The following is a 57,671-nucleotide window of genomic DNA, read 5'->3' as shown; positions in this document are numbered from 1 at the left end:
AACTCTGATACAACATTTAGCTCTTTTTGAAGATCTTCTATAACCTTTTCAATATCACTAACATCATAAAAAATTAAATCAGAAAAAATATTTTTATCTCTTACTCTATCTCTTACTTTGATTTGATCAAAATTAGATAAAGATGAAAAAATAACCTCAATATTTCCCTCATTTTCTTCGTTAAGTCTATCTAAAACATTAAGAACCTTTTTCTTCATATCTCTACTAAATTCTGTTGTAGCACCACTATAAAAGGCTTTAATCGTACTAATTATTTTTTCGATTTCTGCGCAGACAGAATTTACATCACAGTTATTTGAATATTTATTTTGTCCAATAACTACTTTGCCATTATCATCATCAAAATAAACAAAGTCGATTCCTCCATCTCTTGAACCATCTGTAATATTCTGAGATGTTAATTTATTCCAGTTTTCTCTATAATCAATACTGTTGTAACAAAACAATGAACAAATTAAATAATCAAACGCTCTTTCTTCAGAAATCTCGTCTCCCTTTGAATCTGCTATTTCTATTATTTTACTAATTTCTGATTCAATATAACTCAAATTGATCACCCTTCTTTTAACCTTTATCTCACAAAAAATGATTGCGCTTTCTAAATTATATATGATCTTAAAATGATTGTCACTATTATTTTTATAAATTAAATAGAATTTTATTCATTATTATGGATTTATTTGGTTATAATCCTGTTATATCAACTATCTTTCCCTTTTACAGAAATCTTATTCGTGAAGTTATTCTAGAAGATATCTGGAATCGAAGTTATTTAGATTAATATTTCATCAAGATGAACAAAGACCACTTGCATTTCACTGCAAGTGGTCTTCTCTTTCGTTGCACTTTTTTCTGCTCTCTCCCCTAATTCGTCCCGATACTCATGGTTTCTGGCAAGGTGCTGCCGCCGTCGATGACGATTTGGCTTCCTGTGAGATAGCTGGCTTCATCGCTTCCTAGGAAGGCGAAGAGTTCGCCGACTTCGAGTGGGTCTGCCAAGCGTTTCATTGGTACGCCTACTGCGATGTCTTGGATGGCACTTTCTGGGTTGTCTGGGTTGGATTCAATCGCCATCTTTTCAACCATTGGCGTTCTTGCATAGCCCAGTTGTGAGCAATTCACGCGGATATGACGGTCTGCGTATTCGACGGCCAAGCATTTCGTTAAGCCAACGAGCGCTGCTTTTGTCATGGCGTAGGCTACTTCTCCGGCATCGGCTACAATATCCCCTGTTACAGAAGACGCAATAACGATGCTACCACCGCCTTGTTCGAGCATATAAGGGATGACGGCTTGACAGCTATTCCATACGCCTTTGATATTCACATCGATATGGAAGTCGCGCATTTCATCGCTCATTTCTTCAAATGGAGCTAAGCGGCAAACCCCAGCGTTGCAACAAGCCACATTCACTTCCCCGAAGGCGTCTTTTGCCTTCTTGGCTGCTTCTTTCATATGGTCTTTATTGGAGACATCTCCGACATAAGTAACGATTTGGGCTCCGTAAGTTTCTCTTAATTCTTTGGCCGTTTCTTCGACTTCTGGTAATAAGTCGACAAGGCACATCTTAGCGCCGTATTTGGCATAAACCGTTGCGATTCCCTTTCCAAGTCCAACGGCTGCTCCAGTGATGAGTGCTACTTTTCCTTCTAATTTTTTCATGGTTTTCTCTCCTTTACGTGAACTTTTCTGCACCTCCAGTGTACCTTTTTGAAACCGTTTTATCAATCTTATTTTCTATGTTTTCGAGTTTTTATCCTAACCTTTTTTGTTTTCTAGAAATGACCTCCTTTTATTTTGCATTTCACTTCTTTTTTCAATACGATAGTGTCAAAGATATTTAGGAGGTCTTAAGATGGCAAAGTCTAAAATCCATACGCTACAAATTGACTCCAGTCTAAAAGAACAAGCAGAAGCCCTATTTTCTAGCCTGGGTATGACTCTAGAAGAAGCAGTCACTCTCTTTTTAGAAGCATCCATCCTACATGGAGGATTCCCTTTTCCAGTTGACCAGACTCGTTATAATCACGAAACCGAACTGGCCCTTCAAGAAGCACTCGACATTCTTTCTGGAAAGCTTCAACACTCCACTACTTCTGTCGATGAATTAATTGAAGACTAACTAGCAGTATCCAGTCACTCCTCGGAGTGGCTTTTTTTTGCACAAAAAATCGCCTTCCAGAAGGCGCGCCTTCCGTCCAGCGATGGTTTTCGTTTCAATGGTTATTCTTGCCCTTTGACTTCAGGCGTTGCGACATCCTCACCAAACCACTTCTGGCTAATTTGTTGGAAGATGCCCTCTTGATAGAGTTCCTTGAAAGCTTGATTTAGCGCTTCGAGGAGCTTCTTATCGGCAGGCCGTACCCCTACCGCGAAAGATTCACTCTCGAATCCTGAAGGGATGGTGTCGTACTCGTCGGCAATGCCTTCTGTTGTGAGGTAGTAATCCGCGTATACACGGTCGATAAGCAAGGCGTCGATACGGTCATTCTTCAAGTCGATAATGGCCTCGTTCACACTTTGGTATTGGTCGGCGTCCCCGCCTTTGACACGGTTCTTCAACACTTCTGGATGTTCTTCAAAATCCAACATCCCTGAAGAGCCGTTTTGTGCGCCAAGGACTTTGCCCGTCATATCTTCTACGGAGTGAATGCCACTCGTTTTCTTCACGACTAAGATTTGCGTATTTTGCATATAGGGAATCGTGAAGGCGACTTTCTCGCGGCGTTCATCTGTAGCGGAATACCCATTCCAGATGGCATCAATCGTGCCGTTTTGGAGTTCCGTTTCCTTCATGTCCCAGTCAATCGGTTGGAAGTGAACCGTGATGCCCAGTTTCTTCGACACGTACTGGGCGAGTTCGATATCAAAGCCTGCATAGTTACCATTCTTCTCCTCAAAGCCCATCGGAACAAAGGTATTATCGAAGCCGACCGTGATGCTCTTTTGTTGTTGGTATTTATCCCAGTTATCGACTGTTGGATTGCTGGCCAGTTGCGTGCAGCCTGCAAGAGTCATGACCGTCACCCCTACAAGCGTCAAAAGCCCTAGGATTCCTTTTCGTTTCTTCATAGCGGCCTCCTATTTCGGTTCAAACGTCAAGAGTTCGTCCGCGATATTCTCGGCAAAAGTTAAATCGTGGGTCACGACGATTTGCGTCATTCCGAGTTCTTTGTTTTGGAGGATTAACTTCTCTACTTCTAGGCGAAGAGCTGGGTCGAGCGCTGACGTTGGTTCGTCGTAGCCGATGATTTCAGGGTCAATCATCATCGCGCGTGCCAAAGCCACCCGTTGTTTTTGTCCGCCTGAGAGTGAATACGGGAACGCGTCCTCGTGTCCAGAAAGGCCAAGGCGTTCTAATAGTACGCGTGCCTTCGCATTTGCTTCCTCTTGGGGCATGCCATTCATCTTCACAGGTGAAATCGTTAAGTTTTCTAACACGGATAAATGTGGGAATAATTGGAAGTCTTGGAATACGAATCCAAGGAGTTGGCGCTTCGAAAGTTCATCAAGCGCTAAAGGTTCGCCGTTATAGAACACTTCTCCAGAGTCGATTTTTTCAAGCCCTGCTAACATCCGAAGCAAGGTCGTTTTCCCGCCTCCTGAAGGTCCGACGATGGCCAAGATTTTTCCTTCGTGGATGGTTAAGTTGAAATCGGACAAGATTTGTTTATCGCCGAATCGTTTACTAATATTGCGTAATTCTAACATCTGCTTGTCCTCCTATTTATAATAACTAAATTTCTTTTCAATGCGTTTCGCCACAAGCGTCACAATTCCGATAACGATAAGGTAAATCGCTCCTGCTAGAAACATCGGAACGAGGCTCGCGTCGCGGTTAGCTGCGGTACGGCTGGCTAGAATCAGGTCTGAGATTCCAAGCGCGTATACAAGAGACGTATCTTTGACAAGACTCATGATTTCATTGAAGACACTTGGCAAGACAATCTTCGTCACTTGTGGAAGAACGATATAGCGAATTGTTGCTCCCGGCGTGAATTTCAACACTTTCGCTGCCTCATACTGCCCTTTTGGAATCGTATCGATCCCTCCGCGGAAAATCTCCGCAAAGTACGCTGCATAGTTGAGCGTGAAGGCAATGAGCGCTGCCGGTAGTCGGTCTAGTCGAATGCCGACACTTGGCAAGACGTAATAAATAAAAATGAGTTGTAATAACAGAGGCGTCCCTCGCATCACCCAGATGTAGATATGGATGAACCAGTTGAGTGGCTTCCATTTCAGTTGCATCGCAAAGGCAATGAGAATGCCCAGCGGAATCGAGAAGATGAGCACGAGTGCAAACACTTCTAATGTCGTCACTGCTCCGTGTAATAAGCTTGGTAAAATTTCCATTAAATAAGACAATGATACGTCCTCCGACCTCTAAGAATAGCTACTAGTATATCATATTTCATCCCTAAATCAGAAATGATATTCCTAGTAATAAAAGAAGGAATCAAGCAGTGATGCACTTGATTCCTTTATTTGTTATATGAATGGTGATTCTATTAGAAAGATACGACTTGTTCAACAGAAGTTACAATTTGAGAAACGAGCGCTTCTTCACTCACTCCTGTCACTTCTTTGACAACTTCCGCAAGAGGTTTTTGTGCAAGTAATGATTGCAACTCAACTGATTGTTGGTCGCTATCATCTTTATAATCAAAGACATACGCAACAGTCTTCAATAGGTTGTCATATGAAAGTCCACGTTCACGTAATTCACGGATAGGACGGATGAAGCGTTCGTCGTATCCTAATTTACGAATTGGTGTTCTTGCCACACGAGTAACATCATCCACGATAAATGGATTTTCGAAACGACTGATAATAACTTTATGGTAGTCTTTTAAGGCTTGTTCGTCAAAGCCCCATTTAGCGATAAGAAGACTTCTGATTTCTGCAAGAACGGCTTCTACATTTTCTTTTACAGTTGGATTTTGAAGAGCTTCAAGGATTGTCTTAGAACCGTAGTGTGCGCCTGTATATGCTGAAGTCGCATGTCCTGAGTTCACTGAGAATAATTTTCTTTCGATGAATGGTTCAAGATCTTCTTCGTAATGCACTCCTTCTAATTGAAGAGATGGGTTTTTCATACGGCTTGTTTCAACCACCCATTCATTGAAAGGTTCCACCACCACAAAGAGTGGGTCTTCATGCGTTTGCGCTGGAACGATACGGTCTACAGCTGCATTCGGGAAGCCGACAAATTCTTCCGCATAGGCAAGGCCTTCTTCACTTAAGTATTTTTTGACTTCTTCGTATAAGAATTGAGAACCGCCAATCATGTTTTCGCACGCTAGAACATCAACTGGAGTTGTATTTCCACTAACACGGCGTTGTTCAATTCCTTTTGCGATAAGTTCCGCAATGAATGGTAAGATATTTGGTCCGATGGCTGTTGTCACTAAGTCTGCCTTAGCAACGGCTTCTACGACTGCTTCTGGATTCTTAGCATTATTAATTCCACGCACGTTCGATACGGCAATATGGCGTTGTCCTTCTTCAGCAATCTCGATTTCGTAAGCACCACGTTCATTTAAGGCGTCAATGATTCTTTCGTTGACGTCAACGAATGTGATTGAAAAGTGATTTTCAAATAACAATTCTCCGATAAATCCACGGCCAATATTTCCTGCGCCAAAATGTACTGCATTTTTCATATTTGATGACTCCTTACTCTACATTATTTAATAAGCGAATAACTTCTTCAACCGATTGTGCATCCGCTAATTTCACAACATTATCCACGTCTGCACAGAAGATTGAGATTTTTTGGATGATTTCTAAGTGTTCGTCTCCAAGTCCAGCAATTCCGAATAATACGGTCACGACTTTTGGATCTTCTTGCGTTCCGAAGTTCACTCCTCGAGGAACTTGAACAATCGCAACTCCTGAAGAATTCACTTCTTTTTTAGCTGCATCTGTTCCATGTGGAATTGCAATGAAGTTTCCCATATAAACAGATAAGTCTGCATCTCTTTGAACCATTGCGTCCACATAGGCTTCATTGACATGGCCTGCTTCAACAAGCAAGCGTCCACAGTAACGAATGGCTTCTTCTTTGTTCTCAAAAGCTTGATTCAATTTAATTAGTTTTTCCTGAAATTCCATGGTTAATTCTCCAATTTCTTAATTTTTTCGTTGAATATGGTATTCAATAAGTGATAGATGATTTCTTGATTCCCCGTACGATAGATTTCAGTATAGAGATTATTTTCAAGAATGGACTGGCTAATCGCTGTCATCAAGTTTCTCACTTCTTCACTCTCATCCAATTTCGTTAACATCACTAGAATTCGTTTAACCTGTTCCCTGCCGTGCGTCATGGATTTGGCTTCAACAGCTTGTTCTAAGTCGATAACGACAAAGTGACTTTCTAAAACTGTATGCGACTGTGTATGCAGCAGTGCCAGGTTCGTATTAGGAATCGCAAGTGGACTCTCTTCAAAGCGTCTCAGTAACTTATCCGCCAAATAGTCCGCTCCATTCACTAGCTGTAAGTTCTGGATGAGTTGGAAGACGGTCTTCTCAAAGGTCTCTGTATTCTGAACGTACATCAAGCGGAAATTCTTTAACAGCTGACTCGAAGATTGTAGGTACGCCTGTAAATCAAACGCAATTGTTTCAACAGGACGTTCCGTTCGGCGAACTGTGATATTTTCTTGGACGCGTTGTAAGCACTCTTGTAATTCCAGGATTTCCTTAGCAGAAGGAAAGGCAGAAATGGTATCAAACTGATAGCCTACCACTGGCTTTGTCGACAATGTGTAATCAAAAGCTTGAAGCTCAATCCCCTCGAGCTCACTACTGGAGACCACCTTGATTTGTCCCACGAACGGTGCAATACTTTGCATTTTTGTAATCAGTAAGTTCGTCATGAGTGGTCGTTCATCCGTCACAAGTAATACGCGAATCGGATAGATATCCGGACTTCTTCTTAGACTCGAAGCAAAATGCAACGTAATGAGAGAATGTTCATACTCACTGTTCAGATAACTTGGGAAGATATCGCGAACAACGAGGCTGACGATATCATTCAGATACTCATTTTTCTTGGTGACTAGAGACGCCACATGATAAGACGAACCTTCTGGGTATAAAACCGGTACGGCTAAGGCTAGCTTTAGATGATGAAAGAGAAACGTAAAGAGAGCTTTATCTCGAATAAAATCAATCTTCGTAAAACGCGAAACGCTATCGATTAATTGGCTGACGCTGTAGTAGAATTCACTATCAAAGCGTTCGCGATAAAGAGGAACTTCCTGTCTCTTTAGTACCGTTTCATCGATGATTTTGGCAAACGACACGATCTCTTGTATATTATAAAAACGTGATGACGCTTCATCGCTAAGCTCCTTAAAGAGCGTTTTCGAAATGGTGAGAGCGTCTTTGGAGATGCCACTAATCGTTTTGGGGCTTAACCGATTATCCGCTAATGCTAATAAAAAAGTTAAGAACTCCTTGATTTTTGGATCTAATGTTCCAAGAGCGGTACTTTGCCCTTCTAAGGCCTTTTTGCATACGGCAACTGTATTCTTTTCTAAATGACTAAATCCTTCCCATTGCCCGTTCGCCAATTCCTGTATAGAAATAGCATTAGACAGGACGATTGCTAACACTCTCCTCTTTTGCCAATCATCTCCTTGAATCATATATCCTTTTTGGCGGTTGAGTGTCAGATTGAAATGTGCTAATCGCTTCTCAATCAGTGCAATGTCCTGAATAATCGTTACATTTGAAACGAAGAGGTGCTCTTGGAGCACCTCATTCGTAATAGGGCTCTCTTCACTAAGTAAGAGATAGGTGAGGTGTAATAACCGATCTGTCGGGGTGCTGCTCATCGTGATCGTATCACTCTCTAAGCGTTGCAAGTCTCCTTCTAGATAGTATTTTTTCCCCTCTTTAATTAGTTGGATGCCTAAAGGTTCCAAGCTAATGGTTAAATCAGAGATGGTCCGATAAACCGTTCTTGTTGAAACCTTTAAGAGTTCCATCATTTCTTTTACGGAAAGCTTTCCGAGTTCCAGAAAGGCTTTAATCAATTGTTCTTCTCGATTTGTAAATAACATATCTTCATTATACTCTTTTATCGAGAAAACCTTTAATTATTTGTGCATGCGAGCAATTAATTTATCATATTCTGGTGTTGTTACAACACTGTCGACTACTAATAATTGCGCATTTGGTGCAGCTTCTTGTACTTGTGATTGTTGTGCAATCGTTGTAACAACCAAGATATTTTTAGCATTATGTTCTGCTAATTGATCAAGTGGAACTGTCACAACTGGAATCTTCACATCATTTGAACGGAAGATAGATTGTAATGTTTCACGACCCATTGTTGCAGATCCTTCCGCTTTGTCATAAGCAAAGACAACTTCGTCGACAAAGTTTAAATCAACTGCTGCATCTTCTTGCGCTGGTGCAACTGTTTCAGCTGAGTGAACGGTTCCGTTTGTTAATTGTGCTACGATTTCATCGTATTTTGGTGATGTTAAGAAGTTATCAACGGCTACGTGAATAGCTCTTGGTGTACGTTGTGCAGCGCGGTCTGCTAATTCTTCTTGAGTGACAATTAATGTGTAATCTGTATCTTCAAGTGTTGAGATAGCTTGGTTTGTAACAGGAATATTTTCAAAACCTGCTTTTTGAATTTTGTTACGAAGAAGTGAAGCACCCATTGCTGAGCTTCCCATTCCAGCGTCACATGCAAAGATAATACGTTTTACTGAATCAGTAGAGATTGTTGAAAATTCAGGTGAAGCAGCAGCGGCTTGTCCTTTTGCTTTTGCTTTTGCAGCTGTAGTAGCCGCTTGAGCAGCTTCAAGTGATCCTTCTTCTGAATTGTCGAGTTTTAAGATGAATGAACCTACTACAAATGATACAGCAGCAGCTACTAATACACCGGCTAATACAACTAAGTGAGGCATGAACCCTTTAGGAGCCATTCCTAAGATTGCGATGATTGAACCTGGTGAAGCAGCTGAAGTTAATCCTGCTCCTAATAATTGGAATGTGAATGTACCAGATACACCACCTGCGATAACAGCAAGGAACATTGCTGGTTTCATCATTACGTATGGGAAGTAAATTTCATGAATCCCACCGACGAAGTGAATTAACATTGCACCCCATGAAGATGATTTTGCAGAACCTTTTCCGAAGAACGCAAAAGCAAGTAAGATACCAAGACCTGGTCCAGGGTTAGCTTCAAGTAAGAATAGGATTGATTTACCGGCATCTACCACTTGTTGTGTTCCAATTGGAGTAAAGATTCCGTGGTTTAATGCATTGTTTAAGAATAAGATTTTAGCTGGTTCAATAATGATGTTTGCTAATGGTAATAATTTAACAGTAACTAATGCATCTACCCCTTGTCCTACTAATGTTGTTAAGTTCGCAACAACTGGTCCAACTGAATAGAAAGCAACAAGCATCATACCGAATGCAAGGAAACCTGCAGAGAAGTTATTGACTAACATTTCAAAACCAGGTTTGATTTTTGGTTGTACTGTTTGGTCGAATTTCTTCATTAGCCAAGCTGTAAGAGGCCCCATAATCATCGCACCGATAATCATTGGTACTGTAGTTCCTGCGACTGCCCCGAATGCAGCAACAGCACCGACAACACCTCCACGATGTCCGTATACATTGAATCCAGCTGTAAACGCGATTAGAATCGGAATTACGTAAGTTAACATTGGGGATACCATCTTACTTAACTCTTCATTTGGAAGGTATCCGTTTGGAATTACTAATGCCGTTAAGACACCCCAAGCGATTAAGGCTGGGATATTTGGCATGACCATATTAGAAAGTGTTGTTCCAAGTTTTTGGAGTCTCACTTTAAAAGATTTGTTTGACATTTTTCTTCTCCTTTATTCTAGAATGACGTTTTCCAGCACCTGAAAAACGCACTCCTTATTTGATGAATTTATCATACAATACTTATCTAGATAGAAAAACTCAAATTTTGGCAAAAAAAATGTGTCATAAAATGAATCCTGTTATGACAATTTTTAAATATAAAAGAAATGAAGCAACAATGTACTGACCCAAAAAAGTTAGACAATTAATTAAAGCGAAGTATTTAGTTCTGTATTGTACAGGATTAAGTCCTTTTAATTTTACTTTAATTCGTTTTTTGTTGTAATAATCATAGACTCAACGATTGGCTCCTCAAGTTTTTTAGATTTAAATTTTTTCTCGTACCCATACTCATGCTTTCTAATAAGGTGCTGCCGACGTCGATGACGATTTGTCTTCCTATGAAGGAACTGGCTTCGTCGCTTCCGAGGAAGGCAAAGAGTTCGCCGACTTCAAGTAGTTCGGCCAAGCATTTCATTGGTACGACTACTGCGATATCTTGGATTGTACTTTCGTACATTCAATGCTCCTTCGTCCTTTTTTCCGCAAAAGAAAAACACCTGTAGTTTTTATCCTGCAAGTGTTTATAAGGTTCGTTTCTAATCAATGACGCCTTGTTCCCTCTTTCGGCGCTCTTTCAACAAGTCTTTGACCGAGATGAGGACCACGGCTGCTAGAATCATCGCCATGCCGACAAAGTCAATCATAAAGAATTGCTCGTTCATGATGAGGAAAGCGAAAAATACCGCAGAAATCGGTTCGACGGCAGCAATCAAACTACTCTTCACCGGTCCGATATAGCTCGTTCCTTTTAAAAACATCGTGTACGAGATAATCGTTCCAATAACGATAATGCCTACGAGGGCAGCAATGATATCCAGGCTATATGTGATGTCCAGCGTTGTAAGGCCGCTCGTCGGGAATAGAATCACTCCGGCAATAACCATCCCTACTCCAATCACAGTTAGACTCCCGTACTCTTGAATGAGTTTAATCGGAAGCATGATGTAGATGGCATACGTAAATCCGCTAAAAATCCCCCAGAAGAGCCCGAGTGGCGTGACGCTCAGTTGATTGAGTTGCCCGTGTGTGGCAATAATGAATGTCCCCAGAATTGCTAGGACAATCGACATCACTTCAGACATGGTTGGTGCCGTGCGATTTTTTAAGCACATGTACACGAGAATAATCACTGGGCAGAGATACTGCAAGACCGTGGCGGTACCGGCATTACTGAGGTGAATCGCCTCAAGGTAAGTAAACTGGTTCATGAAGAGCCCGATAAACGCAAAGATCGTAATCTTAGCGTAGTTCTTCTTTTCCTTGAAGAAGGCGACGAGTTGTCCCCGGGTGAACGCGTAGCTCATCGTGAGCAGGCAGACTCCGGAGATAATGAGTCGTAGGTCGGTCAAGGCAAGCACGCCCATACCGTGTGCCATCAAGTATTGACCACATGCGCCACTCATTCCCCAGGCAATCCCGGCAAAAAGCGTCATCAAGGTTCCTTTAATAATTTGATTTTTTGGTTGGTTTGGTTGTTCTGTTGTTTTCATACTCTCGATTATAGCACATCTACTAGCGTTTCTTCACGAGTTCAAGTGTTCCTATTTCAGATTTCCCATAGATTCACGATTTCAGTGCCCTGAAGCGATTCGTTTATTGCAGTTCCATTTTATTCCTATGACAAAAGTGTGAATTTTATTTTAGGAAATTGCGGTTTCCGTCCTTATTTGGTACACTTAAAAAGGAAAAATTTAACCAAGGAGGTTTTTATGAAACTTACAGGTAAAGTCACACTCTTAACGGCTGCCCTATTCGCCCTTTCGGCACATGCGGTTGCTGCAGAGACGACACAAACCGAAACGACCGTTCAACCAACGACAGAAACAACAACGACTGCGGAAGGGACTCTTCCAAAAGATTCTAAAAACGACGTCGATATTCGTGTGTATAAGCCAGGTGAAGAACCAAAATACACTGGTCTTTACAAAGCAGATGGCGAAACGTACTACCAAGTGGATAGTAAGCCAATCACAAATACATGGAAATGGCACGGAGGACGCTGGTACTACTTTGGCGCTGACGGAAAGATGTTAAAATCAACTGTTACTCCAGATGGCTATCTTGTGGACATCGAAGGGATGCTCGTTAGTCCAGGCTGGAGCTACCAAGGTGGTAAATGGTACTATGCTCTATCTGGCGGAAAAGTATTCCGTGGCGACTGGAAGAAAATCGGTGGTGTTTGGTACGCATTCCACGATAATGGTGTGATGTACTCTCACGAATGGAGCGGCAGCTATTTCTTAAAAGATAGCGGTGCGATGGCCGATAACGAATGGGTTTTCGACAGAAACTACAATAGCTGGTTCTATATTAAACCAGGTGGTACTTACGCAAGCCGCGAGTGGAAAGGCGACTACTACTTGAAGGCTGGCGGATATATGGCCAAGAGCGAATTCATTTACGATCCAAATTACAAAGCAACGTACTATTTAAAAGAAGATGGAACCTATGTTAAAAATCAATGGCTTCAAATTAAAGGCAAATGGTACCACTTCCGTAAGTATGGAGAACTCGATACAAATAAATGGATTGGTTCTTACTACGTTAAGGCTGACGGTATGATGGCTGAAAACGAATGGATTTACGATCCGAACTACGGTGGTAAATTCTATCTTCAAGCTGACGGTGTTTATGCTCGAAACATCGTTACCATCGATGGCAAAAAACACGCCTTCCAAGAAAATGGTTTATGGATTGCAGAAGTTCCTGCTCCTGTTAACTACGGAAACTACAAAAACGTGGTCTTCCTTGACCCAGGTCATGGCGGACGTGACCCAGGTGCAGTATACAACGGACTTCGCGAAAAAGATTTAAACATGTCGATTTACCGTAAACTTAGAAGCGAACTTGAAAAACTTGGCTACACTGTTTTAACGTCTCGCGACTCAGATGTGTATGTGGACTACGTTACTGAACGTTCTGAAATGGTGAACAAGACGGATGCGGATGTATTTATCAGTATCCACTTCAACGCAACAGGCGTTCCAGGGGCAAACCGTAGCGGTGTGGAAACATACATCTACGAACCAGACGACGACATTAAGCCTCGTATTAATAAAGTGGCTCATGACAACCCTGTTCGTCTCAGCGAAAGCAAACGTCTAGCCGAAAACATTCATAACTCAGTTGTGTCTGTTGCAGGTGCAAACGACCGCGGTGTTCACGGGTCTAACTACGCTGTTCTTCGTGAAACAGTTAAACCTGCCGTTCTAATAGAACTTGGGTACATGGATAGCCCTGAATACAAGAAGATTAGCGATGATAAATACCAAAACAAACTCGTTGAAGGGATTGTTAAAGGTCTTCGCAACTTCTATAAGACAGCTAAATAGATTTTTTAATCTTTTCATTTTATTAACTTAAACAATATAGACGCAGTAGACAAATGGATTGACCTTCACTATCAAGTAGTTTGGTCAATCCTATTTGTCCTTGCGGGGGTAAGACTACGAAGAAACAGAAAAACACTGTTTCTTCTGTCTTACTCCCATTTCTATTACCCAAAGGTTCTTTGTATTTTAATAGACTTAAAGAATTCTTCCTCACACAACTTTCTTAAGAATCTCAAACACTACTCAATCTGTGCTGAAGACTTTTCCTCTTTTCATTATGCCCACCGTTCAAATGAGACTACGCTCAAACTTTCACTTTATAATTATTCCATTTAATGATAAAATGAAGACAACCAACTTTAGGAGGCACGTTTATGTTTTATAAGATTAAGAAGATGATTTTAGGTTTGTTGGCGATTGCCAGCCTACTGCTTATCGCAGGCTGTCAGGCATCTACACAGCAAGGACCTAAAGCTCCACAAGATTTGACGAAAAACCCACAAGGAACGTGGTTATGGACCGAACAACAATCGACGTTGCAAAAGGTATTCCTTGCTACTAATGTGGAATCCCGCGCTGCAGCATTGATGTTGGATGACTTAGATAATGTCAAAATGACGATGACGATTAAAGACAAGACGGTTGAATTGAAGTATCGTTTTGACTATCTCAAAATTTACGAAGACCAATATAAAGGACAAAACCTTACGACACCTGATTTCAAAACATATGTCCAAAAGAAAACAGAAGATTTAAAAGCCTATGTAGCAACTCTTCAACATACAAAAATCACAGTCGACGAAGCAAATTACGCATATGACTATACGCTAACAGGAACTATTGATCCGGACAATCACACGATTACTTTCCCGGAAACTCCAACATTCCTAAGCAAAATTATCTTAGGACCTACTTCCAACCCACTAGAGGCCATGACGTATAACTATACAGTAGAGGGAAAACAAATGACCCTTTCTGCTGAGGGCAAAAATGATAAAGGCTTGAAGCTTGTGATGCGTCTTCGTTTCAACTATACAGAAGAGAACAAATAGAAGGAGTGATGAATGATGAAAATGATGAAAAAAATTTCGCTATGGACAATGTCGCTTCTTACTCTTCTACTCGTTGCAGGATGTGCTGAACAAAAGCCAGAACAAACGACTGCTGAAACAACAACAGAAGCCCCTGCTCCAGTCGCTCTTGAAGGTGAATGGCAAGCAATCGACTTTAGAGATACATTAGAACGTACATTTTTATATACTTACAAGGACGCGTATACCCGATTGAGAGTAACAGAGGCTTTTGAAGATGTCTCTCCTACTTTAACCATCGAGGGAACAAAAGTGACTCTTACGTACACGGCCGATATGAATAAATACTTCGAGTTCTTTGCTGAAGCACATAAAGATATCGCTAAGGACAAGGCAGAAGCTGCTAGAGTTCTTGCTGCAAATGCCCAAAAAAATATTAAAAAATCGGAAGACTTATCTGGTACTTATAACGACGAAACTTATATCTATAAAGGAAAACAAGAAGGTGGCGTTCTAGACACAAACGCAAAAACGATTGTCTTCCCGGATGTTCCAAATCTATTTGGTATTCTTCCACTTTATATTTCTTCAACAGAAGTCCCAATTACGTATCATTATGAGGTCAATGGCGATATTCTTACAATGTACGCTGAAAAGGTCTTTAAAGAAACTGGAATCCGTTTGGTTTATCCGATGAAATTTAAGAAAGTGCAAAAGTAATTTATTAAGTGCATTATTAAAATACTCTCGAACCTTTGGTTCGTAATAGTTATGATAACTGCTACATCGGTTTGAGCCTCAGGTCTCAAACCTAGCAAGCTTCAAAGAGCGGGTAAAAGTTAAAAACTTTAACCCGCTCTATTTCACATTGCTTGTTTGTCGCGGTTATCATAACTATTACCCAAAGGTTCTTCGTATTTTAATAGACTTAAAGAATTCTTTCTTACACAATTCTTCTTAAGAATCTCATATAATCGCTTCCTTCTACTAAAGACTTTTGCTCTTTTCATCTTGAATAATCAGTGAAATGACAAAGCAAGGTTGTAATTTTCGTGAAAACCGTTGCAAACTTATATCAATAAACGTATCATAAAGGCATATACAAGACTCTTTTTAGGAGGTTCACAATGGGTAGACTTGGAAAGAAATACATGTTCGCTCTGCTTTCACTTTTTTCAGTATTCGTTATTGCAGGGTGCTCTCAAGGCTCAAATAACTCCGATAGTTCGGCAGCTGCTAAAACGGAAGAAACGAAAATAACAACAGAAATCGAAGGCGAATGGAAACTAACAGACATTCATAATTCAATGCAGTCTGTTTATTCTATATACAAATTAAATGTTGATACATTTGGAAAGTTATTAACGACTTTTGACGACTTAGACATGCGCTTGAAGGTTAGTGGCGAAAATGTGGAAGTTAGCTACTCTACTGACTTAAATCGTTTTGCAGAGGACTATTATAAAATCTCTAAACAAGATATAACACTTGAAGCTTTTAAAGAAAAACTATTTCCAAAAATTAAAGAATTAGCAGACCCTTACAAGACAAACAAAGTCACTACAGATACAGCAACGGGTGCCTTTACTTTCTACGCCCCAGGGACTGTCAATGCTAAAGATAAAACCCTGACCTTCGAAGAACCGTTAAACTTCATTATGTACTTCCCTGTGACATTTACGGAGGCATATGATCCAGTCACGTATAAATACGAATTAAAAGATAATCTACTAATTATCTCTATGGACGGAACCGAAAAAGAAACACAGCTACCGGCTCATGTTGAATTAAAATTCGAACGTGTCACTGGTTCAGAAAACAAAACGAAAGAAGCAACTTCTAAACAGACAGTTTCTTTAGATGGAAAATGGGAACTGATGAATACTAGAGAAGCCTTACTACGAGGGCTCTTCTATCGTGTGAATATAAAAAATAAAAAAGCTTTCCAATTAATTTACTTGAATGCGTTAAAGGATTTAAAACCAACCTTAACGATTTCTGGAAATACCGCTGCTTATGACGTTTTGGTTAATCTAACAGACGCCTATAATGCCGATTACGACTATTATTATCAAACCACTAAGACAGAAAATAAAGATTCAAGAGAAAAATACATCAATTTCTACTTTAATCGACTTAAAACAGATTTATCAGTAAGTTTGAACTCTAAAATTGAAATTGATGAGGCAAACTACAGTGTCCATACTGTAGTACCAGATGGAAAGGTGGATACAAATAATAAAACTATCACTTTCCCAAATCCAATGGCTATTGCAGATTTCGTCATTTTTTCTGAAGCATCTCAAGCATATTTAGAAACAACTTATCACTACTCATTAGACGGTGATATCTTGACAATTACTTATGAAAAGCCTAATTCTAGCAAAATTTATAATATTTACTACGAATTGAAATTCAAGAAAGTTCAAAACTGATTTCTATTAAAATACTTTTAGAACCTTTGGTTCGTAATAGTTATGATAACTGCTACACCGGGTTGAGCCTCAGGTCTCAACCCTAGCAAGCTTCAAAGAGCGGGTAAAAGTTGAAAACTTTAACCCGCTCTAATTCACATTGCTTGTTTTGAGCGGTTATCATACCTATTACCCAAAGGTTCTTCGTATTTTAATAGACTTAAAGAATTCTTCCTTACACAATTCTTCTTAAGAATCTCAAATACTGCTCCATCTGTGCTGAAGACTTTTCCTCTTTTCGTTATGCCCACTGTTCAAACGACACTCGCTCAAAGTTTCACTTTATAATCATTCCAGTTAATGATAAAATGGAAGTAACAACTTTTAGGAGGTAACTCTATGTTAGGTAAGTCAAAGAAGATGCTTTTCGGATTCTTGGCGTTCGCTACTCTACTCTTCGTTGCAGGGTGCCAGAGCCAAACGACCGATTCTAAAGCACAAAATGCATCCCCACAGGAATCCTGGGAATGGACTGAACAACCTTTAACGATGCAGAAGATTCTCTTGGCTATGAATATCAATAAATTTGTTGCTGCATATGTAGTAGAAGACTTCAACGACGTAAAAATGACGCTCGATATTAATGAGAATACGGTCGAATTGAAGTACTATCTTAGCGTAAAAAAAATTTATGAGGATCAATACAAAGGCCTCCAACTGAAAACTCCTGATATAGATACCTATGTAAAAAATAATTTTGAGGGGTTCAAAGAAGCTGTTAAGAAATATCAGCATGCACAGGTTACAACAGACGATGCGAACTTGGCCTATGACTACTCTTTAAAAGGTGAAATTGATAAGGAAAAACATACAATTACCTTCCCTGAAACACCGACTTTCTTAAAGGGGCTTGTCATGGGAATTGGCATTGATCCTTTGAAACCTATTACGTATAACTACACAGTGGATGGCAATCAAATGACACTCTTCATTGAAGGCGATATTCAAGAAGGCTATCCTCGAGAAATGCGTATTCGTTTCAATCGATTAGGCGGACAATAAGAAAGGAGTGGCAAACATGAAAAAATTTACTTTATGGATGGTTTCCCTCTTCTCTCTACTGTTCATTGCAGGATGTGGAAACGAACAACAACAAGTACAACAAACACAAAGTCAAACTCCAACCACAGAAGCTCCAAAACCTGCTTCTGTTGATGTGGAAGGAACGTGGCAAGCCGTCGACTTTAGAGATACTCTTGAGAAGGTATTTCTACTCCAATACGACGATGCGGCCAGTCGCTTAAAGGCAACAGAGGCCCTTAAAGACGTCGTTCCAGTCCTCAAGATTCAAGGAAATAAGGTTACATTTGAATACACCGCAAACATGTCAAAATTCTTGGATGCGTATGGGGATGTGATTGGCAAAAAACAATTTAGCTACAAAGAAAATGCGATTAACTATATTGTTGGTCTAGCAAAAACGACGTATGGTAATCTCAAATACCACACAGTTGACTGGAATGAACAAACATCGACGATTAAATCTGTGTTGAAAGATGGCGTTCTAGATACAAAAAACAAAACGATTACCTTCCCGGAAGTTCCAAATATTTTTGCAGTCATCCCACTGTATATCACCGACCAAGAAAAACCGTTGAAGTATCAATATGAGATTGTTGGTGACACGTTGACGATAAAAGCAGAGCGTATACTGAAAGAGGAAAACTTGCATCTGGTATACCAAATGAAATTCAAGAAAGTTTCTGAGGCAAAAACTAATTAACGAATATAAAACTCTTTTTAAGGAGGTCTAACAATGTTTAGACATAGTAAAAAAATCATTCTTACTCTACTGACTCTCTTCTCAGTTTTGGTCATTGCTGGATGCTCTCAGGGCTCAAACAACTCTGAAAGTTCACCAGCTGCTACAACAGAAGTACCGAAGAAAGTAAACGATATTGAGGGTGAATGGAAACTAACGGACATTCGTAATTCAATCCAATCTATTTACTCTTTATTCGAAATAGATGAAGTACAATTCGGATACTTTTTAACAATTTTTGACGACTTAGACATGCGTTTGAAGGTTAACGGTGACAAGGTTGAGGTCAGCTACTCTACTGACTTAAATAATTTCTCAAACAATCTTTATAAAGGAACTAATAAAAAAGATTCTGCTGAAGTTTTCAAAACAAACCTATTTAAACGTACTAAAGAATTGGCAGATAAATACAAGACAAATAAAGCCACATTGGATGTGACAACGGGCGCCTTTAGTTTCTATGCTCCTGGAACCATAAATGATACAGATAAAACTATGTCCTTCCAAGAGCCGTTAAACTTTAACATGAGCTTTCCTATGACATTGACGGAGACATATGACCCAATTACATATAAATATGAATTGAAAGATAATCTTCTTCTCGTTTCTTTGGATGGTATTGATTCTAAAACCCAGCAACCCGCTCATGCAGAATTAAGATTCGAACGTGTCACTGGTTCAGAAAATAATACGGCAGCAACAACTACAAAACAGACAGCTTCTTTAGACGGAAAATGGGAACTTATAAATTCTAGTGACGCCTTCTTACGTGGGCTTTTCTATCGTCTTCATGATCAATATGAAAGAAAACTGCTTCTACAAGTTTACTGGAATACGTTAAAAAATTTAAAGCCAACAATAACAATTTCTGGAAATAAAGCTACTTATGAGGGTTCGGTTAATCTAACAGACGCCTATAATAGCATCTACGAATATCATAAAAAAAATGCTAAAATAAAACTAGAGCCAAAAGAAGAGTACATACGTACGTACTATTTTAATAATATGATTAAAACAAATTTAAGTGCGAGTAAATATTCAAAAATTGATATTGATGAGGCAAACTACACTGTCCATACTGTAATCCCAGATGGAATAGTTAATACAGACAGAAATATAATTACTTTCGATAATCCAATGGCTATTTCGGATCTTGTCATTTTTTCAAACTTTTCTATAGCAATGTTGGATACAGATTATAACTACACAATAGACGGCGATATTTTAACCCTTACCTATGAAAGGCATGAAACTGGCCGAAGATTTAATATTTACTATGAATTGAAGTTTAAGAAAGTTCAAAACTAGTTTCTATTAAAATACTTTAGAACCTTTGGTTCGTAATAGTTATGATAACTGCTACACCGGGTTGAGCCTTAGGTCTCAACCCTAGCAAGCTTGCAATTTTCATATTGTTAACTTAAATAATGTAGACGCAGTAGACAAATGGATTGACCTTCACTATCAAGTAGTTTGGTCAATCCTATTTGTCCTTGCGGGGGTAAGACTACGAAGAAACAGAAAAGCACTGTTTCTTCTGTCTTACTCCCATTTCACATTGCTTGTTTGTCGCAGTTATCGTTCCTATTACCCAAAGGTTCTTCGTATTTTAATAGACTTAAGGGACTGAATTTCACTTAATATACCTAAAGAACCTCAAATACTGCTCCAGCCGTGCAGAAGATTTTTACACTTCTCATTTGAATAATCGGTGAAATTACGGGGCAAGGTTGTAATTTTCGTGAAAACCGTTGCAAATAAAAATTGTAATCGTTATAATTTAATTATATTAGAATTACTCTATTAAGGAGGTCTAACGATGTTTAGACATTATAAGAAATTATTTTTAACACTAGTTGCTCTATTCTCAGTTTTCGTACTGGCTTCTTGTTCTCAAGACCAAAGCAGCTCTCAAAATGCCGCTCAAACAGAAGCACCAAAAGTGGAAACAATTGATGGTGATTGGGAATTGGTCGATGTAGTCGATGCTTTTTCGTATTCCATCGGAGCCTATACTCTCTATGGATTAAACTTTGGACGATTGCTTGACTCTGTCAAAGACTTCAAAATGGACATGAAGATTGAAAACAATACGGCAACGATTAAATACGATTATAACATTGATAACTTTATTAAAGCTTTCTCCACTTTCTCAAAAGACGCTAAAGGAAAGACTGAAGAAGAATTCAAAAAACTCCAATATGACTCTCATGAAAACCTCGCAGCCGACTTTAAGAAATACAAAGTCAGCATGAATAAAGAAACAGGTGTATTTAGCTACGAAGCAACGGGTTCTATTGATCAAGATGCCAAAACTATGACCTTTGATGAAGGAATTTCAGTAGCAAACTCATTCTTCTTCTCATTTGGTGAAAACCGCATTTCGCCAAACACATATCATTACGAACTAAAAGATGACATGCTTTACGTAACTATTGACGGAAAAGCGAAGAAAAATAATCTTCCAGTTCACTATGAACTACACTTCAAACGTAAAGGTAGCACTACTCAAAAAGACCCAGTTCCAATTGAAGGAAAATGGCAAGCCATTGATTTCAGACCAGCTCTTCAACGTAGCTTAGCCTATAAAGACTTTGACAATGATGATTCAGCTATCAAGCTGATCTATCCTGAGGCATGGAAAGATTTGAAACCAACGTTAAACATTACAGGTACATCAGTCGAATTTGACTATACTGTATCGCTAGCAGATGGTTTTGGAATGTTCTACGATTACTTAAAACAAAAAGACGGATCTAAAGTAACGCAAACAAAAGACGAATATATTAAAAATCAATTTATTAGATTATCGACTACTCTACAAGGAGCTGCTAAAGACTACCCAAATACAACTTATGAGTTTGATAAAGATAATAGCACGATTCATTCTGTATTGAAAAATGGTAAATTAGATACAGCAAACCAAACGATTGTCTTCCCAGAAGCAATCAATATTGTGCAGCTTGCAATCCTATCTATTGGACCTGCCAATAAAGAAACTACGTATAAATACTCGATTGATGGAGATATTTTAACGTTGACGATTGAGCAACGCGATGGCAAGAATAATTTAAATACGGTTATGTCTGCCAAATTCAAAAAAGTAGCGGAATAATCTCTTCGCTAGGAACATTTTCCCAGACAGCTCTAAAAAAGAATGTAGTATTACTACATTCTTTTTTATGTCCTAATAGTTATTTTTTTAAATAGAGGCAGAACCGTAAAGTGTGTTTATCCGAATCTCCATCCAAGCTAGTCCAATAAATGAAGAGCTGATTGGCTCCTTCTTCTCCTGTTGAATAATGGTGAGGTGACGGAAGAAAATGGTAATTTTTGTGAAAACCCTTGTAAAATAAAAATATTAGAAGTATAATATAAGCATAATACAACAATCTGTTTGAAGGAGGTCTAACAATGATTAGACAAACTAAGAAACTGTTTCTTGGTCTCTTCTCTCTTGGCGCAATTTTTGTGATTGCTGGATGTGGACAGAACCAAGCTTCAGACCAAAATGCCAATAACGCGCAACAAGCGCAAGCACAACAAGAACAAAAAGATACAAATAATATTGCTGGTGAATGGGAATCCGTATTTGAGCTCGAATCGATTCAAACAGCTTTTTCCCCATTTGATATGAACTCTTATACATTTAAAAAATTTATTGAAGCCTTTAAAGATTTCAAGATGAAATTCTCCGTTGATGGCACAAACGTTAAGCTAAGCTATCAATATGACTCGAAGAAATTTGCCAAAGCTTACTACGATATTTCTAAGGATAAGAAAAAAATGACAGAAGACGCATTTGTTAGCCGTTATATTAACGGACAAACAGAGTTCGTGCAAAACTTCAAGAAATATAAAGCGTCAATGGATACATCAACTGGAACTTACAGCTATGAAGCTACAGGAACGGTTGACGAAAGTGCGAAGACTGTCACATTCGACGAAGGGCTCATCATTCTTGACTCTTTCCCTCTAACGACAGCGGGTAAAGATCATAGATTAGATCCAGCAACTTACAACTATGAAGTAAAAGACGGCATCTTGACCATCTACGCCGATATGAAGACGAAGGATAATCTTCCTGTTCATTTTGAACTGACTTTCAAACGCGTACCAAGTGCAGAAAAGAAATAGAAAGGAGATGCGACCATGTTTAAACAATACTTAAAACCATTATTCATTGCTGGCTGCTCTCTTTTAATGCTTGCCGGCTGCGGAAATCAAACTGCTACAACGACAACTACAACAACTGCTCCTTCCAATCCACTGGAAGGAAAATGGGAACAAATCGACTTCAGAAGTACTCTCGAACGTAGCTTAGGATATGAGGAGTTTTCGAGTCGACTTCCACGCCGACTCATCTACTCTGATGCCTTCAAGGACGTGACGCCGACACTAACGATTACAGGGGATTCTGCCGTATACGATCTTACAGCAACGACCAATGTGGCTGTCGGCAACTTCTATGACTACGCGAAGGCTCAAAAGTTAACAAGTGTCCAAGGAACCAAAGAACAATATATTAAAAATCAGTATGACGATTTGAAAAAAAACCTGGAAACTTATAACAAACATAATCTCCCCCTCAGCTTTGAGTTCAATGATGAAAAATATGAAATCCATCAAACCTTAAAAGAAATCACCATTAACGAAAGTGCCGGTACGTTTGAATTCAAGAACGCACCAATGTTCATTGATTTAGTAACATTCTCGAGTGGGAAATTCGTATATCCAGTGACCTATAAATATACCCTTGAAGATGGAATATTAACACTGTCACTCGAACAAAAACAAGACCTTGACAATGGAGATTCGGTTACTCTCTACTACACAATGCGTTTCAAAAAAGTAGCGGAATAATCTATTCGCTAGGATGACTTACTTAGACACTCTAACAAGCCAAAAAGGAATGTAGTTAGACTACATTCCTTTTTTTATACTCCATTTCCACTTTAAAGTATTCCGTAGAATGATTTGCGATTTTTGTCACAAAGAGTTACGATATAATAATAAGAACAACTTTTAGGAGGTCCTTTTATGAAACACTGGACTAAAAAATATTGGCTAACTCTGTTAACGGTTTTATGTGCCCTCCTATTTGCAGGATGCAGTACCGCAACAACAACTAGCCAAGCAACTACACAAGAAACAACTGTTGCGCAGAACGAAACTCTTGATGGCACTTGGGAATTAACTGATGTGAAGACCACTTTAAGAAAATCATTTGTCCTAAGAGGTGCTGACCCAACTCAGTACGCCTATGCGATTGATGATTTAGCTGACTGGAAACCGCAACTCGTCATTTCAGGAAATGAAGCTGAATTTAAATACAGCTATAACTTCACAAAATATTACGAGAATCTATATGAACATATTTATAAAAATGCTTTCCCAGATAAATCCGAATTCAAGTCTGTTTTATATGATGGTTATGCAAAAATCCTTCCAGCTTTAAAAGTCACTAAAATCGAGATGGACAAAGAAACGAACCAATTCGATTTCTCTCTGCCTGAAGGTGCTATAGATACAAGTAACAAAACGATTACTTTTAAAGAAACACCAACTCTCCTCATGACATTTTCATTAGGAATTACCATGCAACCCGCTCGTCCAATCACTTATCAATATGAATTAGATGGGGATACCCTCGTAGTCAGCGCTAGAGGCAATAACGAGCGAGGCGTTTTAGCAACCATGAAAATGACATTCAAGAAAGTAACAGAATAGAAAGGAGCCTTCACATGTATCAATCAATAACAAAAAAATTAACACTGTGGGTTGCTTTCCTTTCACTACTCCTTCTTGCAGGCTGTACCGGAAAACAAGAAGAAACTACTGTAGCACAGTCTGAAGCGACAACCGAAACTGCCAAACAGGAAGTTTCTTTAGATGGAAAATGGAAGATTTATAATCTGCGTGACAGTCTAGAAAGCATTCTAATATACACTAATCCGGTAGATCAATTTGACGGATTGCTAATTATGCTAATCGGTGCTGAAAAAACAACGATTGCTTCTGAAATTACGATTAATGGTAATACTGCTGAATATCATGGCGCCTATGATATGAATATTAGCTTTGAAGCATACTATGATACTGAGTTTAAAAATCAAAATATTTCAAAAGAAGAAGGACTCAAACGATATCAGAGCTATGTTGAACTTCTTTTCAAAAAATTCCCTGATGCAGTCGGTGGTCTTTCAGAGGATAAGCAGACCCTTGATGGAACGATTAAAAACGGGAAAGTGGACACTCAAGCAAAAACCATTACTTTCACTGCCCCAATTTTCTTTGCAGGTGACATACGAGCAACAACTTCTGTTCTCAGCGACAAACCTGTCACATATTCATATTCAATCGAAAATGATATTCTAACGTTAACACTCAGTGGAAATGACGAAATTTATAATCTTCCAGAAACAATTGTCCTTCAGTTCCAAAAAGTTCAAGAATAAGAAAAAGGAATCAAGCAGCCGCTTGATTCCTTTTTCACTTCAATTCTACTTTTAATTTAATTAATATAAATTATACTACAGTCTGATTTGGATATCTACGTAGTGGCGATAATAACTGTACCGGGGTGAGCCTTAGGTCTCAACCCGGTGTAGCAGTTATCTTTACTATAACAACCCAAAGGTCCGAAAGTATTTTTATGGAAACACTGTTTCCTACTTAAGATAGCCTTGGCTTTGAAGGAACTCACGGGCAACTGTTTCAGCAGACTTACCCTCTACTCCCACTTCATAGTTCATGCGACTCATCTGTTCCGCCGTAATCTTTCCTGCTAAGACATTAAGCACGCCTTCCAATTCCGGATGTTGTTTCAACAACGCTTCCTTCATTAAAGGTGCGCCTTGGTAAGGTGGGAATAACTGCTTGTCGTCTTCTAACACCACAAGGTCGTAGCGTGTGATTTCTGCGTCTGTTGAATACGCGTCGGTGATTTGAATGTCCCCCGATTGAATCGCTTGGTAGCGCAGGCTTGGTTCCATTGTTGCGACGTTGAGGTTCAATCCGTATACCTTTTGAAGGCCGCGGTTTCCATCTTCTCGGTCGTTGAATTCGAGCGTGAATCCGGCTTTTAATTGCCCTTCGACTTTCTTCAAGTCAGAGATGGTCTTGAGTCCGTATTTTTCAGCAATCGCTCTTGGGACCGCGACGGCATACGTATTTTGGTATTCCATCGGCTTCAAATAGGCCAAATTGTCTTGCTTCAAGATGCCTTCTTTCGCCAATTCGTAGACTTCTTCTGGATCATGCGACACTTTTGGCGCAGGCTTCAACAAGCTTTCCGTAATCGTTCCTGTGAATTCTGGGTAAATGTCGATGTCCCCATTCTTCAAGGCTTCATACAAGAATGTTGTCTTCCCGAAGTTTGGTTTCACTTCGACTTTCAGCTTCGTATTTTCCTCAATTAAGAGTTTATACATATTCGCTAAGATCTCTGGTTCAGGTCCTAATTTACCGGCGATGATCAGCGTTTGTTGCCCCATCGAAGGCATCATCCCTGAAACGAAAGACGCTCCGAGTCCCGCAAATAGGACGATAAAGGTTGCAAAAATCGTTTTTAATTTGGCATGTTCCATCCATTTCAACAATGTACTAAACGCAATCGCGAGAACGGCTGAAGAGATCGCCCCGATTAAAATCAAGCTGGCGTTGTTGCGGTCAATTCCAAGAAGGATGAAAGAACCGAGTCCCCCTGCCCCAATTAACGCTGCAAGAGTGGCTGTTCCGATAATAAATACCGCTGAGGTGCGCACCCCAGACATGATGACAGGCATCGCGATTGGAATCTCAAACTTCTTCAATCGTTCCCACTTCGTCATCCCAAAGGCAACTCCCGCTTCTTCTAAGCTTGGGTCAATGCCCTGTAGTCCCGTAATCGTATTTTGTAAAATCGGGAATAAGGCGTAAATGACAAGCGTTGTGAGTGCTGGGACCGTTCCGATGCCCATAAATGGAATAAAGAGCCCTAATAGCGCCAATGAAGGGATTGTTTGGAAAATTCCTGCCACTTGAAGAACAAATGCCGCAGAGCGCTTATGTGAGCTTAATACAACGGCTAAAGGTACAACCACGACAATTGAAATCAGTAATGCTAAAAGCGAGAGTTGTAAATGTTGTCCTAACGCTACTGTCCAGTCGCTAAAACGGTCTTGGAAGGTCGTTATCAAGTTATGCATGAACGGCACCTCCTTTGAACAATTCTTGGACAAATTCCGTTGCAGGATGCTCTAAGATTTCTTCAGGACTTGCGACTTGCTCAATGGCTCCGTCTTTTAAGACCGCAATACGGTCGGCCAACTTCAATGCTTCATCCGTATCGTGCGTGACGAAAATCGTCGTCATCTTGAACTCTCGGTGCAATGCTTTCGTGAGTTCTTGTAGTTGCTTACGAGAGATGGCATCTAAGGCCGAAAACGGTTCGTCCATCAGAAGTGTCATCGGTTCTGCAATAATGGCTCTGATAATCCCAACACGTTGTTGTTCCCCACCAGAGAGTTCGCTTGGAAGTCGTTTGGCATAATCTTCTGCTGGAAGGCCTACCTTCTCGAGTAATTCCTTTGTTTTCGCGGCGATTTGCTCCTTCTTCCAACCTTTCATCTCAGGGATAAGCGCGATATTTTCCGCCACCGTTAAGTTCGGGAACAACGCGATTTGTTGAAGAACATAGCCTGTCTCTAAGCGTAATTTTCGTTGGTCATGTTCCTTGATTCGTTTTTCATTTAAATAAATATTTCCATCAGTCGGTTCAATTAACTGATTAATCATCTTTAACATGGTTGTCTTCCCAGAACCAGATGGCCCAACTAACACCATAAATTCGCCGTCGTTAATCGTAAGGTTCACGTCTTTTAAAACGAGCTTTTCATCATAACGCAAGGCGACGTTTTTATATTCAATCATACTAACCCTTCTTTATTTAATTGATTTATACTCCGCTTCTACTCCCTTTTGTACAGCGGGACGTTTGGCAATTCTGTCTGCCCATTCGTTTAAATGCTTGTAGCTTTGCGCATCAAGGAACTCTGCAGAATTTTGATACAAGTAGCCTTGAACGAGTCGGCCATACCATGACCAGATGGCGATATCAGCAATCGTGTATTCGTCTCCTGCGATATATGGGCGTTTGGCTAATTCTTTATCCAGTAAGTCTAATTGGCGTTTCGCTTCCATAGTGAAACGGTTAATGGCATACTCGATTTTCTCTGGTGCGTAGTTGAAAAAGTGTCCAAATCCGCCTCCTAAGAAAGGTGCCGCTCCTGTTTGCCAGAAGAGCCAGTTTAGGACTTCTGTACGTTTAGCAGTGTCTTCTGGAAGGAATTTTCCGAATTTTTCTGCTAAATAAAGCAAGATATTCGCTGACTCAAAGACGCGAATCGGTTCATCTCCTGAGCGGTCTAAGAGTGCTGGAATCTTCGAATTCGGGTTAATCGCTACAAAGTCGCTGCCGAATTGGTCCCCATCCATAATTGAAATCTTGAATAAGTCGTAGGCTGCCTTGTCGACGCCTGCTTCGAGTAATTCCTCCAGCATAATCGTCACTTTAATGCCGTTTGGTGTGCCAAGCGAATACACTTGTAAATCTGTTTCTCCGACAGGTAACTTTTGTTCAAAACGAGCTCCTGCTGTTGGACGGTTAATTCCTGAGAATTTCCCTTGGTTGCTATCGGCTGCGCTCCAAACGCGTGGTAATTGATATTCTGTCATATGGTATCCTCCTTGAGTCTCTTTAGAATTATTTTAACATGACACGTCCATTCTCTTTGAAACATCTGCTTATGAAACCTTTCTCAAGCAGAAACTTTTGTAAACGAATTATTTAGTGCTACAATTGGGCAAACCAATAAAAAGGAGGTCTTCTTATGTCATTAGAAAAACAATTACAACAAGCAACAGGTGCTGCAAAAGAATTATTAGGAAAAGTTACTGGTGATAAAAGCACTGAAACAGAAGGTGCAGTAGAAAAAGGTTTAGGTAAAGCCAAAGAAGTTATCGAAAACGTTAAAGAAGGCGTTGAAGGCGCAGTAGAAGGAATTAAAAATTCTTTCAACAAATAATAGAGCCTAACAAATAAGAGCCGCTACAAATTGTAGTGGCTCTTTTTTCTTTATAAAATATATTCAGCTAATAAGCGTTCGAACTCGCGGATATTGATGCCGCGTTTCAATTCAATTTTAATATGGCCTGCTCTTGTCCACAATTCCACTTCTGCCGTGTAATCGAGGATGCCTGCGTTTTCTGTAGACCACATATTTACTGCGCTATACGGTAAGGAATACATTTCTACTTTCGTTCCTGTTAGTCCATGGACGTCTTTGACAATCAAGCGTTTATTCGTGAATACCGCTACGTCTCGTACCGTTTTGAAGGCGCGGTCTGCCACCTCTCCTGTCACAAGAATTTCTTCGATATCGCGTGGGACATCCACTTCTCGGTAGAAGACCCATTTGAGTGCGGTTGTTTCGTTTTCCATTTCCATATCCAATCCCCCATCTCGTTGAACTTTCTAGTTATAATACATCTACAATTTCCCAAAGAATATCCTTCCATGTAACCTTCTTACGTCCATTTATCGTTTCGAATAGATGGTACACTTTCAGATGATTGTCATTGCGAAATACAAAATCGAAGCGGAATTCGCGTCCGTTTGGAGAAATCGCATCGAACTTAGTTTTATATTTATCATGAACTGGGCTTACGGGATATTTATTAAACAGCATGCGACGCTCGTCCCCTGCTTCCTTGAGACAGTTCTCAAGCTCCTCACAAAATTCCACAAACATCTGGTAGAGCTGTTCCTCGGAAAGTCTGCTACTGCGCACGAGTGACTTACAGTCTGAAAATCCGCAGCGTGTCATATCGATAACAAACGAAAAACCTTCTTTATTGATTCTATTTAAAAATTCTTCACGGTTCATGCTTGTCCTCCGTTGCTGATTTCTCTTGCCCATTCGGGATTGCTATAATAGCGCACGAAGAAATGAGGGTCTCCGCCTGCTTCGTCCATTTTATCTTTAATGCTCACTTCTGGATGAGTGACTTCTCCTGTTTTTGTAAAATACTCTCCGATTTTACCCGTGCGATTTTGAAGCCCCCACGCTACATCATTTCCTACAATCGCTGCTAAGAATCCATGACTCTCCACCAAGTCAAAGAATTCGGCTACGGTTAAGCTCTCTGGCACCTCGAATGTCATCTCATGATTGTATACATCATCTCCGGCACAAACCGAATTGCGATCGACAATAATTTTCATCTGGCCACTTCCTCTAATGAAATACTTGTGACTTCATTATACCATATCCGCATTTTATTCTCGCTTTTCTATCCAATCCGTCTGTAATTTAATCTATTCTTTACTGATTAAGAAATCTTTAAAAATGACTCTTAAAATCAATATATGTTTATAAAATAAAGAATATGTGTTAGTATATCCGTATTAACTTTTTTGGAGGAAACATATGTCAAAACAAAAGATTAACCGTTTTGTTGGATCTATTGGAGCTTTTATCGGTTTCCTTGTATTTATTGCTTATATTCCACAAATTATCGCAAACCTACAAGGAAGTAAAGGTCAACCTTTCCAGCCGCTTTTTGCTGCCGTTTCTTGTCTAATCTGGGTTATTTACGGTTGGACTAAAGAACCAAAAAAAGACTGGATACTTATTTTCCCTAATGCAGCTGGAGTCATTTTGGGCGGACTTACTTTCCTAACCTCTTTATAGTAAGAAATATGTTTTAATCGAATACTTAATAGATTCATTTACAAAGGAATTAAGTACAATGTTTACTTAATTCCTTTTTCTATGCTCTCCATTTCTACAACAAAAAAGCACCCTGTAAATACAGAGTGCTGAGATCAAATTTAATTATAATTTTAAATTTTCGAATTTAGCTTTAATATTATTTTTGAATTCTTCGATTTTTTCTTTACGAGCCTCTTTACGTTCTGCTTTCATTTGAGCGCGAGCCTTATTATAAAGATCAGCTTGAACTTTTGCAGCAGCTTCAATTTCTTCTACTACTGATACAACATTCCAACGTAAAATTTGTGTGTCGTATTTATTAAAATAAGCATTTAATACTTGCTCATCATCTTCTTGAACTAAAGCAACAAGAGCAGTTTCACCACTAACTAATTTTTGAGAAACTTGGTCGATTAAACCTTCTTGGACAGCTTCAACAGTATCGCCTCCGGCTAATCCGTATAGACTTCCAATTCCGTAACCAAATAATACACCTAATGGTCCCGCTAGCAGTCCGACAAACGCACCGATTAGGCCGCCTTTTAAAGCACCATCATTTGCAGAATCTTCAAAATCAAAACGATCTTTATCAGTAATATGACCGCCTTCATTTTTGATAACAGCAATTTGAGCGACTTTTGTTTTCTCAGTTTGCTTGAATGTTTTCAACTCAGCAAATGCCTGATAAGCTTCACTTTCTGTTTTGAAAATAGATACTACTAAATTTTCCATATTAATTCCTCACTTTCACTTGTGGATAGGTTAAGTATAATCTTTATCTACATAAAAAGCTAATCATTACTATTAAGTAGCGACGAGTATTAATTCGATTTAAAATAATATCGAAAAAATGATATTAACATTTTGAGGCTAGGGCTTCAACCAGCGAAGCCTGGGCTGTAAGCTACTAAAGTAGCAACATCCCCTTGCTAGGCCTTCGCCCTTCGCACCCATGGCTGTAAGTTGCTAAAGCACCAACACCCCCTGGCTAGGGCTTCGCCCGTCGCAGCCACATCCGTAAGTCGCGTTGCTCCAACGGCCGTGTCAACTGACCTCAATTCTCTACACAAAAAAAGCACCCCAATAAATGGGATGCTAAAAATGTTAATTTCATTTTAGAAAAACGATTATGCTTTTCTATCAATTGTGCTTTGGTACTCTGCCCCTGTTAATCGGTCGAATAAGAAACGACGATTGAAGAGCGTCACGATAAGGATGATTAAGAAGTACAATACGAATACGAGTAAGGTTCCTGCAAATAATACGAGGAATTCTGGTGTTTCTGCTTCAAAGTTAAAGACATCCATGAGTGTGAGTAATCCTAGCGGAATCCAGTTGAAGTACGCTGTGATGAGGATACCTCTGAGTACTGTACGAAAGGCTTTGTTGTCTTTGAACTCTACTCCGAATTTGAGCAAGGCGCTTCCGAGTGTTTTTCCATTAAAGAGTGGTACCAAGGCAAAATACAATGCAAACAATACAGAAACTGGAACAGTTGTATTCAAGAAGCTATACGGTACGTAGACAATCGCTGCGTCAATGAGGAGCGACAACATGACGCGAATGCTCGATACGTGAGTACCCTCCTCAAAGGATTTCTCATCTATGGCGTCTCTTGAAGGAAGAACCCAAACCGCAAGCTGGCCAATGAAGTACCCAAGTGCGCCACCCGCCGTATTTTGAATAATATCATCGATGTCGCATAGGCGGTAAGGTCCAGGATAAATAAAGTACAATCCAGATAATTGCGTGAGCTCGAAGAATAAGCTGAGTAACGCTGTTAATAAAATCGTCTTCTTGAAGCTGCATTTGAAATAATAACGCATGTACACCCCGAAAGGTACGAGCATCAATACATTGAATGCTGGAATGTAGAACGATGGATATTTCATCGAATCAATCCATGTCGACGGGTCCGTCAGTACAAACGGGCTATCGTTGAAGAAATCCGCCACAAATGAAAACGGAACAAGGTTTAACTTGTCTGTGTACGTCGTATGAACGGTCTCTGGATCAGGAAGTGGCAAGTTCACTAATGAATATGCCGCCAGTAAATATAAGATAAATGAATAAAAAATAACCGTGCGCAATTTATTCACCGAACCGTATTTTCGATAGTTTGCAATCATGTACGGAATGGTAATGACAAACGCTAAAATAGGAAATAAAATCAGTGCGATTTTAATGGTGCTGATATAAGACATAAATACTCCTCGACTAATAAAGTTAATATCCGCATTATACCAAAATACGTGCAGTGAATAAATAATTCGTACTAACAAAAAGCACCCTGTAAATACAGAGTGCTGAGATCTTGTGAGTAATTCCCATAACGTATTAACGTTTTAAGGCTTACTTTGTCTATTTATTGACCGTTATCAGAAAACAACCAGAAAGAAAAACCTATTCAGTTCATCGTCCTCAATCCTTGTCTGCTTCATTTTCTTTTGCGCGATCGTTTTGTAAATCTTTTTCCGAGAGTTTTTGTTCGATATACTTGTCAATGTTTTCGTAAAATTCCTTGATCGTCTCACTATCTATTTTTGTCGAATTATTAAATTGCTTGACTTTCAATTGAACAGATTGAATACCGTAAGAGGCTTGTTTTTGGCGAATGGTTTCTAATTCTTCTTCTGAAATCGGATCTCCAACAACCGTCAAGACCAATTCATTATTCGTTGACTTGTAGACTTGATTAATGACCGTATGATTGGCGAACTCATTTCCTACAAACTGTTTGATTCCTTCTTTTCGCGCTTGATCCATCGTCAGAGTGACTGCTGAATAGCTGGCTGGAAGGACCAATAATACAATCAAGGATATCAACCCAATTCTCATTTTAATGCTTAGCTCATTAAATGAACTTAAGGGAGATTTTCTCATCAAAAATCTTGTTCCAACAATGTTGATTATCATGATAAAGACACAGTTGATCAAGAAAAGATAAAGAGCCCCAAATAAAAATCGTACATTTCCATGAGCTAAACCATAGCCTGCAGTGCAGATAGGTGGCATCAGAGCTGTTGCGATGGCTACTCCTGGTACGATATTGTTTGCTTCTTTTTTCCTTGAACCAATGAACCCTGCTATCCCACCAGCAATAGCAATGAGAACATCCCAAATGGTTGGAGAGGTTCGTGCAATCAACTCGCTACTTGCATAAGATAAGGGAGACATCCAGAAATACAAAGTCGAGACAAGCAAACTGACCAATACTTGAGTAAATAAAACCACTAAAGATTGTTTGATTAAACGGGTATCAAAAATAGCTAACCCAACACCCAGTCCAACAATCGGTGTCATAATAGGGGAAATCAGCATGGCTCCAATAACGACAGCTGTTGAATTCATATTTAGACCTATAGAGGCAATAAAAATCGCACACATCAAAATCATTGTATCTCTTAATCGAACATGAAGATCATCATATAATTTCTCACGATATTCACGTATTGAATAATTGGCAGTCATTTGTCCTCTCCTCTTTCCTTATTTAAATTGGTATAATAATTAAAAATAACAGCTGATAAACAGCCAAAAAATATGAGCCCATAAATCGTCAAGAAGACACTGGTAATCCTTCCAATCAAGGTCACAGCTAGGAGATCCCCGTAGCCGACAGTCGTCGAAGTCACAAAAGCATACCAAAGACCGTCTCCGTAATTTGTGATAGCAGGTTCAACTAGGAAAAGCACGCCTCCTGACCCAAAAACAAAGGCCACAAAACTCAGAGCAAACCGAGTAAAACCCGTAACCTGCATAATATGCCATAACATTTTTAAACGTTTCATTTGTTCTCCTTATTCATACTAGCTCCTGACCGAGCCGTTTTTTTCCAATAATCAAAGTGAAGATAGGACATGATCTCCATCAGAGAAAGATAGACAAACTGATAGATCTGATTTAAGCTGATTATCAACTGATATTATTTGAAAAATGACTGGAAGAAAGACCAGATATGACTGTCTTGAATCAGTCCCTTCTTAATATCAGACAGGATATTAGCTAAAGCTCCCAAGGACTGAAACGGTAAATCCTTGACATTTATATAGATCCGGTCCACCACATCATTCAGACTGGTATCTTGGATGGCATGAAATTCTCCAAAGAGAACTCCTGCCGCTCCAAGAGTAGAAACAAATTCCACCAAATAATTTCTGAGGAAATTTTCTCAACCTTTTCCCATAATGTGTTTAGTGCCATCCATAACGATCCCAACCAGAAAAAGGAAAGAAAACAAGCAAAGAAATTTTGCCGTAAATCCCAAAAAGCTTCAAGACTTGGTGTTGTTGGTTTTTCTAACTCTAAAACCAAGATGGTCATAATAATTGCTAGAACAGCATCTGTCAATACAATTAATCTGTCTTTCTTCATCGGATTGCATCCCCTTTCTTTTTTGTAACATTCTATCTTATCGCATAATATTGGATATTCTTTCATAATCCGACTACAAACAAAAATAAACCAAAAAGTATGTCCCTATTATACTATATTTAACTCTAGAAGTATTCATCCATCTAATTAATAAATATATCATATTTCACAATAAGTGAATACTATCAAAGATTCATCCCCTTTCACTTCATCATGTAGTGTTGCTTAGATTTATCAAAAACAACCAAATTTGTATTAATTTCAAGTATCACCTAGTTACAAAAATTTGGGGTGAACAGAAAAAGCATCCCGTATTTTTGATACGAAATGCTTTCAATAAGTTTAAATAAGTTTTAACGTTTACTAAATTGTGATGCTTTACGAGCTTTTTTCAAGCCTGGTTTTTTACGTTCTTTCATACGTGGGTCACGTGTTAATAAGCCAGCAGCTTTTAACACTCCACGGAAGTCAGGGTCAACTGTTAATAATGCACGAGCGATTCCGTGACGGATAGCTCCTGATTGACCTGTGAATCCACCACCGTTAACGTTAACTAAAACGTCGTATGAACCTAATGTTTCAGTTAAGTTTAAAGGTTGTTTGATTACTTCGTGTAAGTAAGCAAATGGGATGTATTCTTCGATTGATTTTTTGTTAATTGTAATGTTTCCTGTCCCTGGTACTAAGATAACACGGGCAGTTGAGTTTTTACGGCGTCCAGTGCCGCGGTATTGTGCTTGAGCCAATGCTTTTTCCTCCTTAGATTAGTGATTGGATGTCTACTGCTACTGGTTGTTGTGCAGCATGTGGATGTTCAGCTCCACCGTAAACATGTAATTTAGTAAATTGACGACGACCTAATGAGTTCTTAGGTAACATGCCTTTGATTGATAATTCAACTAATTTACGAGAGTTGTTAGCACGTAATTCACCAGCTGTACGAGCAGTCAATCCACCAGGGTGGTTTGAGTGGTGATAGTAAACTTTATCAGTTGCTTTTTTACCTGTTAAGGCAACTTTGTCAGCGTTGATGATGATTACGAAATCACCTGTATCAACGTTAGGTGTAAATGTTGGTTTGTTTTTTCCACGTAAAATGCTTGCTGCAACAGCTGAAAGACGTCCTAATGGCACATCAGTAGCGTCGATAACAACCCAGTTACGTTCTGTAGTGCTAGCTTTAGCCATGTATGTTGTACGCACGATTGTTTCCTCCAATTTCTTTCTTGGTATTCTTCACATTGAGTTTAACGGGGCTCAAATGTGGATCTATTATCTAGAAAATAAAATTATTTTGCTAATGCTTCTTTAGCTTTGTCTGCTAATACTGTGAAAGCAGCTGCATCGTTAACTGCTAAGTCAGCTAACATTTTGCGGTTCATTTCGATACCAGCTAATTTTAAGCCGTGCATTAATTTGCTGTAGCTTAATCCGTTTAAACGAGCTGCCGCATTGATACGTGCGATCCATAATTTACGGAAGTCACGTTTCTTTTGACGACGGTCACGGTAAGCATACATATATGATTTCATGACTGCTTGTTTAGCTGTTTTAAATAATTTTGATTTCGCTCCGTAGTAACCTTTTGCTAATTTTAAAACGCGGTTACGACGACGACGAGTAACTGTTCCACCTTTAACACGTGGCATAATTAATTCCTCCTTGGTCTATCAGTCTCTTGCGACTGTTCGAAAATGTAATAGTTTGCGTGCTGAATTAACGCATTTGACTTAATTGTTGTTTAATACGTTTGATGTCAGTAGCGTGAACCATTGTTTGTTTACGCAAGTGACGACGTTGTTTTTTAGTTTTGCCATGGAAACGGTGGCTTGTGAAGGCTTGAGAACGTTTTAATCCTCCACCACCTGTACGTTTGAAACGTTTAGCTGAACCACGGTGTGTTTTTTGTTTTGGCATGAGACTTTCCTCCTGTTACTTTTTTACTTATCATTCTTAGGTGCTAACATCAAGAACATGCTTCGTCCGTCCATTTTAGCCTTTTGTTCAACTGTCGCGATTTCAGAAACTTGTTCTGCTAAACGCTCGAGAACTTTTTGACCAATCTCTTTATGAGTAATGGCACGACCTTTGAATCGAATGCTTGCTTTGACTTTATCGCCTTTTTCAAGGAACTTGATCGCCGCTTTTAACTTCGTATTAAAGTCGTTCTCATCAATTGTAGGGCTTAAACGCACTTCTTTGATATTGATGACTTTTTGGTTTTTGCGAGCTTCTCGTTCTTTTTTCTGTTGTTCAAAGCGATATTTACCATAATCCATAATTCTGGCAACTGGCGGTTTTGCGTTTGGCGAAACTAATACTAGATCAAGTCCAGCTTGTTCTGCTAAACGTAAAGCATCGTTTTTCGTTTGAACACCAATTTGTTCACCGTTATTGTCAATAACACGTAACTCACGAGCGCGAATTCCATCATTGACCATCATATCTTTTGCTATGATATTCACCTCCAAGAATTTTTGAGAGAAAAAAAGCAAAAAAGCAACGGAAGTAATAGAATACTCCCGCTGCCAATGTCTTTTTAAAACTTGAACATTTCCTATCAGCCCAAGGACCCTTGTCAACTTAGGCGAGAAGCGGGATGCTTCTGCTTGTTTTCTCAACTTCAATAGTCTACCAAATAATAGAGAATCTGTCAACACATATCCCTTTACAGGTCACTATTAATTTTTTCCTTTTTGTAGAATACAGTATTCCCTCAAATTCGTCAACAAATCTACTCTTCTTTTCGTGTTTTTCTCTAGCGTGAGGAGTATAATATAGGTGAAAATTTTAGAAAGGAGGTGTACGCTATGGGACTTGCGAATTTTCAACAGTATTCTCTCACAAAACACTTTAAACAACGAGCCCTCGAACGCTTTGGTATCCCCGAAGAGAAATGCTTAAAGTGGTTTCGAGTGCAGGCACAAACCATGGAGTTATGTGACAATCCGAATAATAAAGATCCCCATCAACAACGATTTCAGAATGCCGATAATATTATCATGATTTGTAATACGGAAAACCGAACTGCTCGTACTTGTTTTTTGGTTTCGTCTTGTGACAGGTTACTGTATGAACAATTTCAAGCAGACCGTAAACAGTTGATTGCTACTTACCGAACGGAACTTGTCGGCAAGGAATCAGACGACATTTTACAGTCACTTGAAACATTGCTTCGCATGACAAACGAAGCGCGGTTAAAATTGTCAGTCGTTTCAACCGAGTGGATGAAAGACTTTAATACTTCTCTTCAACAGTTGCAGTCTAGTGCGGAGACCATGCAACAACATTTAAATTTGTTCAATTAGGCTAATAAACTCTACTCTTTATTATTCTAATTAAGCAACATGGGTGAGCCGATGTCGACTCACCCTATTTAATTTAATTTGATTTCTCAGAATCCTTACGGATTTTTTGATAATAGCTGTAATAGGAGACCGGGTCGAGCCTATTGTCTCTCCCCTTTAATGTTCAAAGCGGACGTAAGAACTTCATTCTAACGTCCGCTAATTCACATTTAATCTTTTTCCTATTACAGCTATTATAAAATCCGTTGATTCTTCGAAATCAATAGTTAGTTAAGTGAGTCAACTTCTGCTATTTGAGAGAGGACGTTCTTATTTTGAATATTCCTCAAACCAGTCTGTAATAGCTTTTAGACGCGCTTGACGAAGGTTTGGTAATCCTTGACGAGAGAGTCCGTGGCTAGACTGAGGGAATAGAATCATTTTTGTTGGCACGTTGTTTTTACGCATCGCCATATACATTTGCTCCCCTTGCTCTTGCGGGCAACGTAAGTCACTTTGTCCGTGTAAGACAAGTAATGGCGTCTTCGCGTTTTTTGCATGAGCTACTGGTGACATTTCCCATAAACGTTGTGGGTTGTTAATGTCATCAAGCAATTGTTTTTCCACAAAGAATGGGCCGATATCACTTGTGCCGTAGAAGCTAATCCAGTTGCTGATTGAACGTTGTGTAACGGCTGCACGGAAACGGTCGGTGTGCGTTACGATCCAGTTTGTCATGAATCCGCCGTAGCTTCCTCCGGCAACGTATAATTGGTCCGCGTCGACTTCAGGGTGTGTTTCTAAGATGTAGTCTACCCCCATCATTAAGTCGTCGAAATCGTGATTACCGTAGTCGCCAAGAATACTCTTCACGAAGTCTTGGCCGTAAGTGTTACCTCCGCGTGGGTTAATCATAATCACGCCGTAACCTTTTGCAGCGAGGGCTTGCATTTCATGGAAGAAACTTTCGCCGTATGCCACTTGTGGTCCACCGTGAACATAGAGAATTGCCGCATGCTTGTCTGCTTTTTCTACTGGTGGCATGTACCATCCGTGGATATCCCAGTTGTCGTATCCTTTATAAGTGAAGCGTTCAGGCGTTGTAACGATATGCTCAGCTAAGTACGCTTCGTTTGGATTATAAAGGTCTGTGATTTCGCCTGTTGTTAGGTTTAAGCGCGCTAATACGCTTGGTACAGTTGTGGTTGAGTACGTGATGAATAACTCGTCTTCGGAGATGATGGTTGCTCCTGTTAGGTGTAAGAGTTCATCGAAGATTTTTTCTACTCGTCCGTCTAAATACAAACGGTAAAGAACAGTTTTTCCTTCCACGCTTGCGCACGCTAAAAAGCTTTCTTCATCGAACCATTGTGGCTCAACTCCTGTCACGGCTTGTTGGAAATCCGCCACGAGCCAGTCGCCCCATTCCACATCGAGGTCGGCTGTTAAGTTTAAAATATGGCCTTCTTCATCTGGTTTGCTATCGAAGTTCACGATTAAGTCTGCTTGCGTTACAAATCCATGCTTCCCTGAACTATATTGTAGGACTGCTCCGTCTTTTGCATCTAGGACATAACGATAAGACTCATCTGTTCCAGCTTCAAGAATTGGATGAATGTCGCCTGTTGTAACGTCCACGTAGCACGCTTCTGCACTGTCTAATGTCCAGCGAACATTTGATAAATCGCGGTCCACTACAAGCGTTGTGCCATTATGCAATACATCGCGAAGTCCGATGGATTCTTTTGATTCGAATAGTGTTGTCACTTCTTTTGTAACAACGTCCACTTTTTTGATTTGTGTCACTTCCTCGTTTGGTAAGAATGTTCCGCCGTCAAAACGGTACGTTGTTTTTTCAACGATGATTGGTTGAGGGAATTCCTCTTTCTTCTCTTCTTCCTCTGGCTTTGTTGTTTGGAAGACAATCGACTGACTATCTTTTGCCCAAACATAGCTAGACACGCCTTTTTTCTCTTCTGTTAAGGCGATGGCTTTCCCGCCATGAACCGATTGGATTTTTAGTTGTGGAGTCTTTTCTTCCCCCGCATTGCTGATGAAGCTGATCCATTTTCCATCTGGAGAGACTTTCAGCGATGAATTCACTGTCCCTTCGTCTCCATACGCCACGTTGCCGTCAGCTGAGTACTTATAGATAGCTGTCTCGTACGTATTTTTCTTTTCATTCATTTTTGTTTCTGTAAAAAAGAAAGCATCTCCTGCCACAACAGGTTGCCCTACATTTTTCAACTCGAATAAATCTTTTTGTTCGATTTTCTTCATTCAAATCACTCCTTTTCAGTGTGTACCTTTCTAGTCTACTCTGATATTGAAAGTTTTGCAACGCCAAAAAAGCGTGACACTAGGAATTCTAGTCTCACGCTTTGTATTGTTTATGGATTATGCTTCTTGTTCTTCTTTTTTACGAGAAGCCGCAACAAGGCCTAATGAAGCTAAAATGCTAAGAGCTGCTGCATTGAAGATTGCAAACTCATCCGTTGTACCCGTATTTGGTAATTCTGTTTGAGTTGTTTTTTCAATAGCTGGTGCTACAACCATTTGCTTGTGAGCTTCTGGTTCTGTCACCACTGGTTTAGCAGGTTCAGCTGGTTTAGTAGGTTCTTCAGGTTGCGCAGGATTTCCTGGTTTCGTTGGTTCCTCAGGTTTAACGGGATCTACTGGAGCCGGCGTCACTGTTGCTGTGTAGCTTGCTTTTGCAACGGTCCCATTCATATCCACTCGTTGGACTGTGACCGCTGGAGCTTCTCCTGTAAAGCTTGCTTCTGGAACAAAGGTAATCGTTCCGTCCGCTGCTACGGTAAATGTCCCAACACCTGCAATGACTTTCTCAGTCGTTCCATCTTCGAAGGTAGCTGGTATGCTATCATCTAGTGGCACTTCCGCATCCCCTTCTGTAAAGATTGGCTTGCCAGTTTGTGTCTTCCCTTGAACGTCCGTCGAAGTCACATCTTCTCCTGTTGGCGTCACTGCCGTTACAGTTGGTGTGTACTTCGCTGTCACAGTAGTTCCATTCTCGTCTTTGACTTGAACGGTTACCGCATCTGGTGTCCCTACAAAATCTTTATTAGGTGTGAACGTTACTTCGCCTGTTAATGGGTCAATCGTATAAGTCCCAACTTTGGTGCCCTCTTTCAGAGCGTCAATCGTTGTATCATCTACTGCAGAACCATTCACCACGAATTTGGCTGGTTGGTCGGCGTCTACTTTCAATGGTACTTCTTCATCCCCTTCTGTAAACTTCGGCGTTCCCGTTTGAACTTTTCCTTGTTTACCAGTCGAAGTCACATCTTCTCCCGTTGGTGTCACTGCCGTTACAGTTGGTGTGTACTTCGCCGTTACACTAGTGCCATTCTCGTCTTTGACTTGAACGCTCACCGCATCTGGCGTTCCTACGAAATCTTTATTCGGTGTGAAGGTTACTTCACCTGATAATGGATTAATCGTATACGTCCCAACTTTAGCACCCTCTTTAGTTGCGTCAATCGTTGTGTCTTCTACTGCCGTCCCATTTACCACGAATTTCGCTGGTTGGTCTGCGTCCACTTTCAACGGAACTTCCGCATCGCCTTCAGTAAACTTCGGTGTTCCCGTTTGGACTTTTCCTTGTTTACCTGTAGACGTTACGTCTTCTCCGGTTGGTGTCACAGGCGTAACCGTTGGCGTATATTTCAAGCCAGCAATAGCTTTTCCTGTTGCTTTTTCAATCACCTGAACAACGATTGGGTCTGCTATTCCTGTGAAGTCTTTATTCGGTGTAAACGTTACTTTTCCTGTCGCTTCATCGACCGTGTACGTTCCAACCTCTTTTCCATCTTTCATTGCTAGAGCACTCGCACCAAGCGCCTTTCCAGTCTTTGGATCTACTAAGACCATTGGCTTCTCGCTTGACGGTGTAACAGCTCCATCCTTACCTTCGAACTTCGGTGTTTCCACGTGGACGAGCCCTTGTACCTTTGTACTCGTGAGTTCTTTTGACATTGGGACAACCGTTGGAATATACCGTCCGTCCATGGTCCCTGTTTGGTCGCTTACGATTGTCTCATTCGCGCTCACTGGCGTCCATCCGGTATCATTTCCATTATCGTCCGTTCGACGAATCGTGATTCCTTTGCCTGTCCCGACAAATCCAGCTTCTGGAATAAATGTAACGGTCACATCTTTTCCTGCTCCCGTGACTTTGTATTTCCCTTCGCCAGCCACCACATAGTACCCTTCCGCGTCAAGCGCTCCTTTGGCACCCGTCTCATCAACAATGACTGGTTCGATTGTTTCGTCGATAGTCGCATCGTCGGTTAGTGAATAGCGTTGTTTTCCGCTTGGGGTGAAGACCACTGTTCCCGTTTGCGGAATTCCTTGTAGTCCATCCGTTTCCGTCTTACTTCCTTTTGGTAAGAAGGTTAAATGTACTTCGAAATCTTCCACTTCACCTGACAAGGCCATCCCTGTTGGCTTCTCAATTTGAGTGGCGTCTTTTGCGATACGCACACGTGCACCCAGTTCACTCAGCGATGCATTCACTTTTTTGAAAGCATCTTTAAATACAAGAGTAGCCGTGCCATCTCCATTTATCGTTAATTTTTCAGAGCGCTCGTCCTCATCAAAAGTCCCATTTCCGTTAAAATCTACCCATCCATATAATGTTGCTTCGTCTGCTCCACCTGTATGTGCCTCAACGGACATGGTTAAATCGCCTGTATTTGTACGGTCTAACACTAAAATACCGTTTGTTTTCCCCTTAAGGTCCGCTGGAAGTATTTGATCAATGCCTTCATCCGCAGAACCTTCTGCATCGTCGCCTTTCCAGTTCGTACGGTCGACATTTTCATCGACATCCGGACGTGTATCTCCAAGATACGGTTGCTTTACATCTTCCCCTGTCACATTGTGAACTTGGTTAATACTATGTGTCGCTTTCCCATAACTTTCAGGAGCATCACTTTCGTCAAATGGTAAGAATCCAATCATGGCAGACTGTTTACTTGCCGATGCCATATACAGACTCACTTCTGTAGCTCCTTGCGTCATGACAATCGGTACAGCTACCATTCCGGCAGAAAGGTTCGGTCCAAATACACCTGTTCCAAGTCCGCCTGTTTTTTGGTCAGGACTTCCGTAGTATTTCCACGCGACAGGTTTCTTATCTGGCCCGACCTGTGTAGCCTCACGAATCGCCGCCAACTCTCCACTGTGGTAGTTTACTCCATTAATCGGCAGTGGTCTGAATCCGATGACTTTTTTATTCGGATCGAATAAATCTTTTGTATCTTGTGGGAAATAATTCAGCGTATAAGGGCTATCGTATTTATACCATTCTGCAAAATGCTGCCAACCCGTTCCGTTAGTTGTGTAAAGAGACAACTCCCCTAGATTAGACGAATCTCCCTCTGTCATAAGAACAGTTGGTTTGACCGTTTTTCCTTTATACGTTCCTGTAATCTCGAATTGAACTCCGACATTTCCGCCTTCATATTGCGTCGTAATCGTTGTTCTCTTTTCGCCAGTATCGATTCCTGAATTATAAATTTCACTCCACGCGTCTTGTGGTTCGCCGACAATCAGTGCTTCTTTTCCCGCCTTGAATTCACGTTTCCCATCTGCACTTTCCGCACTATTCATATATCCATTTTTCGCGTTTGGATCATAGGTATTTTTTTCAGCCGCCGTTGCCCCTTGTGCTTCGAGTCTCTTCTTGTAGATTTCCGTTGCGTTAAATGGTTTAAGCGACTTCACGCGAACCGTCACGACATATCCTGGACTAATTTCTTTTGTATACGTTGACCCTTCTTGTAAGGCTAATTGCCCTGTTGAAGTAGTCGTAGTTCCACTCCAGTTCGCCACGTCACCAAAATCAATCCAACTTGCCTGGCTAAGCAATTCTTCTTGGGATAATTCCTTAGTAAAACCAGGTTTTGTAACTTTAGGAGTAGCCGTAGCATCTTCAACATCCGTCCCAACTGGAGAAGTTGCTGCTGGAGCGTCCCCAGCTTCGCGTCTTGTACGAGTACGAGGCGCTTGTTCCTCAGAGGTAGTTGTTGTTTCTTCAGTGGTTGCTTCTACTTTTTTAGATGTTTCCTCTGCTTTTGCCTCAGTAGTACTTTGAGTCGTTTCAACCGTATCGGCTAAAACAACGCTTTGTCCTTGCACAAATAAAAAGCCTAATGCGACCGCCACAGAAGCTGTTCCCATGCTGAGTTTTTTAATCGCATAAAGCGTTACTTTCGAACGATTTTTACGCTCATTCATCTGAGTGTTTTTCGAACTAAACATAGCTACCTCCTTCCTTTTTATTCTTTCAAATTTGAGTGACTTAATCTCTTAATTTTATCGTATTCAACGCATTTCTACAATTTATTTTACTAAAAAAACATGGGGCTAGGTTGCCCTAGTCCCATGACGTTCTTAATGTTTTAAATTAAGCTTCTTGCTCTTCATCTTTTTTACGAGATGTAGCTACTAAACCTACTGATGCTAGGATACTTAATGCTGCTGCACTAAATACTCCATATTCATCGCTTGTACCAGCGTTTGGTAATTCTTGTTGTGGTTTAGCTGGTTCTGGTGTTGTTGTAGTTGGTTCAACTTCTACTGGTTTAGCAGGAGCTGGTGTAACTGTTGCAACATAGTTTGCTTTCACAACTGTACCGTTCACGTCAACACGTTGAATTGTTACAGCTGGAGCAACACCAGTAAAGTTTGGTTCTGGAACAAATGTGATTGTTCCGTCTGGAGCTACTGTAAATGTTCCTACACCAGGAATCACTTTCGTAGTTGATCCATCTTCGAATGTTGCAGGTACTGTGTCATCAAGTGGCACATCAGAGTCACCTTCAGTGAATTTAGGTTTCGCTGTTTGTGTCTTACCTTGAACGTCAGTAGTTTCTGCATCTTCTGCAGTTGGTGTTACTGGAGTAACTGTTGGTGTGTACTTAGCTGTTACTGGAGTTCCGTTTGCGTCTTTTGCTTGAACAGTAATTCCATCTGGAGTTCCAACAAAGTCTTTATTCGGTGTAAATGTTACTTCACCAGTTGTTGGATCGATTGTGTAAGTACCCACTTGTTTACCATCTTTCATCGCTGGTAATTCAGTCGCATCTGTTGGTTCGCCTGTAGTTGGATCAATGAATTTAGCTGGTTGATCAGCATTAATTGTGATTGGTGCTACTGGGTCACCTTCAGTGAACTTAGGTGTTTGTTTTTGTTTTTGTCCTTGTTTACCAGTTGATTCCACATCTTCTGAGGTTGGAGTTACTGGAGTAACAGTTGGTGTGTATTTCGCAGTTGCTGGAGTTCCGTTCGCGTCTTTCGCTTGAACAGTAATTCCATCTGGAGTTCCTACGAAATCTTTATTAGGCGTGAATGTTACTTCACCTGTTAATGGATCAAGTTTGTAAGTACCAACTTGTTTACCATCTTTCATTGCTGGTAATTCAGTTGCATCTGTTGGTTCGCCTGTAGCTGGGTCGATGAATTTAGCTGGTTGATCAGCGTTAATTGTAATCGGAGCTACTTCGTCACCTTCAGTGAACTTAGGTGTTTGTTTTTGTTCTTGACCTTGTTTACCTGTTGATTCAACATCTTCACCTGTTGGAGTTACTGGTGTAACTGTTGGTGTGTAAGTTGCTGTTACAGCTGTTCCGTTCGCGTCTTTTGCTTGAACAGTGATTGCATCTGGAGTTCCAACAAAATCTTTGTTTGGTGTGAATGTTACTTCACCAGTAGTTGGATCAATTGTGTAAGTACCAACTTGTTTACCATCTTTCATCGCTGGTAATGTTGTTTCATCTGTTGGTTCACCTGTTGCAGGGTCAATGAATTTAGCTGGTTGTTCAGCATCGATCTTCATTGGCACATCAGAGTCGCCTTCTGTAAACTTAGGAGTTTCTTTTTGAGTTTGTCCTTGTTTACCTGTTGATGTCACATCTTCTGCTGTTGGAGTTACAGCTGTTACAGTAGGTGTGTACTTAGCTGTCGCTGGAGTTCCGTTCGCATCTTTTGCTTGAACAGTAATTCCATCTGGAGTTCCAACAAAGTCTTTGTTTGGTGTGAATGTTACTTCACCTGTTAATGGATCAAGTTTGTAAGTACCTACTTGTTTGCCATCTTTCATCGCTGGTAATTCAGTCGCATCTGTTGGTTCGCCTGTAGCTGGGTCAATGAATTTAGCTGGTTGATCAGCATCAATCTTCATTGGTACTTCAGAGTCGCCTTCAGTGAATTTAACAGTTTCTTTTTGAACTTGTCCTTGTTTACCAGTTGTAGTCTTATCTTCACCAGTTGGAGTTACTGGAGTAACTGTTGGCGTGTAAGTTGCTGTCGCTGGAGTTCCGTTTGCATCTTTTGCTTGAACAGTGATTGCATCTGGAGTTCCCACGAAGTCTTTGTTTGGTATGAATGTCACTTTACCAGTCGCTGGGTCAATTGTGTACGTACCTACTTGTTTACCATCTTTCATTGCTGGTAATTCAGTCGCATCTGTTGGTTCACCAGTTGCTGGGTCAATGAATTTAGCTGGGTTTTCAGCGTTCACAACCATAGGGATTTTTTCTTCTGCACCAGATTGTTGTTTAAATGTTACTGTGTCAGATTGTGGTTGTCCTTGTTTACCAGTTGTTTCTTTGTTTTCACCTACTGGAGTTACAGGATTTACAGTTGGTGTGTATTTAATTCCGGCTAAAGAACGGCCAGAAGCTTCATCCACAACTTGGATTAAAATTGGATCTGGAGTTCCAATAAAGTCTTTATTTGGCGTAAATTTCACCGTTCCATTTATTGGATCAATCTCATATAATCCAACTACCTTACCATCCTTCATCGCTGGAGCTTCATTACCAATGAGAACACCCGTTTCCGGATTCACAATAACCATTGGTGTTGTAGCAGAAGGTTTTACTTCGCCTGACCCATTTGTAAATGTAAGTTTTTTGTCGTGTTCTAACCCTTGTAAATCTTCTGTAGTTACTTCTTCAGACAATGGAGTTACTGTTGGGATGTAACGACCATCCATTGTGTTTGTTTGGTCACTGATAACAGGTTGAGAATTATCTTTTGTATTCCAACCAGTATCTACAGCATTGTTGTCAAGACGACGAATTGTGATACCTGCTGCAGTTCCAACAAAGCCGTTTTCTGGAATGAATTCCACTTGAACGTCTTTACCAGCACCTGTTACACGGTATTTACCTTCACCTGGTACTACATAAAATCCTTCAGCGTCTAAATCCACTTTGTTACCTTGTTCATCTACGATAAATGGTGCAACTGTTTCATCAATCACTGCATCTTCAGTTCTTGAGTAACGTTGTTTACCTTGAGCTGTGAATTCCACTGTTGCAGTTTGTTTCACGCCTTGTAGATTTGTAGTTTCTTTTTTGCTTCCTTTTGGTGGGAAGATTACTTGTGTTTCGAAGTCTTCTACTTCCCCTGACATTGACATTCCTGTTGGGCTTTCAATATCTGGAGCATAAGTTGAAGTACGAACACGCACTCCTAATTTATCTAATTGAAGATCGTTTAGGATTGGTCCGTTGTTGAATTCTAGTGTTACGTTACCATCTTTAGTGATTGTTGCTTTTTCAGAGCGTTCGTTTTCGTCAAATTTACCATTTTGGTTAAAGTCAACCCATCCATAAACATAAGCTTCAGGAGCTCCACCAGTGTTTGCTTGGACTGTTAACGTGTAGTTACCTGGACGTGTACGAGCTAATGCGATCATTCCGTTTGTGTTGCCTTTTAAGTCTGTTGGTAAGATTTGGTCGATACCTTCATCGCCTGTACCGTCCTTATCGTCACCTTTCCAGTCTGTACGCTCTAAGTTTTCATCCATATCTGGACGAGTATCTCCAAAGTATGGTTGGTTAACGGCAGCGCCTGTTACCCCATTGACTTGGTTCATCGCGTGAGTTGCGATTCCGTATGAATCAGGTGCATCCCCTTCATCTAACGGTAAGAAACCAAGCATTGCAGATTGTTTACCTGAAGATGCGATATATAAACCAACTTCTGAAGCACCACGTGTCATTACGATTGGTACTGCAATCCTGCTTGCAGAAACGTTAGGACCAAATACGCCTGTTCCTAAACCACCTGTCTTCAAGTCTGCACTTCCATAGTATTTCCATGCTACAGTTTTACCTTCTTCACCCACAGCAGTTGCTCTACGTAAAAGGTTTAAGTTAAGTGCACTAATGTTAGCTCCATCAACGTTTACACTACCGTAATTTTTTGATGGGTCAAATAGATCTGCTGTATCTTGAGGAACATAGTTTTTCGTATTCTTATTATTATTTTTTAACCATTCCCCAACATGTTGCCAGCCTGAACCGTTTGTAGTGAAGAGTACTAACTCACCTGGGTTAGCTGACTCACCATCGGCCATAACGATTGCTGGTTTTACTGCTTTTCCTTTATAAGTTGCTGAAATATCAAATTGAACACCGATATTTCCACCGTTGAATTCTGAAGAAATCGTTGTACTCTTCGTTCCTGTATCAATTCCTTCTGAACGAATTTCAGTCCAACGGTTTTGAGGGTCGGCAATTACGCGTGCTTCTTCTTTATTATTAAAAGCCTTTCTTGTTGTTGCATCACCAATAGAGTTGATATAACCATTTTTAGCGTTTGGATCGTAAGTCGCTTTTTCTTCGTCTGTAGCGCCTCGCTCTTCCAAACGTTTTTTATAAATTTCTGTTGCTTGGAATGGTTTTAAAGATTTCACTTTAATTTTTACAACATAACCAGGCATTACTTCTTTCGTATAAGTAGCACCCACTTGAAGGGCTAATTTGCCATCCGCTGTTGTTTCAGCGCCAGTCCAGTTTGCTTTATCACCAAAGTCTAACCATGAAACTTGTTTTAATAATTGTTCTGCTAAAATTTTTGGTGTAAAACCTGGTTTTTCTACTTTAGGAGTAGAAGTTGCGTCTACAACGTCTTCTCCAACAGTATCATCAGATGCAGGTGTAGCTTCACCTTCAGCAACTGCACGTCTTGAACGCGTACGTGGTTTGTTTTCTTCAGCTACTGTAGTTTCTTCTTTTTTCTCTGGAGCAGCAGTTGTTTCTTCTGCTTTCTCTGTTGCGGCTGTTGTTTCTTCTTTCTTTTCAGCTGCCGCAGTTGTTTCTTCAGTTTTTTCTGCTGGAGTTACTCCTTCAGCTGCAGTAGTTGCTTCTGGTTTTTCTACGGCAACTTCATAAACTGCTTTGTCGTCTTCGACCGTATCTTTCTTCTCTTCTGCAGGTTTTGCTGTTGTTTCTGCTGATGTTGCTTCAACAGTGTCCGCGTGTACAATTGTTTGCCCTTGTACAAACATGAAACCTAATGCAACAGCTACTGAAGCTGTTCCCATGCTTAATTTCTTGATTGCGTAACGTGTTACTTTTGAACGATTTTTACGTTCATTCATTTGAATATTTTTTGAACTAAACATCTTATACCTCTTTCCTTTTGATTATTTTTTAACTTCGATAATTTGTGAATTTTCACCGAACAGGAAATAATTTTTACCCTTATTCAGCTAAACATATTACCATATTCAATTGGATTTTCCAACTATTTCTACTTTACTTCCATTACAATTAGGTTACATTTTACTTGTGAATTGATTACTCAAAACTCTGACAATTCAAATATGAACAAATCGTGAATACCACATCTAGTGTTTTCATTTGTTTTCAACATATCCACTGTGGTTTTTCTTAAAATTAGTACAGATTTTTTTTAAAACTAATACAGATTCTACTTTTGTCTTCTTCTTAATCGCTCCTTTCTCCTTCTCATTTTCTTCTTAATTTTTAAAATCATTACTACAATCAATAAAACTCCTAATAATCCAAGCCAAACTATAAATGGAACTCTCATTAGGAAGCGAAGTATGCCTTTAATCATTTCCTTAGGCGTTTTTTCTTCTACTTGAGTTGTTTCGATATACGTTGATTCCACCGCATCACTTGCTGCTGGCTCCACTTTTACTGCAAACTCTTTACCATACAGCGTCCCATATGGAGTTTGGACTTTTAATGTATTTCCTTCTAGTGCGTACACAGGTTCTTTCCCTTTTTCTACGTATACATCAACCGTATGCTCTACTGTTACTTTTTGTCCATCGATTGTTTGAGTACCTGGATTAAATACTGTCTTATGCTCGAAGTTTTTAAAAACATATTGCAATAATGCATTCCCGATTTTATGACGATTATACTCGCCGTGATGATCCGCGAATTGCCCGACTCCCAGAATCACTTCAACCAGCTCTACACCGTCTTGTTTGTAGATCCCAATATAATTAAATCCATCTCTTTCACTCGTTCCGGTTTTCAATCCAACGATTCCAGGATACGCCAACAAATCCCCTTCTACTGAATGGTTCGTATTCGTAATCGTTTTGGCATACGGCGTTCCACTCATGACGGTTAATTCTTTATTCTTCGTAATTTCTGTTATTTCTGGATGCGCCTTTAGCATCGCTACAACCATCTTCGCTAAATCTCTAGCCGTTGATTGGTTCGTTTCCGTTGAAGGATATCGTTGAACTGTATATAACCCTTCAAAATCATGCGTGACTGCGCCCGATGCTCCAACAAACTTGGTATTGGTCATTCCTAGTTCTTGCGCCTTTTGATTGATTAAATCCACATAGTCATCTGTATTCGGATTAATCAGATTTGCCAACATCAACACTGCAGCATTTGACGAAGGAAGTAGCGCCATCTTAATCAGCTCGCTAACTGGATATTCCACTCCCTCTACAATGGGCGAATTGCTAAGGTTTGTTAGATTCGATATCGCTTGGTCGTTCTTTGATGCAACGACTTTATCCTCCAGCTTAATTTTCCCGCTCTTAATCGCATCATACACCATAAAGATGGTCATGAGCTTACTCAGACTGGCTGGATCTACCACTCTATCTGGATTCTCCTGAAAGAGAATTTCTCCATTTGAGAAGTTCACCACGATATCTCCTTTAGGCGTATCTGCATCGGATACAGAATTCCCCTCGTTCTTTGTAATCGTAATACTTGATTCTTGTGCAAGTACAGTTGTGATTGGTGCCAACATCCCAGTAAGCACGACACAACTGATTGCAATTTTGAGTAATTTTTTCACCATTTTCCCCCCTAATGTCTTACTATCATCATATGAAATCCTTTCCAAAACTTCAATGCTTTCAATATTAAAAAATCTTTACATTTATTCGAAAAATGACTACTCTTAGAACTAGAGGTGACAATATGAGACATTTAACCAGAAGTGCCGTCTTTCTCTTCTTTACAAAAGGAAGAAAGGTACTCCTTCAAAAGCGAATGAATACAGGATTTATGGACGGCTATTATGACGCAACTGTCAGCGGGCATATCGAAGCCAATGAATCCATTACACAAGCTGCCTTGCGTGAAACGCGTGAAGAAATCGGCCTCGAAATCCCTTCAAGCGCCCTTTCCTTCTACACGACGCTTCATATGCATTTTGACGAACATGATTATTTCTATTTTTATTTCCAAGTAGACGTTGAAAAACTTCCTCACTTTGAAATTCATAACGGCGAGCCTGGAAAAATTGAAGAATTCAAATGGTTTTCTCTATCAAAACTTCCTGACAAAATTTCAGATTTTAATAAAGCTGCTCTCGAAAACTATCAGACGGGTAACCCTCTTTCTGAATTTGGCTGGCCACAGACCCCTGAAAAATGTTCTTGGGCCTATCACTCTCAAAAGATGATGGATTACCACGATAACGAATGGGGTGTCCCTTGCCACGATGACCAAGCTCTCTTCGAACGATTGACCTTGGAAACGATGCAGGCAGGCCTTAGCTGGTCTACGATTCTCAATAAACGCGAAAACTTCAGAGAGGCTTTTGACCAGTTCGATATTCAAACGGTTGCTAAGTATGACGAAGCTAAAGTCCAATCTCTTCTTCAAAATGAAGGCATTATTCGCAATCAACTGAAGATTCGTGCTGCTATCGCAAACGCCAAAGCAATTCTTGCTATCCAAGAAAAGTATGGTAGCTTTGACGCTTTTTGTTGGAGCTTTGTTGACAACAAACCTATCATCAATGAATACACTACTATGGCAGAAGTTCCAGCCTTCACGCCCCTTGCCGAAAAGTTCCGCAACGCTCTTCTCAAGGAAGGTTTTAAATTTGTCGGGCCAACGATTGTCTACTCCTTTATGCAATCTGTTGGTATGGTAAACGACCATTTAACAACTTGTCCGTGTAAATAAAAAAATCACGTTATACCTTATACGGTATAACGTGATTTTTTTAATCTAATATTGCTCGACTAAACAAGTCTGTCATTTCACCCTCATCATCACATAACGCTTTAAATCCAACAGCAAACTTCTTCACTGCTTCCACATCTTCTGATCCGATTGAGAACAATCCCGCTTCCGAATCAAAGGACAGAACTTCCATTAATTCTGGCATTTTCTCTTCTAGAAAGACCGTTGCTAGAGCGTTCCAATCATACCCATTCCCAACGAAATCCTCTTCTTGTCTTGTACCAAACACATTTTGTTTATAATCTTCATTTAACCAGAGCACAAGTGTTGCCCATACATCTTCAGTCCCCTCATCGAACACCATGAATTTAAAGGGTTCTAATTGTTTATTGATTTCTTCGTATGACATCCCTTAACGACTCCTCCATTCATTTCCCTCTATTCTACCCATCATCATACCATTTGTCGAGCCTCCTCCATGACGCGCACCCACTCTATCCCAACACTTCTCCATTTACGAGGGGTTGAAATAATGGAAGAGGAACCTACCAAAATAGATTATTTCAGCAAACAGATTCCTTAAGCACCCTGCTGCTTAAGGTAAAACACAAAGAGCCTCGGATACCAATAATCATAAGAATAACGGTCGTAACCAATGTGAATTACACTCTCTTGAAAATTTATTTTCTAGAGAGTGTTTGAAGCTTGGTAGCCTCAAGACCTTGGCTTGAGGCGGTACAGTTATTCTTATAATTATTGAACGTAGCCGAAGTTTCGATGTGTTTTACGAACTCCATAAGGAGCCGATACTTAATACCAGCACCGGTCAATTTACGAGGGGTTGAAATGTGGATGAGAAAACTAACCAATTAGATTATTCCACCAAACAAATTCCTAAATTACCATATTTGGTAATCAAAAACACGAAGAGATTTCGGAGTCTATAGTGGTAACAATAGCGAGTACAACTGATGTGAATTAGGGACTCTTCGAAATTTATTTCGTAGAGCCCCTTTGAAGCTCAGTAGGATTGAGACCCAAGACTCAATCCGGTGTAGCTATTGTCACCACTATGAAGATCTCCGAAATAACACGTAGTGTTTTTGAACAGCTCCTCACCAACAAAAAAACAGGCTCCTTTTTAGGAACCTGTTTAAGTTGAAATTACAACCATTTTGTATAGTCTTCATCATCCATTGCTTCAACACTACCGAGTAGGTACCCATTTCCAACCTGCGAGAAGAAATCATGGTTACTTGTCCCAGTTGAAATCCCGTTCATCACAATCGGATCCACATCTTCAGCAGTATCCGGGAACAATGGATCGAACCCTAAGTTTTGAAGCGCCTTATTCGCATTATAACGAATAAACACTTTAACTTTTTCAGTCCAACCAACTTGGTCATAAATAGATTGCGTATACTTCACTTCGTTTTGGTAAAGTTCCAAGCATAAGTTGTATACCCACATCTTCATTTCTTCTTGTTCTGACTCAGATAATTCGTTGTAGCCTTGTTGGAACTTGTATCCTGTATAAGTTCCGTGAACTGACTCGTCACGAATGATTAACTTGATGATTTCAGCTACGTTCGCTAGCTTGTTGTTTCCTAAGTAATAAAGTGGTGTAAAGAATCCACTGTAGAATAGGAATGTTTCAAGCATTGTTGAGGCAACTTTCATCTTCAACGCATCTCTACTTTGATAGATTTCGTTAATCTTTCTTGCTTTGAATTGTAAGTATTCATTGTTGTTTGTCCATTCGAAAATATCTTCGATTTCTGCTTTTGTATGCAAAGTACTGAAGATTGTTGAGTAACTTTTCGCGTGAACAGATTCCATGAATTGAATGTTATTCCATACCGCTTCTTCGTGTTGAGTGCGCACGTAATCTTTCATTAAGCTTGCACCTTCTTCTGATTGAAGCGTATCTAATAATGTTAATCCACCGAATACTTTCCCTACTACATCTTTTTCTTCTGGAGATAATGTTCTCCAGTCGTCCAAGTCGTTTGATACTGGAATACGTGTATCTAACCAGAATTGCTCTGTTAGTTTTTCCCAAGTTAATTTATCGATCATGTCTTCAACTTGGTTCCAGTCAATCGCTTTATAGTACTCTACGGGTTGCGTAGAATTTTGAGAAAGAATCTCATTAAAATATCGTTTTGTACTCATGAGCTTTTGTCCTTTCTTTCGTATTCCCATTAAATGCTGCAGCTTTCGCAAGCATTACTTCCGATTTCATCGTTGTTTTCTGTAAATGTACGTACATAGTAGATTGACTTGATGCCTTTATTCCACGCATAGTTACGTAAAATATTTAAATCACGTGTTGTCATCTTGTTTGTACGTCCTTCTTTCCATTCGTATAAACCTTCAGGAAGTTCTGAACGCATGAATAATGTCAAGCTCATACCTTGGTCGATATGTTTTTGAGCTGCTGCGTATACATCGATTACTTTACGCATATCGATATCGTACGCTGATTTGTAGAATGGTAAAGTGTCGTTTGATAAGAATGGAGCTGGGTAATAAGTCTTACCAGTCTTCTTCTCTTGACGTTCTTCAATTAAACGAGTGATTGGGTGTAATGAAGCACTTGTTTCGTTTACGTAGCTGATTGAACCAGTTGGCGCAATTGCTAAACGGTTTTGGTGATATAATCCACCGCTCATCACGTCTTCTTTTAATTGTTTCCAATCTTCTGCAGTTGGAATTGGAAGTTTTTCAAAGATTTTCTTCACTTTGTCAGATTGAATTTGTACATCTTCAGCAATATAGCTATCGAAGTATTCACCTGTTGCGTATTTAGAACGTTCGAAGCCTTCGAATGATTTACCGCGTTCTTTAGCAATTTTGTTACTTGCTTTCAATGTGTAGAAGTTCAACATTCTGAAGTATAAATCAGTCGCTTCGATAGACTCAGGTGAGCCGTATTCCATTTGATTTAATGCAAAGAATGTGTGTAATCCCATCGCTCCAAGACCGATAGTATGGGCTTTGCTGTTTCCGTTTTTAACAGTTGGTACAGCATCGATACTTGAGTGGTCTGTTACGAATGTTAACGCACGAACTGCTACATCTACAGAACGTTCGAAGTCAGGAGATTTCATTAAGTTCACGATGTTTGTTGAACCTAAGTTACAGCTGATATCTGTTCCTAAGTGTTCATATTCTTGAGCATTGTTGATTACTGAAGGCTCTTGAACTTGTAGGATTTCAGAACATAAATTACTCATGATGATTTTTCCATCAATTGGGTTTACACGGTTTGCTGTATCGATGTTCACCACATATGGATATCCTGATTCTTGTTGTAATTTACTAATTTCGTTTTCTAAATCACGCGCACGTAATTTAGATTTACGGATTTCAGGGTTGTTCACCATGTTGTCATATTCTTTAGTGATATCCACATATGAGAATGGTACGCCGTAAATACGTTCCACATCGTATGGGCTGAATAAGTACATAATGTCGTCGTTTTTGATTAATTCGTAGAATTTATCTGGAACAACTAACCCTAGTGATAATGTCTTCACACGCACTTTTTCGTCCGCGTTTTCTTTTTTCGTAGATAAGAACGATACGATATCTGGGTGGAATACGTTTAAGTAAACCGCACCGGCACCGTTACGTTGCCCTAATTGGTTTGAGTAGCTGAAACTATCTTCTAATAATTTCATAATTGGAACAACACCGCTTGATGCATTCTCAATTTTCTTAATTGGGTCACCTGCTGCACGAACGTTAGACAAGCTTACCCCTACTCCTCCCCCAATTCTTGATAATTGAAGAGCTGAGTTGATTGTACGACCGATACTGTTCATGTCGTCTGTTGTTTGAATTAAGAAGCATGAAACGAGTTCCCCACGACGTTTTCTTCCGGCATTCAAGAATGTTGGTGTCGCTGGTTGGTAACGTTGTGTAATCATTTCTTCTGCTAAATCATGTGCTAATTGCTCATCGCCATCAGCTAAGAAAAGAGCGTTAAATACAATACGATCTTCAAAACGTTCTAAGTAACGTTGACCATCGTTTGTTTTCATTGCATATTGTTTGTAGAATTTGAACGCAGACATGAATGAACGGAAACGGAATTTTTTCTTGTACGTTTCTTTCATTAATTTCTTAACGAATTTACGGTTGTATTTCCCTAAAAATTCTGCTTCTAAATAATCGTGTTCGATTAAATAATCGAGTTTTTCATCTAATGTATAGAAGAAAACTGTATTTGGGTTAACGTGTTCTAAGAAGAACGCACGAACTGCTTCACGATCTTTATGCAATGGAATTTTCCCATCAACTGGACGGTTTAACTCATTGTTTAATGCGAAGTATGTAACTTCTTGAGTCTTGTTAATTAATTTTGGACTATCCAATCTCTCTCACCTTTTCTATTAGTATTTGTACATCTTTATCTGTACCTTGATTTTCAAAGCAATGCAGCAATGGAATTTGGTATTTAGCCGCTAACGCTCTGGCATTCGAACAAAAGCTTGTATTGAAATTGCGATTCCCTGAACCGGCAACCCCTTTTAATAGCGCGCGATTCTCGCCAAAATCAATAAATTCATAAAAAAAATTCGCCACTTGATCTCCATAAGTTGGTGTAATGACGATATAAGGTTCTTCCATTTGTACTGTAGAATTTTTCTTAGAAATCTCGATAAAATCCCAGTCCAATTTTTTTACGAATTGTCTTGTCTTTCCAGTTAGCGATAAATAAACGACTTTCACAGTTACTCCATTTCTGAATTCGAAATACAGCTAAATGTATTTCTAGCTCACTTGAAACTCACGAGACTAATTATATCCAGCCTAGAAGTTTTTTGCAACATTTTAACAACATTTTGTATTGTTTTTTTTACGAAACACAAAATATAGTAACTCCGACTACACACCCCCGACATTTAGTGTACTCAAAAAATCAAGTAAAACGATTGACAAAAACGGTTGACGACTGTAGACTAAACCTATAGAAAGGAGTTCTATTTATGACAGAATTTCAACCAATGAGCCCTTCTGAGCGTCAAATTATGCGTGTTCTATGGGCAAATCCAAACAGCACAAGCGGATATATTATCGAACAATTGCAACGCTCATTTTCATGGAGTGACTCGACGATTAAAACCCTCATTATCCGTTTAACCAAAAAAGGATATATTCAAATCGATGACAGAAAGAAACCATTCCACTACTCGGCAACGATTTCTGAGAAAGCACAACTCGACCAAGAGACCGATGTTCTTTTAGATCAAGTTTGTCATAAACAGAATGGAAATTTATTACATACTCTGATTGATAAGGCCACTTTGAGCCAAGATGATATTCAAGAATTAGTGAACGCCTTAAAAGAGAAAGCTGCTAGCGCCCCTACCACGGTTGCATGTAACTGCTTGCCGGGTCAATGCAATTGTCATCACCATCACAACTAACATAAAAACCTATTGCTTAAAGC

52 protein-coding genes, 1 pseudogene and 1 other annotated feature (1 of these 54 running past the window's edge) are annotated in these 57,671 nt (G+C 39.9%); of the genes and pseudogenes, 18 read left to right on the top strand and 35 right to left on the bottom strand.

The window, feature by feature from the left end; all coding sequences use genetic code 11:
* Nucleotides 1-569 carry the start of an AIPR family protein gene (locus O3798_RS05410; protein WP_371463831.1) on the bottom strand. Its footprint begins 1,225 nt before the window's first position, so the window shows 569 of its 1,794 coding nt (coding positions 1-569); its start codon is at nucleotides 567-569; its stop codon lies off the left edge, out of view.
* Nucleotides 570-885: 316 nt separating this feature from the next.
* The gene (gene ucpA / locus O3798_RS05405; protein ID WP_371463829.1) at nucleotides 886-1,683 is read right to left on the bottom strand and encodes an SDR family oxidoreductase UcpA; all 798 of its coding nucleotides are present in this window, start codon (nucleotides 1,681-1,683) and stop codon (nucleotides 886-888) included.
* A 193-nt stretch (nucleotides 1,684-1,876) separates the two neighbouring features.
* On the opposite strand from ucpA, the gene O3798_RS05400 reads away from it, so the two are divergent.
* Nucleotides 1,877-2,143 carry a type II toxin-antitoxin system RelB/DinJ family antitoxin gene (locus O3798_RS05400; protein ID WP_371463827.1) on the top strand — a complete coding sequence of 89 codons (267 nt, stop codon included), beginning with the start codon at nucleotides 1,877-1,879 and terminating at the stop codon, nucleotides 2,141-2,143.
* A gap of 101 nt (nucleotides 2,144-2,244) precedes the next feature.
* Here O3798_RS05400 and O3798_RS05395 read toward each other — a convergent pair whose 3' ends face one another.
* The 9 genes and pseudogenes from O3798_RS05395 to O3798_RS05355 form a co-directional block, all read right to left on the bottom strand.
* Nucleotides 2,245-3,093, bottom strand: coding sequence for an amino acid ABC transporter substrate-binding protein (locus O3798_RS05395; RefSeq protein ID WP_371463825.1), 849 nt, complete (start codon nucleotides 3,091-3,093; stop codon nucleotides 2,245-2,247).
* 9 nt (nucleotides 3,094-3,102) lie between these two features.
* On the bottom strand, nucleotides 3,103-3,732 hold the full coding sequence (locus O3798_RS05390; protein WP_371463823.1) for an amino acid ABC transporter ATP-binding protein: 630 nt from the start codon (nucleotides 3,730-3,732) through the stop codon (nucleotides 3,103-3,105).
* A gap of 12 nt (nucleotides 3,733-3,744) precedes the next feature.
* Nucleotides 3,745-4,386 (bottom strand): amino acid ABC transporter permease, encoded by a 642-nt coding sequence (locus O3798_RS05385; RefSeq protein ID WP_371463821.1) that lies wholly within the window; start codon nucleotides 4,384-4,386, stop codon nucleotides 3,745-3,747.
* A 143-nt stretch (nucleotides 4,387-4,529) separates the two neighbouring features.
* A complete protein-coding gene (locus tag O3798_RS05380) occupies nucleotides 4,530-5,684 on the bottom strand; it encodes a mannitol-1-phosphate 5-dehydrogenase (RefSeq protein ID WP_371463819.1) in 1,155 nt (384 codons plus the stop codon).
* Between the two features lie 13 nt (nucleotides 5,685-5,697).
* Entirely contained in the window at nucleotides 5,698-6,135 is a 438-nt protein-coding gene (locus tag O3798_RS05375; RefSeq protein WP_371463817.1) for a PTS sugar transporter subunit IIA, read from the bottom strand.
* 2 nt (nucleotides 6,136-6,137) lie between these two features.
* Nucleotides 6,138-8,114: a BglG family transcription antiterminator gene (locus O3798_RS05370; protein ID WP_371463833.1), complete on the bottom strand. Its 1,977-nt coding sequence runs from the start codon at nucleotides 8,112-8,114 to the stop codon at nucleotides 6,138-6,140.
* 15 nt (nucleotides 8,115-8,129) lie between these two features.
* On the bottom strand, nucleotides 8,130-9,890 hold the full coding sequence (locus O3798_RS05365; protein ID WP_371463815.1) for a PTS mannitol transporter subunit IICBA: 1,761 nt from the start codon (nucleotides 9,888-9,890) through the stop codon (nucleotides 8,130-8,132).
* 217 nt (nucleotides 9,891-10,107) lie between these two features.
* Nucleotides 10,108-10,241, bottom strand: a pseudogene (locus O3798_RS05360) (IS3 family transposase); the annotation flags it as partial.
* Nucleotides 10,242-10,490: 249 nt separating this feature from the next.
* Nucleotides 10,491-11,444: a DMT family transporter gene (locus tag O3798_RS05355; protein ID WP_371463813.1), complete on the bottom strand. Its 954-nt coding sequence runs from the start codon at nucleotides 11,442-11,444 to the stop codon at nucleotides 10,491-10,493.
* 219 nt (nucleotides 11,445-11,663) lie between these two features.
* Here O3798_RS05355 and O3798_RS05350 point away from each other — a divergent pair, with 219 nt between their 5' ends.
* From O3798_RS05350 to O3798_RS05295, 12 genes are all read left to right on the top strand, one after another.
* Nucleotides 11,664-13,286, top strand: coding sequence for an N-acetylmuramoyl-L-alanine amidase (locus tag O3798_RS05350; RefSeq protein WP_371463811.1), 1,623 nt, complete (start codon nucleotides 11,664-11,666; stop codon nucleotides 13,284-13,286).
* 374 nt (nucleotides 13,287-13,660) lie between these two features.
* Nucleotides 13,661-14,338, top strand: coding sequence for a hypothetical protein (locus O3798_RS05345; protein ID WP_371463809.1), 678 nt, complete (start codon nucleotides 13,661-13,663; stop codon nucleotides 14,336-14,338).
* A 15-nt stretch (nucleotides 14,339-14,353) separates the two neighbouring features.
* Nucleotides 14,354-15,037 carry a hypothetical protein gene (locus tag O3798_RS05340; RefSeq protein ID WP_371463807.1) on the top strand — a complete coding sequence of 228 codons (684 nt, stop codon included), beginning with the start codon at nucleotides 14,354-14,356 and terminating at the stop codon, nucleotides 15,035-15,037.
* Between the two features lie 407 nt (nucleotides 15,038-15,444).
* Entirely contained in the window at nucleotides 15,445-16,752 is a 1,308-nt protein-coding gene (locus O3798_RS05335) for a hypothetical protein (RefSeq protein WP_371463805.1), read from the top strand.
* A gap of 378 nt (nucleotides 16,753-17,130) precedes the next feature.
* A complete protein-coding gene (locus tag O3798_RS05330; RefSeq protein ID WP_371463802.1) occupies nucleotides 17,131-17,793 on the top strand; it encodes a hypothetical protein in 663 nt (220 codons plus the stop codon).
* Between the two features lie 16 nt (nucleotides 17,794-17,809).
* Entirely contained in the window at nucleotides 17,810-18,514 is a 705-nt protein-coding gene (locus tag O3798_RS05325; RefSeq protein ID WP_371463800.1) for a hypothetical protein, read from the top strand.
* A 33-nt stretch (nucleotides 18,515-18,547) separates the two neighbouring features.
* Nucleotides 18,548-19,861 (top strand): hypothetical protein, encoded by a 1,314-nt coding sequence (locus O3798_RS05320; protein ID WP_371463798.1) that lies wholly within the window; start codon nucleotides 18,548-18,550, stop codon nucleotides 19,859-19,861.
* Nucleotides 19,862-20,372: 511 nt separating this feature from the next.
* Nucleotides 20,373-21,668 (top strand): hypothetical protein, encoded by a 1,296-nt coding sequence (locus O3798_RS05315; RefSeq protein ID WP_371463796.1) that lies wholly within the window; start codon nucleotides 20,373-20,375, stop codon nucleotides 21,666-21,668.
* 299 nt (nucleotides 21,669-21,967) lie between these two features.
* Entirely contained in the window at nucleotides 21,968-22,690 is a 723-nt protein-coding gene (locus tag O3798_RS05310; protein WP_371463794.1) for a hypothetical protein, read from the top strand.
* A 15-nt stretch (nucleotides 22,691-22,705) separates the two neighbouring features.
* Nucleotides 22,706-23,416, top strand: coding sequence for a hypothetical protein (locus O3798_RS05305; RefSeq protein ID WP_371463792.1), 711 nt, complete (start codon nucleotides 22,706-22,708; stop codon nucleotides 23,414-23,416).
* 177 nt (nucleotides 23,417-23,593) lie between these two features.
* Nucleotides 23,594-24,283 (top strand): hypothetical protein, encoded by a 690-nt coding sequence (locus O3798_RS05300; RefSeq protein WP_371463790.1) that lies wholly within the window; start codon nucleotides 23,594-23,596, stop codon nucleotides 24,281-24,283.
* A gap of 14 nt (nucleotides 24,284-24,297) precedes the next feature.
* Entirely contained in the window at nucleotides 24,298-25,011 is a 714-nt protein-coding gene (locus O3798_RS05295; protein WP_371463788.1) for a hypothetical protein, read from the top strand.
* Nucleotides 25,012-25,224: 213 nt separating this feature from the next.
* Here O3798_RS05295 and O3798_RS05290 read toward each other — a convergent pair whose 3' ends face one another.
* From O3798_RS05290 to yghU, 3 genes are read right to left on the bottom strand one after another with little or no spacing between them, the layout of a single operon-like run.
* A complete protein-coding gene (locus tag O3798_RS05290; RefSeq protein ID WP_371463786.1) occupies nucleotides 25,225-26,742 on the bottom strand; it encodes an ABC transporter permease/substrate-binding protein in 1,518 nt (505 codons plus the stop codon).
* Nucleotides 26,735-27,466, bottom strand: coding sequence for an ABC transporter ATP-binding protein (locus tag O3798_RS05285; RefSeq protein WP_371463784.1), 732 nt, complete (start codon nucleotides 27,464-27,466; stop codon nucleotides 26,735-26,737). Before O3798_RS05285 ends, O3798_RS05290 begins: the two co-directional genes overlap by 8 nt.
* Nucleotides 27,467-27,478: 12 nt before the next feature.
* A complete protein-coding gene (gene yghU, locus O3798_RS05280; RefSeq protein WP_371463782.1) occupies nucleotides 27,479-28,270 on the bottom strand; it encodes a glutathione-dependent disulfide-bond oxidoreductase in 792 nt (263 codons plus the stop codon).
* A 155-nt stretch (nucleotides 28,271-28,425) separates the two neighbouring features.
* On the opposite strand from yghU, the gene O3798_RS05275 reads away from it, so the two are divergent.
* Nucleotides 28,426-28,620, top strand: a complete 195-nt coding sequence (locus O3798_RS05275) for a CsbD family protein (protein ID WP_371463780.1) — start codon at nucleotides 28,426-28,428, stop codon at nucleotides 28,618-28,620.
* Between the two features lie 50 nt (nucleotides 28,621-28,670).
* Here the strand turns inward: O3798_RS05275 and O3798_RS05270 are convergent, their stop codons facing one another.
* Genes O3798_RS05270 through O3798_RS05260 form a run of 3 tightly spaced genes read right to left on the bottom strand, consistent with a single transcriptional unit; the run spans nucleotide 28,671 to nucleotide 29,819 of the window.
* Nucleotides 28,671-29,036, bottom strand: a complete 366-nt coding sequence (locus tag O3798_RS05270) for a PH domain-containing protein (protein WP_371463778.1) — start codon at nucleotides 29,034-29,036, stop codon at nucleotides 28,671-28,673.
* Between the two features lie 37 nt (nucleotides 29,037-29,073).
* Nucleotides 29,074-29,481 (bottom strand): hypothetical protein, encoded by a 408-nt coding sequence (locus tag O3798_RS05265; protein WP_371463776.1) that lies wholly within the window; start codon nucleotides 29,479-29,481, stop codon nucleotides 29,074-29,076.
* Nucleotides 29,478-29,819 (bottom strand): hypothetical protein, encoded by a 342-nt coding sequence (locus O3798_RS05260; protein ID WP_371463774.1) that lies wholly within the window; start codon nucleotides 29,817-29,819, stop codon nucleotides 29,478-29,480. The genes O3798_RS05265 and O3798_RS05260 overlap by 4 nt, the downstream gene beginning before the upstream one ends.
* Nucleotides 29,820-30,024: 205 nt before the next feature.
* Here O3798_RS05260 and O3798_RS05255 point away from each other — a divergent pair, with 205 nt between their 5' ends.
* On the top strand, nucleotides 30,025-30,288 hold the full coding sequence (locus O3798_RS05255; protein WP_048709611.1) for a SemiSWEET family transporter: 264 nt from the start codon (nucleotides 30,025-30,027) through the stop codon (nucleotides 30,286-30,288).
* Between the two features lie 144 nt (nucleotides 30,289-30,432).
* Here O3798_RS05255 and O3798_RS05250 read toward each other — a convergent pair whose 3' ends face one another.
* From O3798_RS05250 to infC, 10 genes are all read right to left on the bottom strand, one after another.
* Entirely contained in the window at nucleotides 30,433-31,041 is a 609-nt protein-coding gene (locus tag O3798_RS05250; RefSeq protein WP_371463772.1) for a DUF1269 domain-containing protein, read from the bottom strand.
* A 395-nt stretch (nucleotides 31,042-31,436) separates the two neighbouring features.
* Complete coding sequence (locus tag O3798_RS05245) at nucleotides 31,437-32,513, bottom strand: VanZ family protein (RefSeq protein WP_371463770.1); 1,077 nt, start codon at nucleotides 32,511-32,513, stop codon at nucleotides 31,437-31,439.
* A gap of 217 nt (nucleotides 32,514-32,730) precedes the next feature.
* A complete protein-coding gene (locus O3798_RS05240) occupies nucleotides 32,731-33,780 on the bottom strand; it encodes a DUF389 domain-containing protein (RefSeq protein ID WP_371463768.1) in 1,050 nt (349 codons plus the stop codon).
* Nucleotides 33,777-34,100: a potassium channel family protein gene (locus tag O3798_RS05235; RefSeq protein WP_048711036.1), complete on the bottom strand. Its 324-nt coding sequence runs from the start codon at nucleotides 34,098-34,100 to the stop codon at nucleotides 33,777-33,779. Before O3798_RS05235 ends, O3798_RS05240 begins: the two co-directional genes overlap by 4 nt.
* A gap of 280 nt (nucleotides 34,101-34,380) precedes the next feature.
* Complete coding sequence (locus tag O3798_RS05230) at nucleotides 34,381-34,683, bottom strand: TMEM175 family protein (RefSeq protein ID WP_006151097.1); 303 nt, start codon at nucleotides 34,681-34,683, stop codon at nucleotides 34,381-34,383.
* 353 nt (nucleotides 34,684-35,036) lie between these two features.
* The gene (gene rpsI, locus O3798_RS05225; RefSeq protein ID WP_005605904.1) at nucleotides 35,037-35,429 is read right to left on the bottom strand and encodes a 30S ribosomal protein S9; all 393 of its coding nucleotides are present in this window, start codon (nucleotides 35,427-35,429) and stop codon (nucleotides 35,037-35,039) included.
* Nucleotides 35,430-35,442: 13 nt separating this feature from the next.
* On the bottom strand, nucleotides 35,443-35,886 hold the full coding sequence (rplM, locus tag O3798_RS05220; protein WP_039848825.1) for a 50S ribosomal protein L13: 444 nt from the start codon (nucleotides 35,884-35,886) through the stop codon (nucleotides 35,443-35,445).
* Between the two features lie 86 nt (nucleotides 35,887-35,972).
* A complete protein-coding gene (rplT, locus tag O3798_RS05215) occupies nucleotides 35,973-36,332 on the bottom strand; it encodes a 50S ribosomal protein L20 (RefSeq protein WP_005605911.1) in 360 nt (119 codons plus the stop codon).
* A gap of 67 nt (nucleotides 36,333-36,399) precedes the next feature.
* On the bottom strand, nucleotides 36,400-36,600 hold the full coding sequence (rpmI, locus tag O3798_RS05210) for a 50S ribosomal protein L35 (protein WP_005605917.1): 201 nt from the start codon (nucleotides 36,598-36,600) through the stop codon (nucleotides 36,400-36,402).
* 23 nt (nucleotides 36,601-36,623) lie between these two features.
* Nucleotides 36,624-37,127, bottom strand: a complete 504-nt coding sequence (gene infC, locus O3798_RS05205) for a translation initiation factor IF-3 (protein WP_005605919.1) — start codon at nucleotides 37,125-37,127, stop codon at nucleotides 36,624-36,626.
* Nucleotides 37,128-37,171: 44 nt separating this feature from the next.
* Nucleotides 37,172-37,300 (bottom strand) — a sequence feature (ribosomal protein L20 leader region).
* Between the two features lie 193 nt (nucleotides 37,301-37,493).
* On the opposite strand from infC, the gene O3798_RS05200 reads away from it, so the two are divergent.
* Nucleotides 37,494-37,991 (top strand): hypothetical protein, encoded by a 498-nt coding sequence (locus O3798_RS05200; protein ID WP_371463766.1) that lies wholly within the window; start codon nucleotides 37,494-37,496, stop codon nucleotides 37,989-37,991.
* Nucleotides 37,992-38,300: 309 nt separating this feature from the next.
* On the opposite strand, the gene O3798_RS05195 is transcribed toward O3798_RS05200, so the two are convergent.
* The 4 genes from O3798_RS05195 to O3798_RS05180 form a co-directional block, all read right to left on the bottom strand.
* Nucleotides 38,301-40,250 (bottom strand): alpha/beta fold hydrolase, encoded by a 1,950-nt coding sequence (locus O3798_RS05195; protein ID WP_371463761.1) that lies wholly within the window; start codon nucleotides 40,248-40,250, stop codon nucleotides 38,301-38,303.
* Nucleotides 40,251-40,367: 117 nt separating this feature from the next.
* Nucleotides 40,368-44,255 (bottom strand): Ig-like domain-containing protein, encoded by a 3,888-nt coding sequence (locus O3798_RS05190; RefSeq protein ID WP_371463760.1) that lies wholly within the window; start codon nucleotides 44,253-44,255, stop codon nucleotides 40,368-40,370.
* A gap of 145 nt (nucleotides 44,256-44,400) precedes the next feature.
* Complete coding sequence (locus O3798_RS05185) at nucleotides 44,401-49,413, bottom strand: CshA/CshB family fibrillar adhesin-related protein (RefSeq protein ID WP_371463758.1); 5,013 nt, start codon at nucleotides 49,411-49,413, stop codon at nucleotides 44,401-44,403.
* Nucleotides 49,414-49,721: 308 nt separating this feature from the next.
* A complete protein-coding gene (locus O3798_RS05180; protein WP_371463756.1) occupies nucleotides 49,722-51,089 on the bottom strand; it encodes a serine hydrolase in 1,368 nt (455 codons plus the stop codon).
* A 125-nt stretch (nucleotides 51,090-51,214) separates the two neighbouring features.
* Between O3798_RS05180 and O3798_RS05175 the strand changes: the two genes are divergently transcribed.
* Nucleotides 51,215-52,210: a DNA-3-methyladenine glycosylase I gene (locus tag O3798_RS05175; RefSeq protein ID WP_371463754.1), complete on the top strand. Its 996-nt coding sequence runs from the start codon at nucleotides 51,215-51,217 to the stop codon at nucleotides 52,208-52,210.
* 40 nt (nucleotides 52,211-52,250) lie between these two features.
* On the opposite strand, the gene O3798_RS05170 is transcribed toward O3798_RS05175, so the two are convergent.
* The 4 genes from O3798_RS05170 to nrdI form a co-directional block, all read right to left on the bottom strand.
* Nucleotides 52,251-52,619 (bottom strand): Imm51 family immunity protein, encoded by a 369-nt coding sequence (locus tag O3798_RS05170; protein ID WP_371463752.1) that lies wholly within the window; start codon nucleotides 52,617-52,619, stop codon nucleotides 52,251-52,253.
* Between the two features lie 755 nt (nucleotides 52,620-53,374).
* On the bottom strand, nucleotides 53,375-54,385 hold the full coding sequence (nrdF, locus tag O3798_RS05165; RefSeq protein WP_048782322.1) for a class 1b ribonucleoside-diphosphate reductase subunit beta: 1,011 nt from the start codon (nucleotides 54,383-54,385) through the stop codon (nucleotides 53,375-53,377).
* Nucleotides 54,386-54,414: 29 nt separating this feature from the next.
* Nucleotides 54,415-56,592, bottom strand: coding sequence for a class 1b ribonucleoside-diphosphate reductase subunit alpha (gene nrdE / locus O3798_RS05160; protein WP_371463750.1), 2,178 nt, complete (start codon nucleotides 56,590-56,592; stop codon nucleotides 54,415-54,417).
* A complete protein-coding gene (gene nrdI / locus O3798_RS05155) occupies nucleotides 56,585-56,950 on the bottom strand; it encodes a class Ib ribonucleoside-diphosphate reductase assembly flavoprotein NrdI (protein ID WP_048782326.1) in 366 nt (121 codons plus the stop codon). The genes nrdE and nrdI overlap by 8 nt, the downstream gene beginning before the upstream one ends.
* A gap of 257 nt (nucleotides 56,951-57,207) precedes the next feature.
* On the opposite strand from nrdI, the gene O3798_RS05150 reads away from it, so the two are divergent.
* Nucleotides 57,208-57,648 carry a CopY/TcrY family copper transport repressor gene (locus O3798_RS05150; protein ID WP_371463748.1) on the top strand — a complete coding sequence of 147 codons (441 nt, stop codon included), beginning with the start codon at nucleotides 57,208-57,210 and terminating at the stop codon, nucleotides 57,646-57,648.
* Nucleotides 57,649-57,671 lie beyond the last annotated feature (23 nt).

Source organism: Granulicatella sp. 20925_1_45, assembly GCF_041433555.1.
Lineage (GTDB): Bacteria > Bacillota > Bacilli > Lactobacillales > Aerococcaceae > Granulicatella.
The sequence above is the reverse complement of the archived record's forward strand: the minus strand, read 5'-3'. Positions and strand labels throughout refer to the sequence as shown.

What these genes read in the sequence shown, in the direction of transcription:
- O3798_RS05250 (WP_371463772.1), bottom strand. Translation starts at nt 31,041, where the DNA reads ATGGAAAATTTAGTAGTATCTATTTTCAAAACAGAAAGTGAAGCTTAT.
- O3798_RS05275 (WP_371463780.1), top strand. Translation starts at nt 28,426, where the DNA reads ATGTCATTAGAAAAACAATTACAACAAGCAACAGGTGCTGCAAAAGAA.
- O3798_RS05285 (WP_371463784.1), bottom strand. Translation starts at nt 27,466, where the DNA reads ATGATTGAATATAAAAACGTCGCCTTGCGTTATGATGAAAAGCTCGTT.
- O3798_RS05240 (WP_371463768.1), bottom strand. Translation starts at nt 33,780, where the DNA reads ATGACTGCCAATTATTCAATACGTGAATATCGTGAGAAATTATATGAT.
- O3798_RS05290 (WP_371463786.1), bottom strand. Translation starts at nt 26,742, where the DNA reads ATGCATAACTTGATAACGACCTTCCAAGACCGTTTTAGCGACTGGACA.
- O3798_RS05340 (WP_371463807.1), top strand. Translation starts at nt 14,354, where the DNA reads ATGAAAATGATGAAAAAAATTTCGCTATGGACAATGTCGCTTCTTACT.
- O3798_RS05325 (WP_371463800.1), top strand. Translation starts at nt 17,810, where the DNA reads ATGAAAAAATTTACTTTATGGATGGTTTCCCTCTTCTCTCTACTGTTC.
- O3798_RS05315 (WP_371463796.1), top strand. Translation starts at nt 20,373, where the DNA reads ATGTTTAGACATTATAAGAAATTATTTTTAACACTAGTTGCTCTATTC.
- O3798_RS05300 (WP_371463790.1), top strand. Translation starts at nt 23,594, where the DNA reads ATGAAACACTGGACTAAAAAATATTGGCTAACTCTGTTAACGGTTTTA.
- O3798_RS05170 (WP_371463752.1), bottom strand. Translation starts at nt 52,619, where the DNA reads ATGTCATACGAAGAAATCAATAAACAATTAGAACCCTTTAAATTCATG.
- O3798_RS05355 (WP_371463813.1), bottom strand. Translation starts at nt 11,444, where the DNA reads ATGAAAACAACAGAACAACCAAACCAACCAAAAAATCAAATTATTAAA.
- O3798_RS05200 (WP_371463766.1), top strand. Translation starts at nt 37,494, where the DNA reads ATGGGACTTGCGAATTTTCAACAGTATTCTCTCACAAAACACTTTAAA.
- O3798_RS05235 (WP_048711036.1), bottom strand. Translation starts at nt 34,100, where the DNA reads ATGAAACGTTTAAAAATGTTATGGCATATTATGCAGGTTACGGGTTTT.
- O3798_RS05255 (WP_048709611.1), top strand. Translation starts at nt 30,025, where the DNA reads ATGTCAAAACAAAAGATTAACCGTTTTGTTGGATCTATTGGAGCTTTT.
- O3798_RS05345 (WP_371463809.1), top strand. Translation starts at nt 13,661, where the DNA reads ATGTTTTATAAGATTAAGAAGATGATTTTAGGTTTGTTGGCGATTGCC.
- O3798_RS05350 (WP_371463811.1), top strand. Translation starts at nt 11,664, where the DNA reads ATGAAACTTACAGGTAAAGTCACACTCTTAACGGCTGCCCTATTCGCC.
- rplT (WP_005605911.1), bottom strand. Translation starts at nt 36,332, where the DNA reads ATGCCACGTGTTAAAGGTGGAACAGTTACTCGTCGTCGTCGTAACCGC.
- O3798_RS05380 (WP_371463819.1), bottom strand. Translation starts at nt 5,684, where the DNA reads ATGAAAAATGCAGTACATTTTGGCGCAGGAAATATTGGCCGTGGATTT.
- yghU (WP_371463782.1), bottom strand. Translation starts at nt 28,270, where the DNA reads ATGACAGAATATCAATTACCACGCGTTTGGAGCGCAGCCGATAGCAAC.
- nrdF (WP_048782322.1), bottom strand. Translation starts at nt 54,385, where the DNA reads ATGAGTACAAAACGATATTTTAATGAGATTCTTTCTCAAAATTCTACG.
- O3798_RS05310 (WP_371463794.1), top strand. Translation starts at nt 21,968, where the DNA reads ATGATTAGACAAACTAAGAAACTGTTTCTTGGTCTCTTCTCTCTTGGC.
- O3798_RS05320 (WP_371463798.1), top strand. Translation starts at nt 18,548, where the DNA reads ATGTTTAGACATAGTAAAAAAATCATTCTTACTCTACTGACTCTCTTC.
- O3798_RS05245 (WP_371463770.1), bottom strand. Translation starts at nt 32,513, where the DNA reads ATGTCTTATATCAGCACCATTAAAATCGCACTGATTTTATTTCCTATT.
- O3798_RS05270 (WP_371463778.1), bottom strand. Translation starts at nt 29,036, where the DNA reads ATGGAAAACGAAACAACCGCACTCAAATGGGTCTTCTACCGAGAAGTG.
- O3798_RS05395 (WP_371463825.1), bottom strand. Translation starts at nt 3,093, where the DNA reads ATGAAGAAACGAAAAGGAATCCTAGGGCTTTTGACGCTTGTAGGGGTG.
- O3798_RS05185 (WP_371463758.1), bottom strand. Translation starts at nt 49,413, where the DNA reads ATGTTTAGTTCAAAAAATATTCAAATGAATGAACGTAAAAATCGTTCA.
- O3798_RS05190 (WP_371463760.1), bottom strand. Translation starts at nt 44,255, where the DNA reads ATGTTTAGTTCGAAAAACACTCAGATGAATGAGCGTAAAAATCGTTCG.
- O3798_RS05390 (WP_371463823.1), bottom strand. Translation starts at nt 3,732, where the DNA reads ATGTTAGAATTACGCAATATTAGTAAACGATTCGGCGATAAACAAATC.
- rpmI (WP_005605917.1), bottom strand. Translation starts at nt 36,600, where the DNA reads ATGCCAAAACAAAAAACACACCGTGGTTCAGCTAAACGTTTCAAACGT.
- O3798_RS05230 (WP_006151097.1), bottom strand. Translation starts at nt 34,683, where the DNA reads ATGAAGAAAGACAGATTAATTGTATTGACAGATGCTGTTCTAGCAATT.
- O3798_RS05330 (WP_371463802.1), top strand. Translation starts at nt 17,131, where the DNA reads ATGTTAGGTAAGTCAAAGAAGATGCTTTTCGGATTCTTGGCGTTCGCT.
- O3798_RS05195 (WP_371463761.1), bottom strand. Translation starts at nt 40,250, where the DNA reads ATGAAGAAAATCGAACAAAAAGATTTATTCGAGTTGAAAAATGTAGGG.
- O3798_RS05260 (WP_371463774.1), bottom strand. Translation starts at nt 29,819, where the DNA reads ATGAAAATTATTGTCGATCGCAATTCGGTTTGTGCCGGAGATGATGTA.
- O3798_RS05150 (WP_371463748.1), top strand. Translation starts at nt 57,208, where the DNA reads ATGACAGAATTTCAACCAATGAGCCCTTCTGAGCGTCAAATTATGCGT.
- infC (WP_005605919.1), bottom strand. Translation starts at nt 37,127, where the DNA reads ATGATGGTCAATGATGGAATTCGCGCTCGTGAGTTACGTGTTATTGAC.
- O3798_RS05175 (WP_371463754.1), top strand. Translation starts at nt 51,215, where the DNA reads ATGAGACATTTAACCAGAAGTGCCGTCTTTCTCTTCTTTACAAAAGGA.
- O3798_RS05335 (WP_371463805.1), top strand. Translation starts at nt 15,445, where the DNA reads ATGGGTAGACTTGGAAAGAAATACATGTTCGCTCTGCTTTCACTTTTT.
- O3798_RS05375 (WP_371463817.1), bottom strand. Translation starts at nt 6,135, where the DNA reads ATGGAATTTCAGGAAAAACTAATTAAATTGAATCAAGCTTTTGAGAAC.
- O3798_RS05295 (WP_371463788.1), top strand. Translation starts at nt 24,298, where the DNA reads ATGTATCAATCAATAACAAAAAAATTAACACTGTGGGTTGCTTTCCTT.
- O3798_RS05365 (WP_371463815.1), bottom strand. Translation starts at nt 9,890, where the DNA reads ATGTCAAACAAATCTTTTAAAGTGAGACTCCAAAAACTTGGAACAACA.
- ucpA (WP_371463829.1), bottom strand. Translation starts at nt 1,683, where the DNA reads ATGAAAAAATTAGAAGGAAAAGTAGCACTCATCACTGGAGCAGCCGTT.
- O3798_RS05305 (WP_371463792.1), top strand. Translation starts at nt 22,706, where the DNA reads ATGTTTAAACAATACTTAAAACCATTATTCATTGCTGGCTGCTCTCTT.
- O3798_RS05400 (WP_371463827.1), top strand. Translation starts at nt 1,877, where the DNA reads ATGGCAAAGTCTAAAATCCATACGCTACAAATTGACTCCAGTCTAAAA.
- O3798_RS05265 (WP_371463776.1), bottom strand. Translation starts at nt 29,481, where the DNA reads ATGAACCGTGAAGAATTTTTAAATAGAATCAATAAAGAAGGTTTTTCG.